The 55830-nt window shown below is 71.7% G+C and carries 59 protein-coding genes and 3 pseudogenes (1 of these 62 only partly in view); 27 read left to right on the forward strand and 35 right to left on the reverse strand.

What is annotated here, in order from left to right; genetic code table 11:
• A pseudogene (locus D455_RS30905) lies at nt 1-1076 on the forward strand (hypothetical protein); the annotation flags it as partial.
• Between the two features lie 10 nt (nt 1077-1086).
• Here D455_RS30905 and D455_RS0118145 read toward each other — a convergent pair.
• The 3 genes from D455_RS0118145 to D455_RS0118155 form a co-directional block, all read right to left on the reverse strand.
• Entirely contained in the window at nt 1087-1389 is a 303-nt protein-coding gene (locus D455_RS0118145) for a DUF2516 family protein (RefSeq protein WP_017572130.1), read from the reverse strand.
• Nucleotides 1390-1568: 179 nt separating this feature from the next.
• Nucleotides 1569-2513 carry a M56 family metallopeptidase gene (locus tag D455_RS0118150; protein ID WP_017572131.1) on the reverse strand — a complete coding sequence of 315 codons (945 nt, stop codon included), beginning with the start codon at nt 2511-2513 and terminating at the stop codon, nt 1569-1571.
• 5 nt (nt 2514-2518) lie between these two features.
• The gene (locus D455_RS0118155; RefSeq protein WP_073704769.1) at nt 2519-2881 is read right to left on the reverse strand and encodes a BlaI/MecI/CopY family transcriptional regulator; all 363 of its coding nucleotides are present in this window, start codon (nt 2879-2881) and stop codon (nt 2519-2521) included.
• Nucleotides 2882-3182: 301 nt separating this feature from the next.
• Between D455_RS0118155 and D455_RS0118160 the strand changes: the two genes are divergently transcribed.
• The gene (locus D455_RS0118160) at nt 3183-3713 is read left to right on the forward strand and encodes an O-acetyl-ADP-ribose deacetylase (RefSeq protein WP_017572133.1); all 531 of its coding nucleotides are present in this window, start codon (nt 3183-3185) and stop codon (nt 3711-3713) included.
• Here D455_RS0118160 and D455_RS35475 read toward each other — a convergent pair.
• A complete protein-coding gene (locus tag D455_RS35475) occupies nt 3700-3963 on the reverse strand; it encodes an FAD-binding domain-containing protein (RefSeq protein ID WP_017572134.1) in 264 nt (87 codons plus the stop codon). The genes D455_RS0118160 and D455_RS35475 overlap by 14 nt on opposite strands.
• 71 nt (nt 3964-4034) lie before the next feature.
• Nucleotides 4035-4298, reverse strand: a pseudogene (locus D455_RS35480) (deoxyribodipyrimidine photo-lyase); the annotation flags it as partial.
• Between the two features lie 64 nt (nt 4299-4362).
• Between D455_RS35480 and D455_RS0118170 the strand changes: the two are divergent.
• The 5 genes from D455_RS0118170 to D455_RS0118190 all read left to right on the forward strand — a co-directional run bounded on the left by D455_RS0118170 (nt 4363) and on the right by D455_RS0118190 (nt 9217).
• Complete coding sequence (locus D455_RS0118170) at nt 4363-5346, forward strand: YbgA family protein (RefSeq protein WP_051064657.1); 984 nt, start codon at nt 4363-4365, stop codon at nt 5344-5346.
• Between the two features lie 103 nt (nt 5347-5449).
• The gene (locus D455_RS0118175; RefSeq protein ID WP_017572136.1) at nt 5450-6445 is read left to right on the forward strand and encodes an alpha/beta hydrolase; all 996 of its coding nucleotides are present in this window, start codon (nt 5450-5452) and stop codon (nt 6443-6445) included.
• Nucleotides 6446-6554: 109 nt separating this feature from the next.
• A complete protein-coding gene (mshA, locus tag D455_RS0118180) occupies nt 6555-7853 on the forward strand; it encodes a D-inositol-3-phosphate glycosyltransferase (protein WP_026122746.1) in 1299 nt (432 codons plus the stop codon).
• Nucleotides 7844-8389, forward strand: coding sequence for a YbjN domain-containing protein (locus D455_RS0118185; RefSeq protein ID WP_017572138.1), 546 nt, complete (start codon nt 7844-7846; stop codon nt 8387-8389). The genes mshA and D455_RS0118185 overlap by 10 nt, the downstream gene beginning before the upstream one ends.
• 81 nt (nt 8390-8470) lie before the next feature.
• Nucleotides 8471-9217: a phosphoglyceromutase gene (locus tag D455_RS0118190; protein WP_017572139.1), complete on the forward strand. Its 747-nt coding sequence runs from the start codon at nt 8471-8473 to the stop codon at nt 9215-9217.
• A gap of 121 nt (nt 9218-9338) precedes the next feature.
• On the opposite strand, the gene D455_RS0118195 is transcribed toward D455_RS0118190, so the two are convergent.
• Nucleotides 9339-9701, reverse strand: a complete 363-nt coding sequence (locus tag D455_RS0118195; protein WP_026122748.1) for a DsrE family protein — start codon at nt 9699-9701, stop codon at nt 9339-9341.
• 14 nt (nt 9702-9715) lie between these two features.
• A complete protein-coding gene (locus D455_RS0118200) occupies nt 9716-10489 on the reverse strand; it encodes a GIDE domain-containing protein (protein ID WP_017572141.1) in 774 nt (257 codons plus the stop codon).
• A 193-nt stretch (nt 10490-10682) separates the two neighbouring features.
• On the opposite strand from D455_RS0118200, the gene D455_RS0118205 reads away from it, so the two are divergent.
• The 4 genes from D455_RS0118205 to D455_RS35490 all read left to right on the forward strand — a co-directional run bounded on the left by D455_RS0118205 (nt 10683) and on the right by D455_RS35490 (nt 13463).
• Nucleotides 10683-11222: a nitrobindin family protein gene (locus tag D455_RS0118205; protein WP_017572142.1), complete on the forward strand. Its 540-nt coding sequence runs from the start codon at nt 10683-10685 to the stop codon at nt 11220-11222.
• Between the two features lie 320 nt (nt 11223-11542).
• On the forward strand, nt 11543-12565 hold the full coding sequence (ygfZ, locus tag D455_RS0118210) for a CAF17-like 4Fe-4S cluster assembly/insertion protein YgfZ (protein WP_026122749.1): 1023 nt from the start codon (nt 11543-11545) through the stop codon (nt 12563-12565).
• A gap of 247 nt (nt 12566-12812) precedes the next feature.
• Nucleotides 12813-13043 carry a type II toxin-antitoxin system RelE/ParE family toxin gene (locus D455_RS35485; protein WP_241480274.1) on the forward strand — a complete coding sequence of 77 codons (231 nt, stop codon included), beginning with the start codon at nt 12813-12815 and terminating at the stop codon, nt 13041-13043.
• A 156-nt stretch (nt 13044-13199) separates the two neighbouring features.
• Nucleotides 13200-13463 carry a helix-turn-helix domain-containing protein gene (locus D455_RS35490; protein ID WP_017572147.1) on the forward strand — a complete coding sequence of 88 codons (264 nt, stop codon included), beginning with the start codon at nt 13200-13202 and terminating at the stop codon, nt 13461-13463.
• 42 nt (nt 13464-13505) lie between these two features.
• On the opposite strand, the gene D455_RS0118230 is transcribed toward D455_RS35490, so the two are convergent.
• The 10 genes and pseudogenes from D455_RS0118230 to D455_RS30920 form a co-directional block, all read right to left on the reverse strand.
• Nucleotides 13506-14426: an NADP-dependent oxidoreductase gene (locus tag D455_RS0118230; RefSeq protein ID WP_017572148.1), complete on the reverse strand. Its 921-nt coding sequence runs from the start codon at nt 14424-14426 to the stop codon at nt 13506-13508.
• Nucleotides 14427-14541: 115 nt separating this feature from the next.
• The gene (locus tag D455_RS0118235) at nt 14542-15252 is read right to left on the reverse strand and encodes a type 1 glutamine amidotransferase (protein WP_017572149.1); all 711 of its coding nucleotides are present in this window, start codon (nt 15250-15252) and stop codon (nt 14542-14544) included.
• A gap of 10 nt (nt 15253-15262) precedes the next feature.
• Entirely contained in the window at nt 15263-16519 is a 1257-nt protein-coding gene (locus D455_RS0118240) for a Mur ligase family protein (RefSeq protein ID WP_017572150.1), read from the reverse strand.
• 90 nt (nt 16520-16609) lie between these two features.
• Nucleotides 16610-18763, reverse strand: a complete 2154-nt coding sequence (locus D455_RS0118245) for a hypothetical protein (RefSeq protein WP_152487097.1) — start codon at nt 18761-18763, stop codon at nt 16610-16612.
• 513 nt (nt 18764-19276) lie between these two features.
• On the reverse strand, nt 19277-19582 hold the full coding sequence (locus D455_RS0118250) for a DUF1416 domain-containing protein (protein WP_017572152.1): 306 nt from the start codon (nt 19580-19582) through the stop codon (nt 19277-19279).
• Nucleotides 19579-20424: a sulfurtransferase gene (locus D455_RS0118255; protein WP_017572153.1), complete on the reverse strand. Its 846-nt coding sequence runs from the start codon at nt 20422-20424 to the stop codon at nt 19579-19581. The genes D455_RS0118250 and D455_RS0118255 overlap by 4 nt, the downstream gene beginning before the upstream one ends.
• Before the next feature lie 328 nt (nt 20425-20752).
• Complete coding sequence (locus tag D455_RS36205) at nt 20753-20839, reverse strand: putative leader peptide (RefSeq protein WP_354896066.1); 87 nt, start codon at nt 20837-20839, stop codon at nt 20753-20755.
• 93 nt (nt 20840-20932) lie between these two features.
• Nucleotides 20933-21271 (reverse strand): TlpA family protein disulfide reductase, encoded by a 339-nt coding sequence (locus D455_RS0118260; RefSeq protein ID WP_017572154.1) that lies wholly within the window; start codon nt 21269-21271, stop codon nt 20933-20935.
• A 67-nt stretch (nt 21272-21338) separates the two neighbouring features.
• Nucleotides 21339-22037 (reverse strand): LmeA family phospholipid-binding protein, encoded by a 699-nt coding sequence (locus D455_RS0118265; RefSeq protein WP_017572155.1) that lies wholly within the window; start codon nt 22035-22037, stop codon nt 21339-21341.
• A 245-nt stretch (nt 22038-22282) separates the two neighbouring features.
• A pseudogene (locus D455_RS30920) lies at nt 22283-23442 on the reverse strand (putative quinol monooxygenase).
• 248 nt (nt 23443-23690) lie between these two features.
• On the opposite strand from D455_RS30920, the gene D455_RS0118275 reads away from it, so the two are divergent.
• A complete protein-coding gene (locus tag D455_RS0118275; RefSeq protein ID WP_017572156.1) occupies nt 23691-24482 on the forward strand; it encodes an HAD family hydrolase in 792 nt (263 codons plus the stop codon).
• A 253-nt stretch (nt 24483-24735) separates the two neighbouring features.
• On the opposite strand, the gene D455_RS0118280 is transcribed toward D455_RS0118275, so the two are convergent.
• The 5 genes from D455_RS0118280 to D455_RS0118300 form a co-directional block, all read right to left on the reverse strand.
• On the reverse strand, nt 24736-25674 hold the full coding sequence (locus D455_RS0118280) for an NAD-dependent epimerase/dehydratase family protein (protein WP_017572157.1): 939 nt from the start codon (nt 25672-25674) through the stop codon (nt 24736-24738).
• 224 nt (nt 25675-25898) lie between these two features.
• Nucleotides 25899-25997 carry a 30S ribosomal protein bS22 gene (locus D455_RS33075; RefSeq protein ID WP_013155353.1) on the reverse strand — a complete coding sequence of 33 codons (99 nt, stop codon included), beginning with the start codon at nt 25995-25997 and terminating at the stop codon, nt 25899-25901.
• A gap of 222 nt (nt 25998-26219) precedes the next feature.
• Nucleotides 26220-26855, reverse strand: a complete 636-nt coding sequence (locus tag D455_RS0118290; protein ID WP_017572158.1) for a histidine phosphatase family protein — start codon at nt 26853-26855, stop codon at nt 26220-26222.
• Between the two features lie 63 nt (nt 26856-26918).
• Nucleotides 26919-28214, reverse strand: a complete 1296-nt coding sequence (gene hemL, locus D455_RS0118295) for a glutamate-1-semialdehyde 2,1-aminomutase (RefSeq protein WP_083922299.1) — start codon at nt 28212-28214, stop codon at nt 26919-26921.
• Between the two features lie 161 nt (nt 28215-28375).
• Nucleotides 28376-29059, reverse strand: a complete 684-nt coding sequence (locus D455_RS0118300; protein ID WP_017572160.1) for a phosphatase PAP2 family protein — start codon at nt 29057-29059, stop codon at nt 28376-28378.
• Nucleotides 29060-29344: 285 nt separating this feature from the next.
• Between D455_RS0118300 and rraA the strand changes: the two genes are divergently transcribed.
• Entirely contained in the window at nt 29345-29833 is a 489-nt protein-coding gene (gene rraA / locus D455_RS0118305; RefSeq protein ID WP_017572161.1) for a ribonuclease E activity regulator RraA, read from the forward strand.
• 175 nt (nt 29834-30008) lie between these two features.
• Here rraA and D455_RS0118310 read toward each other — a convergent pair whose 3' ends face one another.
• Nucleotides 30009-30638, reverse strand: a complete 630-nt coding sequence (locus D455_RS0118310) for a hypothetical protein (RefSeq protein WP_017572162.1) — start codon at nt 30636-30638, stop codon at nt 30009-30011.
• Nucleotides 30639-31026: 388 nt separating this feature from the next.
• On the reverse strand, nt 31027-31233 hold the full coding sequence (locus D455_RS36030; RefSeq protein ID WP_017572163.1) for a hypothetical protein: 207 nt from the start codon (nt 31231-31233) through the stop codon (nt 31027-31029).
• 140 nt (nt 31234-31373) lie between these two features.
• Between D455_RS36030 and D455_RS36035 the strand changes: the two genes are divergently transcribed.
• A complete protein-coding gene (locus D455_RS36035) occupies nt 31374-32213 on the forward strand; it encodes a histidine kinase (protein WP_017572164.1) in 840 nt (279 codons plus the stop codon).
• A complete protein-coding gene (locus tag D455_RS0118320; RefSeq protein WP_017572165.1) occupies nt 32210-32878 on the forward strand; it encodes a response regulator in 669 nt (222 codons plus the stop codon). The genes D455_RS36035 and D455_RS0118320 overlap by 4 nt, the downstream gene beginning before the upstream one ends.
• Nucleotides 32879-32889: 11 nt before the next feature.
• Here D455_RS0118320 and D455_RS0118325 read toward each other — a convergent pair whose 3' ends face one another.
• From D455_RS0118325 to D455_RS0118360, 8 genes are all read right to left on the reverse strand, one after another.
• Nucleotides 32890-33549 carry a bifunctional DNA primase/polymerase gene (locus D455_RS0118325; protein WP_040684967.1) on the reverse strand — a complete coding sequence of 220 codons (660 nt, stop codon included), beginning with the start codon at nt 33547-33549 and terminating at the stop codon, nt 32890-32892.
• A 96-nt stretch (nt 33550-33645) separates the two neighbouring features.
• Complete coding sequence (hemB, locus tag D455_RS0118330) at nt 33646-34644, reverse strand: porphobilinogen synthase (RefSeq protein ID WP_017572167.1); 999 nt, start codon at nt 34642-34644, stop codon at nt 33646-33648.
• 48 nt (nt 34645-34692) lie between these two features.
• Nucleotides 34693-36375, reverse strand: coding sequence for a bifunctional uroporphyrinogen-III C-methyltransferase/uroporphyrinogen-III synthase (locus D455_RS0118335; protein ID WP_017572168.1), 1683 nt, complete (start codon nt 36373-36375; stop codon nt 34693-34695).
• A gap of 101 nt (nt 36376-36476) precedes the next feature.
• Nucleotides 36477-37469, reverse strand: a complete 993-nt coding sequence (hemC, locus tag D455_RS0118340; RefSeq protein ID WP_017572169.1) for a hydroxymethylbilane synthase — start codon at nt 37467-37469, stop codon at nt 36477-36479.
• Nucleotides 37466-38965: a glutamyl-tRNA reductase gene (locus tag D455_RS0118345; protein WP_040684968.1), complete on the reverse strand. Its 1500-nt coding sequence runs from the start codon at nt 38963-38965 to the stop codon at nt 37466-37468. The genes hemC and D455_RS0118345 overlap by 4 nt, the downstream gene beginning before the upstream one ends.
• Before the next feature lie 133 nt (nt 38966-39098).
• Nucleotides 39099-39794, reverse strand: coding sequence for a redox-sensing transcriptional repressor Rex (locus tag D455_RS0118350; protein WP_026122750.1), 696 nt, complete (start codon nt 39792-39794; stop codon nt 39099-39101).
• 328 nt (nt 39795-40122) lie between these two features.
• Complete coding sequence (locus D455_RS0118355; protein ID WP_017572172.1) at nt 40123-40389, reverse strand: glutaredoxin family protein; 267 nt, start codon at nt 40387-40389, stop codon at nt 40123-40125.
• 38 nt (nt 40390-40427) lie between these two features.
• Nucleotides 40428-40685, reverse strand: a complete 258-nt coding sequence (locus D455_RS0118360; RefSeq protein ID WP_017572173.1) for a MoaD/ThiS family protein — start codon at nt 40683-40685, stop codon at nt 40428-40430.
• A 107-nt stretch (nt 40686-40792) separates the two neighbouring features.
• Between D455_RS0118360 and D455_RS0118365 the strand changes: the two genes are divergently transcribed.
• The 7 genes from D455_RS0118365 (at nt 40793) to D455_RS0118400 (ending at nt 48773) form a co-directional block, all read left to right on the forward strand.
• The gene (locus D455_RS0118365) at nt 40793-41554 is read left to right on the forward strand and encodes a winged helix-turn-helix transcriptional regulator (protein ID WP_017572174.1); all 762 of its coding nucleotides are present in this window, start codon (nt 40793-40795) and stop codon (nt 41552-41554) included.
• A 288-nt stretch (nt 41555-41842) separates the two neighbouring features.
• Entirely contained in the window at nt 41843-43033 is a 1191-nt protein-coding gene (locus D455_RS33510) for a hypothetical protein (RefSeq protein WP_026122751.1), read from the forward strand.
• A 348-nt stretch (nt 43034-43381) separates the two neighbouring features.
• On the forward strand, nt 43382-44374 hold the full coding sequence (mshD, locus tag D455_RS0118375) for a mycothiol synthase (protein ID WP_017572175.1): 993 nt from the start codon (nt 43382-43384) through the stop codon (nt 44372-44374).
• A gap of 321 nt (nt 44375-44695) precedes the next feature.
• Nucleotides 44696-45658, forward strand: a complete 963-nt coding sequence (gene pstC / locus D455_RS0118380) for a phosphate ABC transporter permease subunit PstC (protein WP_017572176.1) — start codon at nt 44696-44698, stop codon at nt 45656-45658.
• Nucleotides 45658-46737, forward strand: coding sequence for a phosphate ABC transporter permease PstA (gene pstA / locus D455_RS0118385; RefSeq protein ID WP_017572177.1), 1080 nt, complete (start codon nt 45658-45660; stop codon nt 46735-46737). Before pstC ends, pstA begins: the two co-directional genes overlap by 1 nt.
• 55 nt (nt 46738-46792) lie before the next feature.
• The gene (gene pstB / locus D455_RS0118390) at nt 46793-47572 is read left to right on the forward strand and encodes a phosphate ABC transporter ATP-binding protein PstB (protein ID WP_017572178.1); all 780 of its coding nucleotides are present in this window, start codon (nt 46793-46795) and stop codon (nt 47570-47572) included.
• Nucleotides 47573-47807: 235 nt separating this feature from the next.
• Nucleotides 47808-48773 (forward strand): nucleoside hydrolase, encoded by a 966-nt coding sequence (locus D455_RS0118400; protein WP_017572179.1) that lies wholly within the window; start codon nt 47808-47810, stop codon nt 48771-48773.
• A gap of 101 nt (nt 48774-48874) precedes the next feature.
• Here D455_RS0118400 and D455_RS0118405 read toward each other — a convergent pair whose 3' ends face one another.
• Nucleotides 48875-49492: a DUF47 domain-containing protein gene (locus D455_RS0118405; RefSeq protein WP_017572180.1), complete on the reverse strand. Its 618-nt coding sequence runs from the start codon at nt 49490-49492 to the stop codon at nt 48875-48877.
• Between the two features lie 427 nt (nt 49493-49919).
• Between D455_RS0118405 and D455_RS0118410 the strand changes: the two genes are divergently transcribed.
• The 3 genes from D455_RS0118410 (at nt 49920) to purM (ending at nt 53070) form a co-directional block, all read left to right on the forward strand.
• Entirely contained in the window at nt 49920-50396 is a 477-nt protein-coding gene (locus tag D455_RS0118410; protein ID WP_026122752.1) for a sterol carrier family protein, read from the forward strand.
• A 9-nt stretch (nt 50397-50405) separates the two neighbouring features.
• Nucleotides 50406-51902 carry an amidophosphoribosyltransferase gene (purF, locus tag D455_RS0118415; protein WP_026122753.1) on the forward strand — a complete coding sequence of 499 codons (1497 nt, stop codon included), beginning with the start codon at nt 50406-50408 and terminating at the stop codon, nt 51900-51902.
• Nucleotides 51903-52005: 103 nt separating this feature from the next.
• Entirely contained in the window at nt 52006-53070 is a 1065-nt protein-coding gene (purM, locus tag D455_RS0118420; protein ID WP_017572183.1) for a phosphoribosylformylglycinamidine cyclo-ligase, read from the forward strand.
• A 132-nt stretch (nt 53071-53202) separates the two neighbouring features.
• Here purM and D455_RS0118425 read toward each other — a convergent pair whose 3' ends face one another.
• Nucleotides 53203-53430, reverse strand: coding sequence for a DUF3073 domain-containing protein (locus tag D455_RS0118425; RefSeq protein WP_017572184.1), 228 nt, complete (start codon nt 53428-53430; stop codon nt 53203-53205).
• Nucleotides 53431-53663: 233 nt separating this feature from the next.
• Between D455_RS0118425 and D455_RS0118430 the strand changes: the two genes are divergently transcribed.
• Nucleotides 53664-54515 carry a hypothetical protein gene (locus D455_RS0118430; RefSeq protein ID WP_017572185.1) on the forward strand — a complete coding sequence of 284 codons (852 nt, stop codon included), beginning with the start codon at nt 53664-53666 and terminating at the stop codon, nt 54513-54515.
• Nucleotides 54516-55222: 707 nt separating this feature from the next.
• Nucleotides 55223-55426: a developmental transcriptional regulator BldC gene (gene bldC, locus D455_RS0118435; RefSeq protein ID WP_013155387.1), complete on the forward strand. Its 204-nt coding sequence runs from the start codon at nt 55223-55225 to the stop codon at nt 55424-55426.
• 212 nt (nt 55427-55638) lie between these two features.
• On the opposite strand, the gene D455_RS0118440 is transcribed toward bldC, so the two are convergent.
• Nucleotides 55639-55830, reverse strand: the 3' end of a protein-coding gene (locus D455_RS0118440) for a hypothetical protein (protein ID WP_241480275.1). Its footprint extends 1200 nt past the window's final position; the window shows 192 of its 1392 coding nt (coding positions 1201-1392); its start codon lies off the right edge, out of view; its stop codon occupies nt 55639-55641.

A 55830-nucleotide genomic window follows, 5' to 3' on the forward strand; every position in this document is an offset into this window, starting at 1 on the left:
CGGCCGCCTACTCCTGGCTCCAGGTGGCATTCGCGTTGGAGGCGGTCATCGCGCTGGTCGTGGCGGCGGGGCTCGCCCTGGCGCTGCGCCGCGGCACCCGGGCGCAGCTGCCCAGGGTGACCGAGGACTACGAGCGCAGTGTGCGCGACCGCCGGACCTGGGAGATCGCCCGCGCGCGGGCGGTGGGCCGGATGACCGAGACGCTGCCGTACGTGCTGGCGGCCCTCCTCCTGCCGGTGGTGGCGCTGGGCGCGCTGGTGCTGTACTCGACGCTGGCGGGAGAGCTCGGAGCCGGTCCGACCTCCGCTGCGACGGCCGTTTCGGGTGCGTCGGGGGTGTCCGACGAGGTACGGGAGGCCGTCCGGGGAGTGGTGTCGGTGCTGATCGGCGTCGGGTCGGTGCTGGGGGGCGCGGCCCTGGTGGCGCTGGTGTGGATCGGACGCAGCGCCTACCGCGACAGGCCCACGCGGCAGGCGGTCGGGGCGGTGTGGGACGTGGGCACGTTCTGGCCGCGGGTGGCCCACCCGCTGGCGCCGCCGTCCTACGCGGAGCGGGCCGTACCCCAGCTGTGCGCCCGGGTGGCCCTGATGTGCCGGGAGGGCACGGACGTGGTGCTGTCCGGGCACTCGCAGGGCTCGGTCCTGGCGGCGGCCACGGTGTGGCAGCTGCCCGGCGACTGTCTGGGACGGATGTCGCTGGTCACGCACGGTTCACCGCTGGACCGCCTGTACGCCCGCTACTTCCCCGCCTACTTCGGGCCGGAGGCCTTCACCGACCTGCGCACACGGGTGACGGCCTGGCGCAACCTGTGGCGCCTCACCGACGCGGTTGGCGGACCGGTGCGGACACGGGACGCCTCCGGTGGCCCGGGGGCCACGCGCACCGTGGAGCGGGCCGAACCGCTGCCGGACCCGCGTTCGTACGACGCACTGCCCGGCGAGGCGCAACGGCCGGAGATCCTGGGCCACTCGTACTACACGGGCGATCCCGCCTACTCCGGAGCTCTCAGACGGGTGCTGGACGCCATGGAGGAGGCGGAGGCCCGGCGTGGTGCCGCCGCCGAGGAGGCGGGTTGACCGGGAGGTGTCACCAGGGACCGTAGGGGCCGTTGTTGCCGTTGCCGCCGCCCACGCCCTTGACCGCCGGACGCACGTCCAGCAGGAAGACGAGGGTGGCCACCAGCCCGAGGATGACGAACATGCCGGTTCCGGAGAACACGGCCAGCAGGGAGAGGGCGGTGGCGACACCGGTGAGGATGATCCACAGCTTCTTGGTCTGCTTGTCCATCAGTTCGAAGGCCGCGGCCGGCGTGCGGATCGCCTCGATCAGCGCGTACAGACTGGCCACGAAGGTGGCCAGGTAGATGGCATCCCAGATCAGTCCGAACAAAACGCACACTCCCGACAACGTTTCGAGCGGGTGGTCCGCCCGCTCTCCACCGTAAACGGACGGGACGCGTTGATCGTGCCCGTGGAGGCCGGTGTCACACACCGGAGGGCCGGGGCGGGGTCAGTGGACGGCACGCCGCCCCGGGAGGCGCCGTCCCGCTCCGGAGCGGGCGGGACGGGTCAGAGCGGGATGTGCCAGAGGCAGGTGACCGTGGCCAGCAGGAAGGCGGAACCCCCCATGATGAAGGCGCCCGCGTGGTACGGGAGTTCGTCGTCGGGGCGCAGGAGACGGTTGACCCGCCGCATCACCCCGGGCTCGGCCTCGGGCACGGCCGCCATCGCCCCCGCGGGTACGGGAGCCGGTCCGGCCGCGCCGAAGCGCAGCAGCGCCATGGCCAGTTCGCGGGAGGAGCTCTTGCGCCGGGCCTGGTCGTCCGCGCACATCTCGATGAGCAGCGCGACGCTCTCGTAGTAGGTGCGGACCAGACGGACCCGCGGGAAGGCGCGTTTGAGGGAGGAGAACGGCAGCAGCACCAGGTCGTGGCGCTGGCGCAGGTGGGCGTGCTCATGGGCCAGGACGGCGGCGAGTTCGCGGTTGTCCAGGACCGCGAGGGCTCCGGCGCTGATGACCACCTGGGAGCGGAGCACGCCGGGAAGGCAGTACGCGGCGGCGGCCGGGTGGTCGAGCACACGGGCACCGGGGACGTCGGGGTGCTCGCTGGCGATGAGTTCGAGGAGGTCGTGGTGGCGTCGGCGGACGCGGACCACCTGCACGAAGGAGGAGACCAGACCGTAGAAGAGCACGAGGGTCAGCACGGCCGCCAGGGCCACGGCCACGAGGTGGCCGATCCCCTCCAGGCCCTGGGAGAGCTCGGCGAGGAGCAGGTCTCCGGTGACGATGTCGGAGACCAGCGCCATGACGCCTCCGGCGGCGCCGAGCTGGTAGGAGGACAGCCCGAAGGCCAGCAGCGCGCCGATGGTGGACACGCCCCAGGCGAGGCCGAGCGCCTGCCACGTGATCACGGCCGTGTAGGGCCCCCGCGAGGGCCACTCGGCCCGGTGCAGGGCCGCCATGGCGATGAGGCAGCAGACCGCGACGAGGGTGAGAAGGGCGGCACTGACCATACGGACTAGTTCCTTGGCTGCTCGGTTTCCGCGAGTGCGCGCCGAAGCGCGTCAGCCTGCTCGCCGTCCATGGACTGGACGAAGGCGGCCAGGGCGGCGTCGCGGTCTCCTGTCTGTCCGAGCGCGTCGAACATCAGCTCGGAGACGTATGCCTCACGGCTGGCTGCCGGACGGTAACGCCACGCACGACCCTCACGTGCCCGGGTGACGACCTTCTTCTTGGCGAGCCTGTCGAGCACGGTCATGACGGTCGTGTGCGCCAGGTCGCGTTCGGCGAGAGCCTTGCCGACCTCACGAACCGTCATTGGTTCGTTCCGTGCCCACAGTACATCCATCACCGCGCGTTCGAGTTCGCCAAGCCGATTCATGCCTGTGAGTCTACTTGGGGTCGTACTACCCGTTGTCGTACCCCCAGGTTAAAACCTCATCACCCGCGGGACAAGGGATAACGACCTCCGAGTCAGGGTGGCGCCTCGTCCGCCCCGACGGTCCCGGACACGGGCGCGGGGGCGCCCGTGTCCGGGACCGCGCACCGGGATACGCGGACCGGGGTACGGGAGCCCCGAACACCGTGGAACCGCGGGCCCGGACCACTCGTCCCACGAACAGGAACCCCCGTCTCCCGCCGAGGCGGGGCAGCGGCCGACCACCAACGAACAAGGAAACGCCATGGCCACTCCGAACCACTCCCGGATCTCCGTCGTCCGGGGCGACATCACCGAGCAGAGCGTCGACGCGATCGTCAACGCCGCCAACAGTTCGCTCCTGGGCGGAGGAGGGGTGGACGGCGCCATCCACCGCAAGGGCGGGAAGTCCATCCTGGAGGAGTGCCGCCAGTTGCGCGCCGGGCACTACGGCAAAGGTCTGCCCGTCGGGAACGCGGTGGCCACCACGGCCGGCCGGCTGCCCGCCCGGTGGGTGATCCACACCGTCGGCCCGGTGTACAGCCCCACCCAGGACCAGAGCGCGCTGCTCTCCTCCTGCTACGGCGAGTCCCTGCGGGTCGCGCACGAGCTGGGCGCGGAGTCGATCGCCTTCCCCGCGATCTCCACGGGCGCCTACAGGTGGCCGGTCGCGGACGCGGCGCGTATCGCCGCCTGGGCCATCCACTCGGCGCAGCTGCGTGTGCCGGAGATCCGTCTGGTGCTGTTCGACGACGCGACGTTCCAGGCCTTCCACAGGGCCTTCAACCCGACCTGATCCGTCGTACGGGTTTCAGTGGACGGGGTCCGCGATCGGGAGCGGGTACCCGTGGGGGCGGCCGTTCCTCACGCCAGGGCGTGTGCGCCCTTCTCCCGGGGAGTTCGGCCAGCTCGGGCGGGTAGCGGCGGACGTACTCCCCGTCGGGGTCGAACCGGTGGGCCTGGCACAGCGGGTTGAACGGCCGGTCGGGCCTGGTGTCGTCGCCCGTCCCCGCGCCCCACTGCCAGTTGCCGTGGTCGTCGGCCACGTCCCCGTCCACGAGGTGGGCGTGGAAGTGGTCGGCGCCGGTGGCCCGGCCGGGGCGAGGACCTCCCCGACCGTGTCGCCCCGGCGGAGGACCAGGCCGCCACCGCGTTCGCGCAGGGTGCTCCGCAGGTCGGCGAGGGCGCCGGAGGGGAGGGCGAAGCGGTTGCGCGCGGACCGCTCGGCCACGGCGGGACCGAGTGCGAACACCGGCGGGGCCGGACCGGGGCGTTCGGCCGCGGCGGCCAGGGCCGGATGATCGTGGACACGGAGGTCCTGCGTGAACAGGACGACGGTGGCCGGTCGCCAAGCGACACTCCCATCACCGTGAGTAATCAAACGAACGCCCCACTGCCTCCGCGGAAACCCGGTGCGGGCGCCGACGGCGGGGTAGGAAGGGCGTATGGCACCAGGTCATCGCCCCACAGCCGTTCCCGAGGTCCGCCCCCGGGTCGGAGTGTCCAGCTGCCTCCTCGGCGCTCCGGTCCGCTACAACGGCGGGCACTCCCGTTCGCGGTTCCTCACCGACGAACTCGACCACCACGTGGACTGGCTGCCGGTCTGCCCGGAGGCGGAGATCGGCCTGGGCGTCCCGCGTCCGACCCTGCGCCTCCAGCGCCGTGAGGAGCGCGACCGGGTGGTCTCCAGCGCGGACGGGGCCGACCACACCGAGGAACTGGCCGAGGTGGCCGACCACCACCTGGCCCAGCTGCGGGCCCTGGACGGGTACGTCCTCAAGAACAAGTCGCCCAGTTGCGGCCTCCTCGCCCTGCCGGTGTTCGACGACAACGGAGACCGGGTGGACGGGAGGGGGCGTGGCGCGTTCGCCCGGCGGCTCACCGAACTGCTGCCCACCCTCCCCGTGGAGGAACAGGGCCGCCTGACGGACCCGGTACTGCGTGAGCTGTTCGTGCAGCGCGTCTTCGCCCACGCGCGCCTCCGGCGGCTGTGGGAGTCCGACTGGCTCCCGCGCGACCTGGTGGCGTTCCACACCCGGCACAAACTCCAGCTGATGTCGCACTCCCCCGAGGGCTACCGGGAGACGGGCAGGATCGTGGCACGCACGGGGAGCGGCGACCCGGACGAGGTCCGGGCGACGTACACGGAGGCGTTCCACCGGGTGATGGCCGTGCGACCGAGCCGCGGCAAACACGTCAACGCCCTCCAGCACGCCTTCGGCATGCTGAGTCCGCTGCTGGACGACACCCGCAGACACGACCTGCTGGCGGCGATCGAGGACTACCGGCACGAGCGGGCGCCGCTGAGCGTCCCCGTGGCCCTGCTGCGCCACCACTGCGCCGCGGAGGACGTCGAGTGGACCCGGGACCAGACCTACCTGCGGCCCTACCCGGACGACCTGCGGCTGCGGCACGCGGTCCCGGTCTGAGCCTCCGGAGAACACACCAGAGACCGAACACACATAATCGACTACACTGGGTGACGATCCTGGTTCTCGGCAGGATGCCGGCTACCCGACCCGAGGTTTCGGTGTGTTCACGAACTTCTCCCGGCGGGCCCTCGTACTCGTCTCCTCCTGCGTGGTCACCGCGGCCGCCGCGGCACTGGCCGCGGTCCCGCCCGAGGGGCTGACGGAGCGGCTCGTCTCCCACCTCACCGTCCCCCAACCCCAGTTGGCCCACAACCGGATGCGGTTCCCGCCGCCCCGGGAGGCGCCCGCCCCCGTACCCATCCCCCGGCCGGGACAGGTCGCGGTCTGCGACGAACCCGGCGGGAACGAGATCATCACCCTGCCCGACACCGGCGCCCCCGAGGGCGGCCGTCCCGTGTGGATCCGCCGCCCGCCCGGCCCCGACAGCGCCGACCTGCCCGTGCTCTACCTGCTGCACGGGTCCGCCTCCACACACCGGACCCTCATGGAGGAGGACATCGGCGAACTCATGGACCGGCAGATGTGCCGCTCCGGGATCGAGTTCGTCATAGCCGCCCCCTACGGCCAGGAGACCGGGGGCGCCACCACCGAGTGGGGCGACGCCGCCGACGGACGGTTCGCGTTGGAGAGTTTCGTCACCGGGGAGGTCGTGGAGGCCGTGGAGGGGGAACACGTACGTCCCCGCACGCTGCGCGCCGTCGGCGGGTTCTCCATGGGCGGGTACGGGGCGGCGGCCCTGGCGCTGCGCAACCCCGGTCTCTACGCCCAGGTCGTGTCGTGGGCGGGGTACTTCCGGGTGGACGACCCTGACGGTGTCTTCGGCGACGACACCGCGCCCCACTCCCCTGACCGGCTGCTCGACTCCGAGGAGGTGCGCGACATCAGGTTCGTGCTGGTGGAGGGCACCGAGGACCACACCCCGCTCCAGAGGGGCAGCATCCACGGAGAGGCCGCGCGCTTCGCCGACCTGCTCTCCGAACGCGATATGACGGTCACCACCCTCCACCCGCACGGAGGCCACGACTTCGCCACCTGGAAACGCACCTTCCCCGAGGCCGTGGACTTCCTGGCGTCCGGCTGGACCTCCACCCCGTAGGACGGCGCCCCTCAACCCCGGACCCTCGAACGAACCGGTGAGGAACAGTGTGTACCTTCGTCGCTGTTGACGACAGCGGCTGTACACACGACCTGAAGGGACCCGTCCGGTGTCTGGAATCGTTCCCGTGGGAGAACAGGCGGCGGTCCCCTCCCGGGTCGCGACCGTCAGTCTGCACACCTCCCCGCTCGACCAGCCCGGTACCGGGGACGCCGGGGGCATGAACGTGTACGTGGTCGAGGTGGCCCGGCGCATGGCCGAGCGCGGCGTGGCCGTGGACGTGTTCACCCGCGCGACCCGGCCCGACCTGCCCCCGGTGGTGGAGCTCGCCCCGGGCGTGAACGTACGGCACGTGCCCGCCGGCCCCTACGGCCACCTGGACAAGAACACCCTCGCCGAACACCTGTGTCCGTTCGTCTTCGGGATGTTGCGTGCCGAGGCCCGGAGCGAACCCGGCCACTACGACCTCGTGCACGGCCACTACTGGCTGTCCGGACAGGCCGGTGTGATGGCCGCCCGCCGTTGGGGCGTGCCCCTGATCCAGTCCATGCACACCATGGCGCGGGTGAAGAACGCCGCCCTGGCCGAGGGTGACGAGCCCGAGCCCGAGGCGCGGGTGCGCGGCGAGGACCAGTTGGTCCGCCAGGCCGACCAGCTCATCGCCAACACCGACGACGAGGCCCGTCAGCTGAGGAGCCACTACGGTGCCCGCGAGGGCCAGATCAGCGTCATCCCTCCCGGCGTGGACCTGGAGGTGTTCAGCCCGGGTTCGCGCCTGGACGCGCTGGCGCGGATCGGGCTTCCCTCTGACACCGAACTCCTGTTGTTCGTGGGGCGCGTGCAGAGGTTGAAGGCCCCCGACGTGCTCATCCGGGCCGCCGCCGCACTCCTGGAACGCGATCCCTCGCTGCGTTCGCGCCTGGTGGTCGGCGTGGTCGGCGGCCTGTCCGGCGGCGGGATGCGCGAACCCCGGCTGCTCACCGACCTGGCCCGTTCCCTGGGTGTGGCGGACGTGGTGCGGATCGAACCGCCGCAGAGCCGCGAACGGCTGGCCGACTACTACCGTGCGGCCGCGGTGACGGTGGTTCCCTCCTACTCGGAGTCGTTCGGCCTGGTCGCGGTGGAGTCGCAGGCGTGCGGTACCCCGGTGGTGGCCGCACGCGTGGGCGGGCTGACCACGGCCGTGGCGGACGGGGTGTCCGGCGTGCTGGTGCGGGGGCACAACCCGGACGACTACGCGGCCGAGCTGCACCGGATGATCACCGAACCGGCGTGGCGTGCGAAGCTGGCGATGGCGGCACCCGGACACGCCGCCACCCTGGGCTGGTCGCGCACCGTCGACGAACTGCTGGACGTGTACCGCGCGAGTACCGCGCCGCGCGCGCTGCCGTTGGCGGCGTGCCGGTGACCGAGGAGGAGGGGACGTACGAGGTGGACAGGGAGACGGCGCGCGAGGCCGCGGCCAAGGCGATCACCGCCGCCGTGGCGGAGTCCGGGCTGGACGTGGAACGTCCCCGCGAGGGGTCGTTCCTGGTCACGCTGCCCGGAAAGGCCAAGCTCAAGACCCTCGTGTGGTTGGAGGTGGGGCCGCACAGCCTCACCCTGACGTCGTTCTTCTGCCGTCAACCGGATGAGAACCACGCCGACTTCTACCTGTGGCTGATGCGCCGGAACGCGGACATGTACGGGATGGCGTTCGTCGCGGACGAGGTCGGCGACGTGTACATCCGCGGCCGACTGCCGCTGGAGGGCGTCACCTCCGACGAGGTCGACCGCCTGCTGGGGTGCGTGCTCACCTACTCGGACGAGAACTTCAACGGCGCTCTGGAGCGGGGGTTCGCCTCGGCGATCCGCAAGGAGTGGCGGTGGCGTGCCGAGCGCGGCCACGACATGCGCAACCTGGGCGCCTTCGCGCACCTGGTCGAGCCGGGGAACGAGGGGTAGGGCGAGGAACCCGCGTTCGCGCACCCGCGAGGCGCCGGGCGGGCTCCCGGGCACGGCGCCCGGGTGGCTAGGCTTGCCCCCATGGGAACTCTGGTACTGCTGCGACACGGTGAGAGTGTCTGGAACGCGAAGGGCCTGTTCACCGGTTGGGTGGACGTCGACCTCTCCGCGACGGGCGAGGAGGAGGCCCGTCGGGGCGGTGAACTGCTCAGGGAGGCCGACGTACGGCCGGACGTGGTCCACACCTCCCTCCTCAAGCGCGCCATCCGCACCGCGAACCTCGCCATGGACACCGCCGACCTGCACTGGCTGCCGGTCGAGCGCACCTGGCGCCTCAACGAGCGCCACTACGGTGCGCTCCAGGGCAAGGACAAGGCGCAGACGCGCGAGGAGTACGGCGAAGAGCAGTTCATGATCTGGCGCCGCTCCTACGACACCCCGCCGCCGCCCATCGCGGACGACGACACCTACTCACAGTTCGGTGACGCCCGCTACGGCGAGCTGCCGCCGGAGCTGCTGCCGCGCACCGAATGCCTCAAGGACGTGCTGGAGCGCGCCCTGCCGTACTGGTACGACTCGATCGTGCCGGACCTGGCCGCGGGCAGGACCGTTCTGGTGGCCGCGCACGGGAACTCGCTGCGCGCGCTGGTCAAGCACCTGGACGGCGTCAGCGACGCCGACATCGCCGGGCTGAACATCCCGACGGGCATCCCGCTGCGGTACGACCTGGACGACGACTTCAGGCCGACCAACCCGGGGGGTACCTACCTCGACCCGGAGGCCGCCAAGTCCGCCATCGAGGCCGTCGCCAACCAGGGCAGGAAGTAGCGCCCGCCCGATCCGCTCTCGTGCCCGCGCCGCCTCCGGTGGCGCGGGTACGCCGCTTTCCGAGGCCGCGGGGAGGGGCCGCGCCAGAGCCGCCCGGGCTTGTGGACCCGGGGTCCCCGCCTCAGTAGACGAGGGCCTGTGCGCCCTCCTGGACGGTCTCCTCGACGAAGGTCGGCGCCCCGGCGACGCGCACCCCGTCGACGAGGTCGTCCTGGGTGAGGTCGCGACGCGCGGCGCACTGGGTGCACACCGTCACCCGTCCCGCGGCGAGCACCGCGTCGAGGAGGTCCTTGAGGGGAGCCGCGTGCGGGAGGGAGAACCCCTCGGCCCGGCCGGGGACGGCGAACCACGCCGACTCCCCGGTCAGCCAGAGAGACACCCCGACACCACTGGCCAGAGCCGCGGCGGCCACCGTGAACGCCTGGTTGCACCGCTCGGGATCGTCCTCCCCGGCGGTGACCTTGATCACCAAGGAACGAGACATGGCCGCCAGCCTACTCAGAGCGCGGCCGCGGTCAGAACGGCACCCGCGATCGAGCAGACCGCGAGAGCGACGGTGAGCGCCAGCGCCTCGGTGCGGCGCGGGGAGACGCGCACCGGCTGGTCGTCCACGCCGTGCTCGACGCTGAGAGTCCCGCCCTCGGGGGCGGCCAGGACCACACGGCCGTCGCGGACCTGGACCCGGCCCGTGACGCGGATCCGGGAGCCGGCACGGATCACCCACTCGCGGTACTCGAACTCGATGGTCTCGCCCCGGAAGACGCCCGAGATCCGGCCGCGTACGCGGGGAAGCAGATCGTCGGCGGGTGAGGCCACACCCGGCTGCGGGCGTCCCACCACACGCTTCAGGCACAGTTCGGTTCCCCGGGGCTCGGCGTCGCCGGGATCGACGAAGACCCGCTGGGCGTCTTCGGGGCGGCCCTCGGCCACGATCCCGAACAGGTCGTCGCAGGCGTAGTCGGCGATGGAGTCGCAGGCGCGTTCGCGGACCGCGCCCTCCACGGGGTCGCGGTTGAGCGGCCAGTAGTGGCGCAGCACCTCGTGACCGTGCCAGACGCACTCCGCCCCGGCCAGGCCGGAGGAGAGGGGCCCCTCGGGGCCGGGCGCGGCGACGCCGGTGAGCGTGACGCGCTGTCCCTCCCTGGCCGCCAGAGCCCCCGGGCGCAGTTGGGCCAGTGCCCGCTGGCGCAGCCAGCGCCGCAGCGCGATCACGGTCAGGGGGAGGAGGACCACCGCGGCCACGAGCAGCGCCGAACCGATCACCAGTAACACAGGTCGCCCCTTTGGAGAATGCGTCGGAGGTCTACGACGCGGCTGGCGTAACGCCCCCGTGGCCACACCGCGTTGCTGACAATCTTTACCAGTTCTCCGGGAAAGCGGGGCCAATTGGGCATGTCCAGACCGGGGCGCGCGAGTGGCGGGGGCCCCGNNCCGTCACCCCTCCACCGCCGCTACGCTCGGGGGCATGGACGCTGAGGTACACCCCGATCTGGCGAAACTGTCCTTCCTGCTCGGCCGTTGGGAGGGCGTCGGAGTCGCCGGTTACGCCGACGTGGAGGAGTTCCAGTTCGGCCAGGAGATCGAGTTCGCGCACACGGCGGGTCTGCCGTACCTGACCTTCACGAGTCGGGCCTGGCGGATGAACCCGGAGGGTGAGCGGGGCGAGCTGGTCACCGAGGAGTCGGGGTACTGGCGTGCGCGCCCCGAGTCCTCCACGACCGAGCGCGGGAAGGACGAGCCGATCGTGCACCTGGAGGCGCTGATCGTGCACCCCGAGGGCTTCACCGAGGTCTACCTGGGCAACGTGTTCGCGAACCGGGTGGAGATGTCCACCGACGCGGTGGTGCACACCGAGACCGGGATCGACGCGACCGCCTCACACCGGCTGTACGGCCTGTTCGGCGACAACCGGGAGACGCTGGGGTACGCCTGGGACCTGGCCGCGCGCGGCCACGGCCTGCGCTCGTACATGTCGGCGCAGCTCAAGCAGGTCGACACGCCGTAACCGGGGGTGCCCCGGACAGGGGCAGACCCCGGGCTGCTCCCGCCGCGGGGGCGGGGCCGGTCGGACGAGTTCCGGCGGCCCGGGGTCCGGGTGTCCGTCTGGGATTCGCTGCGAACGACGTCGCGCGAACGCGAGCGTCGTCCTAGCGGACGGCCACCTCGCCAGTCCTAAGATCAACCATTTCTTGGACCACCTCCTTTCTTGCGTGCCACCGACGTTACGCCCCGCCCGACCGGTGGGGCAAATGTTTTTTCTGTGCGCGAAATCGCAGGTCAGAGGGGCGTTTCCACTCCTCTGGCAGGGCGGCTAGTCTCGGCGGTATGACTTCGCCGCTGCTGAGCACACCGGGCGCCGTGAGCGCCGAGTCCCCCGACTCCGGAGTCGCCGCGCACTACGGCGATCCCGCACACGAGGGGCGCGCCCTCGAACGTTCGAGCGTGTGGGTCGACCGGAGCAACCGGGGCGTGGTGCGGGTGACCGGACCCGACCGCCTCAACTGGCTCAACGACCTCACCAGCCAGCTGACCCGGAACCTGGCCCCGGGGACCGCCACCGAGGCGCTCGTCCTGGACACCCGGGGCCACCTGCGCCACCACATGTCCCTGCTGGACGACGGCGAGGCCACCTGGATCCACACCGAGCCCGGCGGCGGCCCGGAGCTGGCGAAGTTCCTGGACTCGATGCGCTTCATGCTGCGTGTGGAGGTGGAGGACCTGAGCGGGTCCCGTGCGGTGCTGAGCGTGCTCGGTCCGGACCGTGCCGGGGTCGTCGGGGCCGCGTCGCTCGGCGACGTGCCCGCGCGTGCGGCGGAGGGCGAGACCGACCTGTTCCTGCCCTCCGAGCGGCTCACCGAGGCGGCCGAGGCGCTCACGTCGGCCGGAGCCCGTCCCGCGGGCATGTGGGCCTACGAGGCGAACCGGATCGCCGAGCACCGGGTCCGCCCGGGGCTGGACACCGACGAGCGCACCATCCCGCACGAGGTGGACTGGGTGGGCCGTGCGGTGCACCTGGAGAAGGGCTGCTACCCGGGTCAGGAGACGGTGGCGCGGGTGCACAACCTGGGCCGCCCGCCGCGCCGTCTGGTGATGCTGCACCTGGACGGCACCGCCGAGCGCCTGCCGGAGGTGGGCTCCCCGATCGAGCTGGACGGACGCGCCGTGGGCCGGGTGGGCACCTCGGCCCGCCACCACGAGCTGGGGCCGATCGCCCTGGGGGTGGTCAAGCGCGCTGCGCCCACCGATGCGGAGCTGGTCGTGGACGGCATCGCCGCCGGTCAGGAGGTCGTGGTGGACCCGGAGACCGGTGCCAACGCGAAGATCGAACTGCGTCGCCGACCCCGCTGACAGCGGTTCGAGGAGACCACACCCGGCGGGCAGGGGCCCGGTAACGGCAGAAGCCGGGACTTCAGCCGTTCCACCCCGCTGTGCATAAGGGAAGCATGGTGTTCTCCCGTATGTGGGAGATCTTCACGCTGGAGCCCGTCGAGGAGTGGTTGCTCAGGACCACGCAGGACGATCCGGTCACGGCAAGGCCGGTTCCGAACGCTCTGGAACATCCGCGAGCCAGGGCCCTCAGGTAGGTCGTCCTCTCGTGGGCCGGACCAAGGGCGGTCGGATACACAACCTCAAGGAGCTCCGCCCAGGCTCTTCGGGAAACACCGAGGTCCGCATGCTCTTCGTCCTCGATCCGGCTCGACAGGCGGTGTTCCTGGTGGCGGGTGACGAGTCCGGGCAACGGAACGAGTGGTACCAGAAGAACGTCCCGGTCGCGGAGCGACGCTATCTGGGATACCTGCGGCAGCGAGAGGACGAACAGGCATGACAGCGCGTAGTCGGCGGGAGATCCAGGCGGAGTCCGAGAAGCTCAACCCCTGGTTCGCCTCCGAAGAGGCTCAGGTGGTCTTCGACGAGGAGACGGCACGCATCCGAGGCTGAGCGCCAGGGTTACGCGCTCTCCTCCCTCCGCGAGGAGAGCGGGATGACCCAGAAGGAGGTCGCCAAGGCCATGGAGGTGAGCCCGGCCAGGATCTCCCAGATCGAACACGGGCAGATCGACGGCCTGGAACTGCTGCGGTCCCACATCAGCGCCATCGGCGGCGAACTACACCTGCGGGTCGACCAGGGCCCGCTGAGCGTCATCCTCGACGTTCCCGGAAGCAGGGCCGCGACGACCTCCACGCCCGCGGAGACGGCGGAGACGACCGACACCTCCACGAAGGAGCGCGACGCCGCGTGGCGCTGAGGACCCGGCCGGTCGGCCGGGCCCTCAGCGCTCCGGGGGCGATCAGACGGTGAGGACGATCTTGCCCCGGGTGCGGCCGGTCTGGCTCAGGCGCCAGGCCTCGGCCGCCTCGGCGAGCGGGAACTCTCGGTCCACGTGCACGGTGAGCTTCCCGTCGTCGGCCAGCCGGGCCAGCTCGCCGAGGCCCTCCGAGTCCGGACGCACCCAGAGCCAGTGGCCGCCCCGCTCCTGGATGTCCGCGTCGGCGATGGAGACGACCCGCTCGGGACCGCTCACCAGGGACAGCGACTCCCCGGCCACTCCCCCGCCGACGAAGTCGAGCACCGCGTCGACGCCCTCCGGCGCCAGGGACCGGACGCGGTCGTTGAGCCCGTCCCCGTAGACCACCGGCTCGGCGCCCAGGGAACGCAGGAAGTCGTGGTTGCGCTCGCTGGCGGTACCGATGACGCGGGCGCCCCTGGCCACGGCGATCTGGACGCCGAACGATCCGACGCCACCGGACGCGGCGTGGACGAGCACGGTGTCACCCGAGCCGATCCGCGCACGCTCGACGGACTGGTGGGCGGTGAGCCCCGCGAGCGGAACCCCCGCGGCCTCCTGCCAGCTCAGCGATCGCGGCTTGGGAGCGAGCATGCGCACGTTGGCCGACACGAGCTCGGCGTAGGAGCCGTTCTTGGCCCAGTCCTTGCGGACGTACCCGTAGACCTCGTCCCCGACCTGGTACTCGGGCGCGTCGGGCCCGATCGCCTCGACGACACCGGCGACGTCCCATCCGGGGATGAGCGGGAAACCCGCCTCCATGATGGGGTCGAGCCCACCCGCGGCGAGCTTCCAGTCCACCGGGTTGACCCCGGCCGCCCTCACCCGGACCAGGACCTCGCTCGGCGCGACCTTGGGATCGGGAAGCTCCGTCAGGGACAGGTCGTCCGCGGATCCGTACTGCTGTAGTGCGATTGCCTTCATGTACGCGACAGCAGAGGCTCCGCGCGGTTCATTCCACGACACGCCCGTGTCGTGGGAAACGACACGGGGCCCGGTGGGACGTGCCCCCCGGACCCCGGACGCGGTCGGTTGCCCGTCAGCGCAGGGCGGCGGCCAGGCGCTCCTCGTGCAGCCGCTCCCCCCAGGCGGGGGCGAGCGGGGGCAGCTGGCCCACGCGCCAGCGCAGCAGCAGGTCGGCCAGCTCCGGGTTGCGGGGCAGGGCCGGACCGTGCAGGTAGGTGCCCAACACCTGGCCCTGGTAGGCGCCCTCGGTGTGGTCGTCGTTGCCGATGCCGCGCACCGTGGTGGACAGCGGACGGGCCGAGGGGCCGATGGCCGTACGGCCCTGGTGGTTCTCGAAGCCGGTGATCCGGCCCACGCCCAGGGCGGGGTCCACGTCCGCGACGATCTCACCGACGGCGCGGGTCTGTCCGCGCCCGCTGCGGATGTCGAGGATGCCCACGCCCGGAAGCGGGTTGGCCTCGTCGTCCCCGTAGGACTCGCCGATGATCTGGTACCCGGCGCACACCGCGAACACGCAGGCGCCGCGCGCGGCGGCGCGGGCCAGGCCGCCGTCGGCGCGCAGGCGCTCGGCCGCCAGGATCTGCGGCCGGTCCTCGCCGCCGCCGAGCAGGTAGATGTCGCCCTGCTCGGGCACGGGGTCGCTGGAGTGGACGTGCACGATCTCGACGGGGATGCCGCGGAGTTCGGCACGGCGTTTGAGGATCAGGACGTTGCCCTGGTCGCCGTAGGTGCTGAGCAGATCGGGGTAGATCCACACGATCCGCAGGGCGTTGGTGTTCGTCATGAGTTCTCCCCTACTGGACGCGGCCGTACGCCGTGCGGATCTGCTGGAAGGCGGTGTAGTTGGCGATGACGTCGACCTTGGTGATGTCGGGCCGCTCGGCCTTGAGTCGGCCCAGGACCTCGTCCACCCGGTCGGCCACCTCGAACTGGACGCCGTCGGTCTCCAGGCGCAGCGCGAGGTCGGTGCGGCGCTCACCCATGACGAACACGCGGCGGCCGCGCAGCACGGTGTAGTCCACGTCCCACAGCCAGGAGGTGTCCTTGCCGTCGGGGATCTGCGCGTTGACCGACAGGATCACCGGTGTGTGGGGCGGGTCCAGGACCGCGAAGGACTCCAGCCACCCGGCGGGGTTCTTGGAGAGCAGCAGCCGCACCTCGACGCCCATGGTCACCACGGAGGTGTAGCGACCGGCGACGGAGGTGATCTCACGCAGCCGCTCCACGGTGCGCTCGGGGTGCATGCCGTACCCGGCGGCGGTCGCGGCGGCGATCGCGGCGTTGGCGCGGTTGGCGTCGCCGGGCAGGTTCAGCCGCAGCTTGAGGCGCTGGCCGTCCGGAGCGACCAGGGTGTCGGAGTCGTTGTCCACCGACCAGGTGGTCTGGGGGCGGGTCAGGCCGCACTCGGGGCACTCCCAGTGCGGGTCGACGTCGCGCTTGAGGTGGCCGCCGCACTCGGGGCAGCACCAGGAGTCCTCCTTCCAGCGCTGACCCGCGGAGACCCAGGTGGCGTTGGGCGCGCCCAGGCCCGCCCAGGCCACGAGCGGGTCGTCCGCGTTGGCGATGACGTGGGCGCTGCTCTTACCCAGGGCCGTGCGCCACTTCTTGGCGAGCAGGTTGATCTCGGAGGCACGGTCCATCTGGTCGCGGCTGAGGTTCATCAGGACCACGAACGCGGGCTGGGTGGCGAGCAGCACCTGCGGGAGGTACTTCTCGTCCACCTCCAGAACGCCGTTGACGGCGGACGGGTTGTTCGACAGCGCGGTGATGTGCCCGGTGGGCATGTTCGCGCCGTGCTCGTTGGTGGCCACCTCACCGAACTCGCGCAGGGCCTGCGCGATGAGCCTGGTGGTGGTGGTCTTGCCGTTGGTGGCGCTGATCAGGGCGAGCCGTCGGCCCCGGGCGAGCTTGGCGAGCAGGTCGGGCTCGACCTTGAGCGCCACCCTGCCGCCGATCACGGAGCCGTCTCCCCGACCCGTGGCACGGGACAGGCCGGCCGCGCTCCTTCCCAGAACCGATGCCAGTTGGGCACGCAGCGGAAGCTCGCTCATCTCATCTCCACGATCTGCTGGTTCACCCGGGCGTTCGCTCCTGGGATACGGCGGGCGATGTGTCGGGCCAAGCCTAGTGTCCACCCCGGGTCAGACCCGCCAGTCCAACCGGTCGGGTGGCGGCCCCAGGTTGGGCGACACCTCTCCGTCGGCGGCACCCACCGGCGCGGGAGACGCGTCGGAGGCGGCGCCGTCGGACGCGTCGGGGGAGACGGCGGGTTCGGGGGCCACGAGGTGGGGACGGCCGTCCCCGGCGCGCCGCCCTCCTCCGGGGCCGCGCCCCGTCACCGCGTCACCGTCGCCAACGTCCGATCCGGTACCGGTGTTCCGGGAGTCGTCCACCGTGGCGAGTGTGGCTGTGGACAGGGTGAGGATACCCGGGTTGGTGTCGGCCAGGACAGGGCCGTCGGTGGTCAGCACCAGGGCCGCCGTCGGGGGGAGTCCGCGGAGCGACCCGGCGTCGAGACCGCAGGCACGGACGTGCGCCGCGCCGTCGTCGCCCGTGGCGACGGCCGTTTCGGTGCCCGCCGCCCGGGCGGTGGCCCTCCCCCACACGGTGGCGGATCTCACATGCCGGACGAGGTCGAGGGGCGCGATCGCGGCCGCGGCGTTGCGGATCACCGCGCCGGACTCGGTGTGCGGCGAGGGGAAGAACCGGTCGTCGGCCTCCACCTCGGCGTCGGGGTCCTCCGCCTCCCCGGTGGCCCCGCCCTCCACGGCCTCGCCGACCTCCTCGGTGAGGCGGTGCAGCCGCAGCCCGTCGGGGTCGTGCCCGGCGACGCCGGGCGCCGAGGCCACGGCGCGCCCGACGGCCCCCGCCGCGTCGGCTCCCTGACGCATCACCACGGGCAGACAGGCGGGGTCGGCGAACCGGTCGAGGGCGGCGGGAACGGCCGTGCGGAACATCAGGACCACTTCCACACCGCCGCCGGCCGCGGCGGCGAGGACCTGGTTGACCTCCCCGGAGGGGAGGGACTCGGCACCGCAGACCACGACCGTGCGGATGCGGTCCGGACGCGCACGGGGACGTCCGTCCGGGGCCCGCGGCGCCTCGGGCGCCTCCAGCAGCTCGCTGAGCGCGGACACGGCGTAGGTGCCGTAGACGCGGGCCGCGGACTCCCCGGAGGCCCGGTCGGTGGAGATGATCTTGACCTGTGCGTACTCGTTGTCGTCCGCACGGGTGCCGACCGCCTCGAAGGGGCTGAGGCGGCGTTCGAGTTCCCAGGCGCGTTCGCCGATACCGGGCCCGTCGGAGCAGCGCTCCCGCACCCGGGCGCGCTGCTCCGGGGTGAGCAGGGCGAGCGCGGGATCGTCCTCGGCGGCGTCGTCCTCGGGGGTGAGGAGGGCGCGCAGGCCGCCGATGAGTTCGGCGATCCCGACGTGCGGACCCAACACCTCCAGCAGACGCAGCAGGAGGGTCTCGTCGGCGTCGGCGTCCTCCGTGCCGCCCGAGGCCGCCGCGACCGCGGAGAGGACGCGGGCGCGCTGTCCCGCGTCCAGGTTGGTGCCCAGGGTCATCCGGGGCAGGTCGGCGGGGAGCACCCAGCGGCGGGGGTTCACGGCGCACCGGCGGGACAGCCGGACGAGTTCGCGTGTCACGGAGCGGCCGGTGAGGTCGACCACGGTGAGGTCGCCGCCTCCGCGCAGCCGGGAGAGGCCGACGGTGGCCAGCAGCGCCGACCATCCGGTCTCGTCCCCGCCCACCACGACGACGGAGCCCACACCGGCGGGAACGGTGACCCCGTACCAGAACGGCTGCGCCTCGTAGGCCCGGGAGGCGGCCCGCCACTCGGTGTACCTGCGGGCGTGTTCGCGCTGCCGCTCGTGCAGGGCCCGGTCGCGCTCCTCGCGCTCGGCTGCCAGGCGCTCCCTGGCCCTCTCCAGACGGTCGGCGACGACCTGGCGGCTCTGGACCAGGGCGAAGGCGATGGGCGCGGCGATGGCGACGCAGGCGAACACCCCTCCGAGGGCGAAGCTGCCGGGGAGGACGCGCAGGATCCATGACAGCGGGAACAGCAGGGCGAACAGGGCGAGTCCCGCCAGGGCGGCGTGGAGCGGCCGGTTGGTCCGGGCCTCGCTTGCGCGCTGGGCGGCGATCCACTCCTCGCTGACGGCCTCGGCGTCGGCGGGCGCCGGCCGGCGCGGGGCCGGGCCCGGGGGCGGAAGGAGCACGGCGTGCCGCCAACCGACGTAGGTACGTCCGGCCTCGCCTCGGGCTGCGCCACCTGATCGGGGGTTGGGCACCGTCCGAACACCTCCTGACCGGCCGTCGTGGGGGCGGCCGGGGACTCGTCCACGCGGACTCCGGCCGGGGCCGGAGCGTGGGGAGCATGCTGCCACCCGCCCGACGTGCTTGTCACGGCCCCACCGGAACCGGCCACGGCGTGTACGCGGGCTCGGGCGGATTGGCCGCCGGAACCAGTGAAGCAGCGGCGCGCACCGCTTTCCAGCCCCGCCACGAACCTGTGGAGAACCCGACGGGAACCGTGCTGGCGTGGCCGTCCTCCCCGGAGCGCGGCTTCGGCGGCAGGCACGGCAAAAGCCCCGGAGGGATCGGTGTCGCACCGGGCCCGACCGGCGTCGTCCGCGGCGCGGACCCGCCGCGCGTCCGTGACCCCGTGTCCGCGGCTGTGGCCGTCCCTCCCCGCGCGGGGGACGGGCCGGAGGGGCGTGGTCCGGGAGCCGACGACAGGGGCGCCGGTGCCGACGGTCTCCCGTCACCACCGGCGCCCCACACGCCTTCGGTCGCCCGGCCGTCTAGGCCTGGACCTGGAGGTCGATGACCCTGCCCACCTCGGCCTGCACCGCGTACTCGCCGGTGAAGCCCTTGGAGGCCAGCACGCGCACCTTCCAGGAGCCGTCGGCGGCGAAGAAGCGGAACGTGCCCTCCTCGCCGGTGGCCACCTCGCCGACGAAGTCGTCGGAGGAGTTCAGCAGACGGGCGTAGGCCCCGCTCAGCGGCTTGCCGTCACGGGTGACCGTGCCCTGGATGACCGCCTGGTTGCCCGCGTCGGCGTCGGCGAGGGCGACCCCGCCGACCGGAGCTCCGCAGCTGTCGCTCACTTGGCCTCAGCCTCCCCCAGCTCGACCGGGACGCCCACGAGGGAGCCGTACTCGGTCCACGAGCCGTCGTAGTTCTTGACGTTCTCCAGGCCCAGGATCTCGTGCAGGGCGAACCAGGTGTGCGAGGAGCGCTCGCCGATCCGGCAGTAGGCGATGATGTCCTTGTCCAGGTCCACACCGGCCTCGGTGTAGAGCTCACGCAGCTCGTCGGCGCTCTTGAAGGTGCCGTCCTCGTTGGCCGTCTTGGCCCACGGGATGTTGCGCGCGGTCGGGATGTGCCCCGGACGCTGCGAGGTCTCCTGCGGCAGGTGCGCGGGGGCCAGCAGTTTGCCGGTGAACTCGTCGGGCGAGCGCACGTCCACCAGGTCCTTGGCGCCGATGGCCTGGACGACCTCGTCGCGGAAGGCGCGGATCGAGGAGTCCTGCTCCTTGGCGGTGTACTGGGTGGCGGCCCGCTCCGGGACCTCCTCGACCAGCTCGCGGGAGTCGAGCTCCCACTTCTTGCGGCCGCCGTCCAGCAGGCGGACGTCGTCGTGGCCGTAGAGCTTGAAGTACCAGTACGCGTAGGCCGCGAACCAGTTGTTGTTGCCGCCGTACAGGATGACCCGGTCGTCGTTGCCGATGCCCTTGGCGGACAGCAGCTTCTCGAAGCCGGTGCGGTCCACGAAGTCACGGCGGACCGGGTCCTGGAGGTCCGTCTTCCAGTCGATCTTGACGGCGCCGCGGATGTGTCCCTTGTCGTAGGCGGACGTGTCCTCGTCGACCTCGACGAGGACCACGTTGTCGTCGTCCAGGTGAGCCTCCACCCAGTCGGCGTCCACCAGGACGTCGGAGCGGCTCATGGGGAACCTCCTGTGTTTCTTGTGCGGTGTCGCGTGTGCTGGTCGGTACTCCCGGGGTTGGCCGTCCCGGGGTTGACGGGGGTTGCGGAAGAGCGCGGGGGCGACCCCACTCCCTGTGCGAGCCGGGAACGACCGACGTCCTTCGGGAGGACCGTGGCCGAGGCGTACGGCGGGGGACCGAGCATCCGGAGACCGGAGACAAGGAGGTTGCCGACGGGTCGACGCGGCGGACGCGGGGTGGCGTCCGGTCGACCCTCGTGGTGTGTGTCCCCAGCTGCGTACAAGGACCAGTCGCACGGAGGGGCGTGGGCTCACGGGCCCGTTCGCCCTAGGAACACGGACAGAGCGCGGCGGCGACGCGGCAGAAGTCCACCGCCCGTCGCTTCGTCAGATACGCGCTCGTCAAGGAAGTCACACACAAGACGCTACAGGCCGCGTTACGTGTTTGTCACGGGTGGGGTGGATCACAGAACGGGTGTCCGTCCCGGTGGGGCGTCCGCGGGGAGACTCAGTGGACGGCGGCGCCGATCGCGGCGATCACGTCCGGTTTGCGGGGCTGCCCGCCGGCCCGTCTCACCACACGACCCGAGGCGTCCAGGACCAGGACGGTCGGGGTGCTCACGACGCCCAGGCGGCGGACGAGCCCGAGCCGGGACTCGGCGTCCACCTCCACGTGGGCGACGCCGTCGACCATCCCCGCGACCTCGTCGAGGATCCGCCGGGTGGCCCGGCAGGGCTGGCAGAAGGCGGTGGAGAACTGCACGAGCGTGACCCGCTCCCCCAGCGGGGCGCCGATGTCCTCCTCCGTCAGCACGTCGTCCGGCGCGTCCGCGCCCGGTTCCGCCATGTCGGTTCCCTCCCCGTGGGTGTCGCGTCCGGTTCCGCCGCCCGTCCGGCGGCGCCGGACGGATTCGTCAGACCGCCTCGGAGCCCATGATCGGAACGTCCTGTGCGGTGCCCGCGAACCGGACGCCGCTGGAGGCGGGCTCCACCTCGGTGACGGTCAGGCCGAACGGCAGCTGGGGGACCTGGAAACTGAAGGAGAGCGTGTTCGCGACCATGTCGTCGACGCCGGGGGGCGCGTCGTCGAGCTGGATGTCGGTGGGGGTGACCGTCACGGTGTCGCCGTCCACGGTGAACTCCCCGCCCGCGCTGACGGAGGTGCTGACACCGAACTGGCTCAGGGCCAGCTCACCGGTGATGCGGGGCTCGCCGCCCTCGGTGATGATCGTGACGCCCTCGGGCAGGTGCGGGTTGAAGAAGGAGTAGGGGAGCACGGCCGAGCCCTCCAGCTGACCGGCCACCACCCGGGGCTGGTCGATCAGCTCGGCGAGGGGCGCCTCGACGTCGGTGGCGGTGGCGTCGATCTGCTCCAGGTGGACGTCGCCGACGGTGGCCGCGGGCGCGGAGATGTCGATCTCGGAGTAGGTGCCGCTGATCGCCTGCGGCAGGAAGGCCCAGCCCTCGACGGACACCTCGGGCTCCTGCTCCATCTGGAGCTGCTGGGCGGCCTGACCCGCGATCAGGTTCTGCGCGAAGCTGCGTGCTCCGACGTCGGCCGCCACCACGACGGCCACCAGGAGGAGCAGGAGGACGACGAGAAACTTACGCATCGGAGATCCCAGCACACTTTCTTTCGTTCCGGCGCGCTCTCGGCTGGGTCGTCCCGCCGGTCGTGGTCACACGCCATCGGCACCCGACGGGCGCCGGTCATGGAAACCTGTAGGGAAGGTTACTTCACCAGGGATGGGATGCCGGGGTCCGTCCAACGGTTCGCTCGACCTGGGCAAGTAGACCGGTTCGAGACATTTCCCCGGCGGGGCACGCGGAACCCGCCGGCGTGCCTCCCGCACCGTCCTCAGTGGGGCATCAGCATGGCGGCGAGGCCGTCGCTGGCCGCCGCGCCCGAGAGGGAGAGCTCGATCACGTTGGTGGCGACCACGTACTGGGGGCTGAGCCGGGAGAACTCCAGGACGTGCGGCTGCCGCTCNNCCGCTCGTGCTCCTCCTGCGCCAGCTCGTCGCGGTAGATCGCGTAGACGATGCGCTGGAGCGGTGCGCTGGGCACCGTGTGGCAGGCGAACAGCAGGGTGTCGGGCTCACCGTTGGAGACCTGCGCGACGAGGGCGTCGGCGACGCGGTCGAAGCCCGGCCCCTGACCGTCGGCGAGCGTGTAGATGGTGATGACGCCGCGAAGCTTGCTGGGCGGCGCCTGGCGGACCTGCGGGCCGTCGTAGTAGTCGTCGTAGGGGTCGGCTTGGCGACGCTTGCGGCGCACGGGCTCCTCCTCCAGGAGGTCGTCTTCGGGGTCCCCGCCCTCGTCGTAGTCGTCGAAGTCGTCGTAGTAGTCGTCATCGTCGTAGGAGTCGCGGCGCGGGCGTGCGGCGCGGGCCGCGGCGAACCACAGGGCGGCGACGGCACCGAGCATCAGCAGCGGCCCGCCGACGCCGAGGCCGAGGCGGCCGACCAGGATGGAGAGCACGGCGGCCAGGGTGACCAGCCCCAGTACCGACAGGTCGGTACCGCGGTGGTCGGAGGCGCGCCTGGCGACCGCGACGAGCGCCGTGACGAGGAAGACGGCGACGATGACCTGCGCGGCGTTGACGAGCGAGCGCGGGATGAGGTCGTAGTGGTCGCCCAGGGCGGGGTAGGAGGCGCCGAAGCGGGTGCTCACCCGGTCGACGGACAACACCACCAAGGGGACGATGGTGAACGCGCTGAGGAACAGGCGCGAGGCGAACCGGCCCCGAGGGGAGCGCACGCCGTACTCGAGGGCGCCCCAGGCCAGATAGAGCGGGCCTATGAGACTGATACCGATGTGCAGCAGCCGGAAGGTGAGTCCGCCGAAGTCGAACATCGCCCCGATCACGGCCGCACTGAGCCCCACCGTCGTCCCCAGCGCGGCGATGAGCCATCCGATGGCGGCCACACCGGGACGGCGCTGGACGTACGCGGCGAGCGCGGCGGTGGCGCTCCAGCCCACCAACGCGCTCATGAATGCCAGTCCTACCGTCACCATCCCGACAATGATGCTGCACGTTGACGGGTGGATGCGCACTCGGTGCAGGTATGAGGGGCCAGTCCGGGTGACGATCCCGCAGAGTGGAGGCCACAACGGGGATTTACACTGTGACCTTCATCACCCGTTTTACCGTCGCTTCCCAGCGATCACACGCGACCCACGGGTGGTCGTAGGCTCGCACTACGCGGGGAGCGCCGCCCCGAAGCCCGGAGGGCCGCCTCCCCCACCCAAGCCAGGAGAGAACCGTGTCACACGACGCCGTGCCCCCGAACACGCCTGGGGCCGCCTTCTTCGACGTGGACAACACCCTGATGCGGGGTGCGTCGATCTACCACTTCGCCCGGGGCCTGGCCTCCCGGGACCTGTTCACCACCCGCGACCTGATGCGGTTCGCGTGGGGGCAGACGGTGTTCCGGGTGACCGGAAGCGAGCAGCCCGAGCACATCAACGCGGCGCGTGAGGCCGCGCTGGCGTTCGTGGCGGGGCACGACGTGAACGATCTGGTCGCACTGTGCGAGGAGATCTACGACGACACCATGGCCGACCGGATCTGGGAGGGCACCCGGGCGCTGGTCCAGGGACACCTGGACGCGGGACGGCCGGTGTGGCTGGTGACCGCGACGCCGGTGGAGCTGGCGCAGATCATCCGGCGGAAGCTGGGACTGACCGGTGCGCTGGGCACCGAGGCCGAGAGCATCGACGGGGTGTACACGGGGCGGCTGAACGGGGACCTGCTGCACGGCTCGGCCAAGGCCGTGGCGGTGCGCTCACTCGCGCGGAAGGAGGGGTGGGACCTGGCGGAGTGCTCCGCCTACAGCGACTCCTCCAACGACCTGCCGCTGCTGTCCCTGGTGGGACGGCCTCACGCGGTCAACCCGGACACCGACCTGCGCAGGTACGCACGCACGCACGGGTGGCCGGTGCACGACTTCCGGCGGCACCGGGCGGCGTTGAAGGTGGGTGTCCCCGCGGCCATGGCGGGCGCCGTCGCCGGCGCCGTGGCGCTGCGCGCGGTCAGACAGCGAAGAACGGGCTGAACCGCGGAGCCCGGCGGCCCGCCGCACGGTGGTGGGGGTGCCGGGGTGAGGACGCGGGAGCGCGGGGCGCGCGGGTTCGGAGGCGGGCGTCGCCCACAGGCCGTGGAGGGACGTGGCGCCGTCAGGCGCGCGTGGTGCGATGGATACGAGGGGTCCGGGGGATCGGAGCACTTCATGCCGCCCGGAAAGCCCTCAGACGCTTTTTCCGGACATTTCACGGCGGGACCCGCTGGTGGGTGCGGGCGCGCGGCGCTCAGCGCCCGAGCGTGGCCCTGGCGAGGGTGAGCACGTGGATGGGCCGCAGACCGCCCCCGCGCGAGGAGTGCCCGCGACGGCTTCCGGCGTAGTCCTCGAAGGCCTCCACCGAGCTGTAGGCGGGCGACCAGTCCAGCACCCGCTCCAGGGAGTCGTTGTCCATGCCGGAGGTGTTCAGGCCCGCGCGCACCGCGCGTGAGGTGCTGGAGCTCGCGTAGTCGATCCGGCCGTGCCTGGCCAGCCCGCGCAGCACCCGGAGACCGCGCGCCGGAACGGGGAGCCGCTGGCCGCCGACGCGGCGCAGGCAGTGTGAGAGCGGGACCGAGTCCGCGCCCGCCACGTCGAAGAAGCCCGTGCTGTCGCTGAGCGCCATGCGCACCAGCGCCTCGGCGCCGTCGTCCTCGTGCAGGAACTGCACGCGGGGATCGCTGCCGAGCACGGTGGGCACGAAGCGTGAGTCCAGATAGCGCGTGAGGGGGGTGCGCACGGAGGGGCCGATGAGGTTGGCGAACCTCAGGACCGCCACCGACAGGTCGGGGCGGCGGCGCTGGAGGCCGCGGGTGTGCCGCTCGACCTCCGCCGCGTCGTCGGCGTCCAGGGTGGCGCTGGAACGCACCACCAGCCGCCGGACGGTGTCGGAGCGCTGGGCCGCGCCGAGCACACGCATGGTGCCGAGGACGTTGTCCTCCCGGTTGGGACCGCCCACGGTGTCCAGACCCAGGTGGAGGACGAGCTCGGCGCCGGAGTCGGCGACGATCCCGTCCAGGCTTCCGTCGTGCAGGTCGACGTGGGCGTACTCGACCCCCGGTGCGTCCGGGGGCGGCGGCGAGGAGTCGGCACCGATCACCCGGTGGACACCGGGCTCCTCACTCAGGGTCTGCGCGACCCTGGCGGCCAGGGGTGCGGAAACCCCGGTGACGAGTACGACACGAGCCATGGCGACACGTTCCTTGGAAGGAGACGGGAGCTGTTCCGGCAGGCCCGCGGACCGTTCACCCCGAGGGTGAACCGGCGACCGCGACCCGTGAGACACAACAGTGACTCACCCAGAAAATTCCATGCTTCGGCAAAGGCCGGGCAAGGACGAAGGTGTCTCCGCGTCCGGGGCGTGCCTGGAGCGCGCCCGCGCCCGCGGAGAGACGACGTTCGCCGCGACCGGCCCTACTTCTTGTTGCGACGCGCGACACGCGTGCGCTTGAGCAGCTTGCGGTGCTTCTTCTTCGCCATGCGCTTGCGGCGCTTCTTGATGACGGAACCCATGGGATCACCTTCTCGCTGACGAGAGTTACGGACATGCCGAACCGCTGGGCGGTGGAAACCGGCAAGGGGCTCGGATGCGGTCGCCGGAGCCGTGGAGCACCGGCGCGGTCGGAGCACGAGACGGCCGGTGCGACCGGGGCGTGTCCCCCGGGCCCGGCGCTGGACAGCGCACACCCACCGCACCCGAAGGCCCAGCTTACCGCCACGGGTGCGCGCTCCGGGTCACGCCCCGGGAAGTGAGGGCTCGTCCTTGTACAGCACGGCGGCCGGCTCGGCGTAACTGACGCTGGTCAGCCGCTGTTCGCTGAAGGTCAGGGACGTCACGCTCGCCAGGTTGCACTCGCGCAGGTCCGGACGGTGCCACAGGCGCTTGCCCTCGGCGGCGCGGCGCGCCATCCAGATCGGCAGCTGGTGGCTGACGCACACGGCCTCACGGCCCCACGCGGCGCGGCGGGCGACCTTGACGACCTCCACCATGCGGGCGACGAGCTCGGCGTAGGGCTCGCCCCAGGACGGCAGGAACGGGTTGTAGACCCGGCTGAACACGCGGGGATCGCGCACCGAGCGCTTCGACAGGCTCATGCCCTCGAACTTGTTGGCCGCCTCGATGAGCCGGTCGTCCAGGGTGACGGGCAGGTCCGTCGCCTTCTGGAGGGGGATCGCGGTCTCCTGTGTGCGGTCCAGCGGCGAGGAGAACAGCGCCGCGATGTCGTGGCCCTCGAACCACTCCGCGGCCATCTCGGCCATCTGCTGGCCCCGGTCGCTGAGGTGGAAGCCGGGCAGCCTTCCGTAGAGCACCTTGCCGGGGTTGTACACCTCTCCGTGTCGCAGCAGGTGCACGACGGTGGTCGTCGTCATCGTGTGTCTTTCCTTCGGGATCGTGGGCGTCGGGGCCGTGCCGGCCCTGGGCCTCAGCCGGTGTCAGCCCTGGGCCTCGGCCGCCGCACGGGCCGCTCGGGGCAGGGCCGAGACCACCCGGTCGACGGCGGCGTCGTCGTGCGCCGCGGAGAAGAACCACGCCTCGAAGGCGGCGGGCGGCAGGTACACGCCCTGGTCGAGCATGGCGTGGAAGAACGCGGAGAAGACCTTGGTGTCCGTGGTGCGCGCGGTGTCGAAGTCGGTCACCTCCCCGTCGGTGAAGAAGACCGTGAAGAGGTTGCCGCCGCGCTGGACTCGGTGGGCGACTCCGGCCTCACCGAGCGCCTTGGAGACCTCGGCCCCGACCTGGGCGGAGACCTCGTCGATGCGGGCGTAGACCTCCGGCGTGGCGCCGCGCAGGGTGGCGAGTCCGGCGGCGGTGGCCAGGGGGTTCCCGGACAGGGTGCCCGCCTGGTAGACGGGGCCGTTGGGGGCGAGGCGCTCCATGATCTCGGCGCGGCCGCCGAACGCGGCGGCGGGCAGGCCGCCGCCCATGACCTTGCCGAAGGTCATGAGGTCGGGGGCGACCCCCTCCAGGCCGTACCAGCCCGAGGCGCTGACCCGGAAGCCGGTGAGGACCTCGTCGAGGACGAGGAGGGCGCCGTTGGCGTGCGCGATCTCCTTGAGGCGGGCGTTGAACCCGGCCCCGGGCGGGACGACGCCCATGTTGGCGGGGCAGGCCTCGGCGATCACGCAGGCGATGTCGTCGCCGTGCTCGGCGAAGGCGCGCTCGACGGCCTCGACGTCGTTGTAGGGCAGCACGAGGGTGTCGGCGGCGCTGGCTCCGGTCACGCCCGGGGAGTCGGGGAGGGCGAAGGTGGCCAGGCCGGACCCCGCGGCGGCCAGGAGGGCGTCGACGTGGCCGTGGTAGTTGCCCGCGAACTTGACGATCTTGCTGCGCCCGGTGAAGCCGCGCGCGAGGCGGATCGCGGACATGGTGGCCTCGGTGCCGGAGTTGACGAGGCGGACCTTCTCGACGGGGGCGCGCTCGACGATCAGCTCGGCGAGTTCGACCTCTCCGGGGGTCGGCGCGCCGTAGGAGGTCCCGGCCGCGACCGCGCTGTGGAGGGCGTCCACGACGGTGGGGGCGGCGTGGCCGAGGATGAGCGGCCCCCACGAGCACACGAGGTCGACGTACTCGCGGCCGTCGGTGTCGGTGAGGTAGGGCCCCTCACCCCTGACGAAGAAGGGCGGGGTGCCGCCGACGGCTCCGAAGGCGCGTACGGGGGAGTTCACGCCGCCGGGGACGACGGCGGAGGCCCGCTGGAAGAGCTCTGCTGAATTCTGTTGAGTACCCACCTCACCAGTGTGTCAGCTGTGTCCCGTTCCGGAGCCACCACCCGCGCCCACCAGCGGGGACCCGCCCCGGGCCCGGCCTGGGCCGGACGGCCACGGAGCGGGGTGGGCGAGGCGCGTGTGGCCCCGGTCCTGGGGAGGGACGGGGCCACACGCCCGGTGGTTCAGTGCCTGGCGGCGTAGTCGTTGCGTGCGGGGGTGTCGGATGCGGTGCCGGAGTCGGGACGGCCGCCCGTGTCCGCCCGGTGGGCGCGTACGAGGGGCCGCAGGCGGTCGTTCCGGGCCAGGAGCTCGACGAGCGCGGTCATCGGACGGGCCATGGCGAGGGAGACCAGGACGGCGACGACCGCTCCGATGAGGAGGCCGACGGTCACGTCGTGCGGGTAGTGGACGCCGACGAAGACCCGGGAGAAGGCCTCCAGGACGGCGACCAGGACGGCGACGACGGCGGCACGGCGCCAGGCGAGGATGATCGCCGCGGCGGCGGCGCCCGCGATCGTGGCGTGGTTGCTCGGGAAGGACCAGTCGCCCATCGGGTCGCAGGTGGCGATCGTGGCCAGGTCGGTCATCGCCTGGCAGGGGCGCATCTGGTCGAAGAACGTCTTCACCGTGTTGCTGACCACGTAGGCCACGACGGTCGCCACGGGGGCGAACAGGGCCAGGCCGACCAGGCGCGGGGTCGCGGACCGGGCGCGCCACCAGGCGGCGAGGAAGAGGATCGCGAACACGCCGAGGAAGAGGTCGGTGCCCAGGTAGGCGACGTTCTGCACCCAGGGGTCGAGGTCCGCCGTGAACTCGATCACGGCTCGGGACCAGGCGGCGCTGATGGCGAAGATCTCGGAGACCATCTCTCTCCAGTGGGTCGTAAGGGGAGGGTCGCGCTTGGGGGCAAGGAACGGGCGACGTCCCGCCGCGAGATGACGGGATTCCCACGTGCTGATGACGTAAAGGCCTTCATACTGTCATCAACCGCGACCATTCGGACCCAGAGAGAGGCCGCATCGACGAAAGAGACGTGCGGCACCGACCAAAGCATCGGCCGTGCCGGCCGGAACGCCGGATGTACCGGTAAGTAACTTGGGGGTGTCCACCTTCCGGCGGCATCCGTCCGCCCCACCGAGACCGGAGCCCACATGACCCCGAACTTCTCCACCGCGGACCTCATCGACGACCACGGCGACACCCTGCGCAGCTGCACCACGCAGTTCCGCCAGTTCGGCGGGCGCGCCGTCTTCTCCGGACGGATCCGCACGATCCGGTGCCACGAGGACAACGGCCTGGTCAAGGAGGTCCTCAACACCCCCGGCGACGGCGCGGTCCTGGTGGTGGACGGCGGCGGCTCGCTGCGTACGGCCCTGATGGGCGACATGATCGCCGCGGCCGCGGTCGACAACGGCTGGTCCGGCGCGGTGATCCTCGGCGCGGTCCGCGACACCCGCGCCCTGGGCGGACTGGACCTGGGGGTGAAGGCCCTGGGCTCCAACCCCCGCAAGTCCCTCAAGGACGGCGCCGGACGCCTGGACGTGCCCGTGTCCTTCGGCGACGTCACGTTCGTCCCGGGTGAGTGGCTCTACAGCGACGAGGACGGCGTCGTGGTGAACGCCGAGGAGATCGGGGTCTGACACCCGACGACGCGGAGGTTGACGGGAGGGGTCGCGCCGGTGACCCCTCCCTCCCCAGGTGCCGCGCGGTCCGCGCCGTTCCCACCGCTCCCCGCCCCCGGGACGGGTTCTCCGCTGCGGCCACGGAACCCCCGCTCTTCCCGCCGGCGGCGGGCACGCTCGTCCGAACGCCCCCTCAGACCCGCCCGCGCAGGACGGGGTGGACCATGGCCGCGCACATCGCGGGGAGCAGGAGCAGCGGCGCGAGGATCCACACCAGTGCGTGGTCGACGAGCAGGACCACCGCCGCCTGCACCAGGCCGACCAGCGCGATCGCGATCCTCATGGGACGGTGCGCGGCCACCCACCAGCGGACGAGGGGCGTGTCATGGCCGTCCCGCGGCTCGGGTCGCGGCAGGGCGAGGCCGAGGCCGACCAGGAACAGACCGACCACCACACCCGTCACCCGGGCGACGGGGACGTCCCACCCGGCCTGGCCGAGAACGAGGACGCCATGCGTCACCAGCAGGAACAGGGACAGCAGACACAGGACCGCGTTCATGCCCCGGGTCACGCTCCGCGCCGTCGGCGCCCCAGGCAGGCTCAGCGCCTCATGGAGCGCCCCCTGGAAGCGGGGACCGACGACCGCGGAGACCGACAGCGCGACCGCCAGGAACCCCGTGGTCAGGGGCAGGGCCAGGACGAGCACCATGCGGGGGACCATGTTGGGGGTGCCGTCCAGGTTCGTCCTGCCGCCGTGCACCGTCTCGGGCAGGTCGGGCCAGGCCGTCCAGGAGACGAGCGCCATGAGGCCGACCGCGACCACCGTGACGAGAACGCCCGGAAGGGGAAGTCGCGACCTTCCCGATTCCCCCCGCCTCGTTCTTTCCGTACCGTTCACGCCGTTCCTTCCTCTCCCTCGTCGTTCGCTGGGGGAAACGCTAGGAAGGGCCGCCCCGGCACCGCATCGACCGCGTGGCACGGTGCGGTCATGCTCCTTCCGGGGCCGTACGCATGCCGGAGGTCATGGCGGCGGCGTGCCCCACGTATGACCTCCTGCACCGGTTTTCGCGACGTTCTCCCGGCTACGCTCGAAGGATGCGCGCCCCCGGCTCCCTGCCCGACCTGTCCTCCTGGGTCACGCTGCACGAGAACCACCCGCCCCGTGTGCTGAACCTGCTGTTCTGGGGCGCGGTGGCACTCACCCTGGTCCTCTACTCACTGATGCTCCTCAACGGTCTGGTGACCTTTCCCAGCGGTGAACCGATCGTCGACACGGCGTTGGTCGTCAGCGTCGGCATGCTCCTGCTGTGCTGTGTGCTGTGGCCGTTCCTGGCCTGGTCCCCGACGTCGCCGTGGCCGCGCAGGGCCGCCAGCGCCACCTTCGTCCTGCTCACCGTGTTCTGCATGCTCAGCAGCAACCACACGACGCTTCTGCTGCTGTGCTTGGGGACGATGAACGCGGTGGCCGTGTTCGGCCTGCCGGGCGGGATCGGCTACGGCGCCGNGCCTGTCCCTGCTGCTCCCCGGCACACCGTTCGCGCTGGGACTGATCGCCGGGATGATGCTGGTCTTCATCATCGTGGCCTCGGGACTGGTGTTCGCCGGCCTGACCGTGGCCGCGAGCAGAGCCGAGCGGACGAGGCGACTCCTGACCGAACTGGAGGAGGCCCACGAGGAGCTGCGCCGCCGTTCCGAACGCATGCGCGAGCTGGCCGTGGCCGAGGAACGCGCCCGCATGTCCCGGGAGATGCACGACAGCACCGGCCACTACCTGACCGCGCTCACCATGGCGCTGTCGAACGCGCTGCGCTTTCGCACCGCCCGTCCCGAGGCCGCGTGGGAGGAGGTGGAGCAGGCCCGGGAGCTCGCCCGGGAGGCCCTCACCGACACCCGGCGCTGGGTGCGCGCGCTGCGCCCCCTGAGACTGGAGGGACGCGCCGGGGTGGCCGCGATGCGGGCGATGGCGGCCTCCTTCGACGGCGGGGGCATCCGGATCGGGTTCACCGCGACCGGTGCCGACGCCTGGCCCGACCTGTCGGAGGAGGCCGAGCTGGTCTGTTACCGGGCGCTCCAGGAGGGCCTGACCAACGCGATGCGCCACTCGGGCGCCGACCGGATCGAGGTGGAGGTGTCCGCTCGTGCCGACGGGGTCGCGGTCGCGGTGACCGACAACGGCGGCGGCGCCCCGGAGGAGGCCGTGCGCTCCGGGTTCGGGCTGCGCGGCCTGGCCGAGCGGGTCACGGCCGTCGGCGGAACGGTGGCCAGCGGCAACGTGCCCGCGGGGGCCGGGGAGGAGGGCCCCGCTGAGGGCTTCCGCGGTTTCCGCCTCCGCGCGGAGGTTCCCGCGAACGATCGTCCACGGGAGACCGCCCCCAGTACGGCCGGAGGTACCGCGTGACCCCCGTATCGGTTCTGATCGTCGACGACCAGGTCCTGCTGCGGCAGGGCCTGCGCAAGCTGCTGGAGATCGAGGAGGGCGTCGACGTCGTCGGCGACGCCGCGGACGGGATCGGGGCCCTGGAATTCCTGTCGGCCGCCGACCCGCTGCCGGACGTGGCCCTGGTGGACGCCCGTATGCCGCGCATGGACGGGATCACCCTCATCGGCAGGATGCGCGAGGAGTACCCCTGTGTGTCCGCCGTCGTGCTGACCACGTTCGACGACGACGATCTGGTCTTCGGCGGGTTGCGGGCCGGGGCGCGCGGCTACCTGCTCAAGGACGTGCCGCCGGACGAACTGGTGTCGGCGATCCGACGCGCCGCCCGGGGGGAGACCGTCCTCGGCGGCCCCGCCGCCGAACGCCTGGTCGCCGCGCTCAGCACCGAACCCGCCGGAGCTCCGGAGGCCGTCCGGGACACCGCGGGCCCCACGCCGCTGTCCGAACGGGAGGAGGAGGTGGCCGACCTGGTGGGCACGGGCGCCACCAACCGGGAGATCGCGCGGGCCCTGTTCATCACCGAGGGCACCGCGAAGAACCACGTGACGAGCATTCTGCGCAAGCTCGGCCTGCGCGACCGCACCCGGCTCGCCCTGTGGGTGCGGGAACGCGGTGGCGGAGTCTGAGACGCACGCCCTCAGGCCCGGGTGGAGAACTCCTCGCTCGCGTCGGCGAGGATGTCGAGCACCGTGATCGGGTCGGGCAGCACCACCGAGGCGCCCTCGGCGCGCGGCGTACGGATCCAGGTGACCCGGCCGCCGGAGGGGAGCAGCGAGGGGGGACCGAGAACGAAGCTGTCCCGGCAGTGCCAGCGCAGGCCCGGCATCTCCTCCACGCCCTCGGGTACGCAGTCCAGGTGGCAGGACCACCACTCGTCCTCGTCCACCGGCGAGCGGGTGGCCACGAAGAACAGGTAGCGGGAGGACTCCACCGCCGCGACCGGGCCCGCGGGGGCGCCGGAGCGGCCCATCCGCGCCAGCGCCATCACACCCGCCTCGCGGGGCACGTCGAACACGTCGAAGACCCGTCCGGTCGGCAGGATGATGTTCGCGTCGGGGGTGGCAGCCCACCAGCGCCGGATGGTGTCGGTGTCGGTGCTGGCCTCCACTCCCCAGGCCATCGTCACCGGGTGCGCCGCGGGGTCGGGACACCCCATCCGGTCGCAGCTGCACGCGCGGTCCAGGCCCGGCGAGGTGCCGCGCGCCACCGGCCAGCCCAGGGCGGCGTAGCCCAGAGCGGCGTCGAGCATGCTGTCCGCCGCATGGCGCCGTTTACGTCGGTACAGAACCTCGGCCATGGTGCCTCCCCGGTGTTCCTCGTGGTCCAGGCGCGGCCTCGTCGTCCTGGGAGGCCCGACGCCCGGCGACCGCGACCGGGGCGAGGCCTGGTCGCGCTACCGCAGCAGGCGGGCGGCCTCGGTCGCCCAGTAGGTGAGGATCTGCTCGGCCCCCGCCCGCCGGTAGGAGGTCAGGGTCTCCATGATGGCCCGCTCGCGGTCCAGCCAGCCGCGTTCCGCCGCCGCCTCGATCATCGCGTACTCGCCGCTGACCTGGTAGGCCGACACGGGTACCGGGGAGGCCTCCGCCACCTTCGCCACGATGTCGAGGTAGGCCAGTCCGGGTTTGACCATCACCATGTCGGCGCCCTCGGCGACGTCCAGGGCGACCTCGCGCAGCGCCTCGCGCGCGTTGGCGGGGTCCTGCTGGTACCCGGAGCGGTCACCGAACCGGGGAGCTCCCTCGGCGGCCTCGCGGAAGGGGCCGTAGAACGCCGACGCGTACTTGGCGGCGTAGGCCAGGATCGGCACCCGCCCGTGTCCGGCGCGGTCCAGCCCGGCGCGGATCGCCGCGACCTGCCCGTCCATCATGCCGCTGGGCGCCACCACCGCGGCCCCCGCCTCGGCCTGCGCGGCGGCGACGGACGCGTACCGCTCCAGGGTGAGGTCGTTGTCGACGTGCCCGTCGGTCTCCAGGGGACCGCAGTGGCCGTGGTCGGTGTACTCGCACAGGCACAGGTCCGCCATGACCACGATGTCGTCGCCGACCTCGGCCGCCAGGTCGCGCAGGGCCACCTGGACGATCCCCTCCGGGTCGTCGGCGGCCGAGCCCCGCTCGTCCTTGTGCTCGGGGACCCCGAACAGCATCAGTCCGCCGACCCCGGCGGCCGCGGCCTCGTGGGCGGCCTTGCGCAGGCTGTCTCGGGTGTGCTGCACCTGACCGGGCATCGAGGAGATCGCCACCGGCTCGGTGATGCCCTCCTTGACGAACATCGGCAGGACGAGGTCCTCCGGGCGGACCCTGGTCTCGGCGACCAGGCGGCGCAGCGCCGGTCCGCGGCGCAGGCGGCGCGGCCGGGCCACGGGGAAGGCGGCGTCGTTGTTGGAGGCGGTCATCGCGGGGCTCCCGGTGTGGGTTCGTGCGTCAGGCTGGTCGTGGCGCGGTCAGAGCTTGCGTCGGCGCCCGCGCCGCTTCTGGCTGGGCTTGAGGACGGGCTTGCCCGCCTCGATCGCCTCACGCCTCTTGGCGGCACCGTACTCCGAGAGGGCGTGCGCGAGGGCGGAAACCGAGGCCTTGGGGGCCACGACGTCCACACGCAGGCCGAACTCGATCGCGGTCTTCTCCGTCTCTGGTCCGATCACGGCGATGGCGGTGGTGTTGTGCGGCTTGCCCGCGATCCCCACCAGGTTGCGCACCGTGGAGGAGGACGTGAACAGCACCGCGTCGAAACCGCCGCCCTTGATCGCCTCTCGGACGGGCGCGGGCGGAGGCGCGGCGCGCACGGTGCGGTAGGCGGTGACGTCGTCGACCTCCCAGCCGAGCTTGTCCAGCCCGGCGGACAGGGTCTCGGTGGCGATGTCGGCGCGCGGCAGCAGGACCCGTTCGATGGGGTCGATCTCGGCGTCGTAGGGCGGCCACACCGACACCAGCCCCGTGCTGGACTGCTCCTCCTCGGGCGGGGCCAGGTCGGGCTGGATGCCGAAGTCGCGCACGGCCCTGGCCGTGGCCTCGCCGACGACGGCGACCCTGACCCCGGCGAACGCCCGCGCGTCCAGGCCGTAGGACTCCAGGCGCTCCCGGATCGCCCGGACCGCGTTGACGGAGGTGAAGGCCACCCACTGGTAGCGGCCGGTGACCAGGCCGCGGACGGCGCGTTCCATCTGCTGCGGGGTGCGCGGCGGCTCCACCGAGATGGTGGGCACCTCCTCGGGGACCGCCCCGTAGCCGATCAGCTGGTCGGACAGGGCGGCGGCCTGCTCCTTGGTGCGGGGCACCAGGACGCGCCAGCCGAACAGCGGCCTGGTCTCGTACCAGGACAGCTCGGGCTGCCGGGCCGTCTCCGGGCCGACGACCATCAGCGCGGGCGTGGTCACGTGGTGGCCCTTGGCGTCCTTGGCCTTGAGGTCTGCGACCAGTCGGCCCAGGGTGGAGGTGACGGTGGTCTGCCTGGTGGTGCCGCCCGCGCGCACGACCGCGACGGGGGCCGTGGCGGGCCGCCCTCCGGCGATGAGGGTCTTGCACAGAACGTCGAAGCCGGGTCCCTGGTGCTCGGGAGCCTCACCCGCGGGCGCGTCCCCGCCCATGATGACCAGGGTGGCGTCGCTGGCCGCGGCCTCGTGCCAGTCGACCTCTCCCCCGCCGTGCGGCCGGGCGTTGAGCACGCGCACCTCGGGGTTGTCGGTGAGCAGGGGCACGCCGGAGAAGGTGGGTACGGAGGTGACCGCGGAGACGCCGGGGACGACCTCGACCTCCACTCCGGCCTCGTGGCAGGCGGAGACCAGTTCGGCGCCGCGGCAGCCGAAGAAGGGGTCGCCGGAGTACAGGCGGACCACCCGCTGGCCGTCGCGGGCGCGGCTCACCGCGAGGGTGTTGGCGTCGCCACCGCACTCGCCCGCCTCGACCACGGAGACGTCCTCGGAACAGTGGGAGAGGAGCTCACCGCGAAGGTCCGCGAGCTCCTCGACGGGTTCACCCAGGGTGATGACCACGTCGGCGTGGCGCAGCAGCTCGGCGCCGCGCAGGGTCAGCGTGTCGGCGCCGCCCGGCCCGGAACCGACCAGGGCGACGTGCCCGGACCGCGTGGTCACGCGCGGCTCCTCCGGCTGGGGGTTGGCGTTGGCGTTCACGTACTGGCTCCTCTGTGTGGATCGCCGTGCCCCGGCGTGCGGGTCCGGGGTGGTGGCGGTGCGGCGGGCTCCGGCCGAGGAGGCCCGCCGGCTGCTCCGGTCTAGGGCGTGTCCCTCTCCGCGAAGGCCTCCGCCACGATGCGGTCGGCTCCCTCGTCGATCATCTCGCGGGCCAGGTTCCGGCCGAGCGCGGTGGCGGCGGCCAGGTCCCCGGGCGAGTCAAGGTCGATGGTGCGCTCGCGGCGCACGGCGGTGGCGCCGTCGGTGGCGACCACGGCGGCGCGCAGGCGCAGACGGCCCGCGTCGGCGTCGTACTGGGCGTAGGCCCCGACGGGGGCGGCGCACCCGGCTTCGAGTTCGGCGAGCACGACGCGCTCGGCGACGACCTCGGCGCGGGTGGCGGGGTGGTCGACCGAGGCCAGGTAGGCGAGGTCGCCGTCGAGACGTCCGGCGGGGCACTCGACGGCGAGGGCGCCCTGGCCGGGCGCGGGCAGCATCTGCTCGGGCTCGAAGACGTCGGTGGCGTCGTCCACGCGGCCGACGCGGCCGAGTCCGGCATAGGCGAGGACGATGGCGTCGAGCTCACCGGAGGCGACCTTGCCCAGGCGGGTCTCGGCGTTGCCGCGGATCGGCACGAAGACCAGGTCCGGGCGCAGCGCGGCGAGCTGGGCGACCCGGCGCGGGGATCCGGTGCCGATCCGTGCACCGGCGGGCAGGTCGGCGAACTTGAGGCCGTCGCGGGCGCACAGGGCGTCGCGCGGGTCGTCGCGCTCGGGGATGGCGGCCAGCACGAGGCCCTCGGCGGGCGTCGTGGGCAGGTCCTTGAGCGAGTGGACGGCGAAGTCGATGCCGCCCGCGTGGAGTTCGTCGCGCAGGGCGTTGACGAACACGCCGGTACCGCCGAGCTGGGTCAGGTGCGCCTTGGTGACGTCACCGAAGCTGGTGATCAGCTCCAGTTCGATCTCCCTGCCGGTGCGTTCGGTGATGGCGTCGGCGACCATCCGCGACTGACTGGTGGCCATGGTGCTGCGGCGGGTGCCGAGCTTGGCCGGGGTGTCCTGCGCGGGCGCGTCGTGGGCGGGCGTGCCGGTCATGACTTCTCCTGTGCGGTTCGTGCCGCGGTGGCGGACCCCTCGGGCACGGTGAGCGCCTCGGCGGGGTCGAGTTCGAAGAGTTCCCGTAGGGCCGCCTCGTAGGACTCCCCGTCCGGTGCGGCGGCCAGCTCCTTGACACGCACGGTCGGTCTGTGCAGGAGCTTGTCGGCGACGCGGCGCATGGCGCGGGTGATCTCCTCGCGGGCGCGGTCGTCGAGGTCGGCGGGCAGACGGCCCTGGAGGCGCGACAGCTCGGCGTCCACCACGTCCCTGGCCTGCGCGCGCAGGGCGACGACGGTGGGGGTGACCTGGTGGGCGCGGCGGACCGCGCGGAACTCGGTGACCTCCTCGTCCACGATGTCGCGGACGAGGGTGAGGGCGCTGTCGCGGCCCGTGTCGGCGCCGGGGCCGGTGGCGGCGGCCTGGCGCAGGTCCTCGATGTCGACCAGGTGCACGCCGGGCAGTTCGCGCACGGCGGGGTCGACGTCGCGGGGCAGCGCGAGGTCGAGGAAGACCAGGGGCCGCGTGCGCCCGGCGGTGGCGGCGGCCACGGCGTCGGAGGTCAGGACCAGGCCCTGGGCGCCGGTGCAGGAGATGACGAGGTCGACGTCGGCGAGGGAGTCCGCCGCGTCGGCGAAGGGCACGGCCGCGGCGTCGACGGTCTCGTAGGCCTCGGTGAGGCACTCGGCCAGGCGCGCGGCGCGCTCGAAGGTGCGGTTGGCCACGACGACCGCATCGGCGCCCTGGCGGGAGACGGTGTTGGCGGACAGGGCGCTCATGGACCCGGCGCCGAGGACGAGGACGCGCACGCCCGTGAGGGGGCCGTGCGTGGGCTGGGCGAGCCCGGGCTCGTCGGCGGTGTCCCCGGGGATCGCGGACATGGGGCAGCCCACGGGGGGCACGGTGTCCGTGGCGGGGACGGTCTGGTCCGCGGTGGTCCGGGGGGCACCGGTCGGACCGAGTCCGAGGCCGTTGGAGGCCACGGTGAGGCCGAAGCTGACCATGTCGGCGCCCGCGTGGTCGAGGTGGGTCTCCGTGTGGGCGCGCTTGCCCACGCGCAGGGCGCGCTGGCCGAGGTCGTTGAGGACGCGGCCGACGGAGCCGTTCTCCTGGCCCTCCTTGAGAGCGTCGCGTACCTGTCCGAGGATCTGGCCCTCACCGACGACCATGGAGTCGAGCCCGCAGGTGACGGAGAACAGGTGCTGGACGGCGCGGTCCTCGTAGTGGACGTAGAGGTGCTCGGAGAGCTCCTTGAGGGGTACGCCCGTGTGCCAGGAGAGGAGTTCGGTGATGGCCGAGACGCCGCCGTGGAAGGCGGAGACGTCGGCGTAGACCTCGGTGCGGTTGCAGGTGGAGACCACCATGACCTCGTTGACGGAGTCGGAGCCGACCATCTCCGCGACCGCGCCGACGCGCGTCTCCCCGTTCAGTGCGACACGTTCGAGCAGCGCCACCGGCGAACTCCGATGGCTCAACCCCACGGCCAGGACACTCATCCGCGTTACTCCCCTGCAGGCACCACACAGCGTCTTCGTATGCTCCGGCGGCGGCCAAACCGTCGGAAGCGCGGCGCACGCTCGCTCATCGCCCACCGCTCATGCGGGCCTCGCGGCCCCGGTCGTCCATACCTCACATCAGTTCCAGGCCCGCGCGCTCCGCGTCACGGCCGTCGCCATCGGCCCTGCGCTGCGCGTGGAAGGCGAGGATCTGGAGTTCGATGGACAAGTCGACCTTACGCACATCGACTCCGTCCGGCACATTCAGTACGACCGGCGCGAAGTTGAGGATGCTGGCCACCCCCGCCTGGACGAAGCGTGTCGCCACGCCCTGGGCGGAGGCCGCCGGTGTCGTGATGACACCGATGGAAACGCCCGTGGAACGGACGACATCCTCCAGGTTGTCAATATGCCTCACGTCCAGGGAGGCGACACTCTGACCCACCATCGCGGGGTCCGCGTCGAGCAGGGCCGCGATACGGAAGCCGCGCGTTCCGAAACCCCCGTAGTTGGCCAGCGCGCGGCCCAGGTTGCCTATTCCGGCGATGGCCACGGCCCAGTCCTGGGTGAGACCAAGCTCACGTGAGATCTGGTAGACGAGGTACTCCACCTCGTACCCCACCCCGCGCGTGCCGTAGGAGCCGAGGTGGGACAGGTCCTTGCGCAGCTTGGCCGAGTTCACACCGGCCGCGGAGGCGAGGGCCTCGGAGGAGACGGTGAGGGTGCCGCGGTCCTGGAGGGCCTGGAGGGCGCGCAGGTAGACGGGGAGCCGGGCCACGGTGGCCTCGGGGATGCCCCTCTCCCGGGGCCGTGGTGGACGACTGGTCACAGGCGGGCGCTCCTGAGCGGCGGTCGGCGGACGGCGGGCGGATGCGGGGGCGGCCCGGGCGGGAGGCGGTCCGCACGGTCCGGTCCGGAGGAGCGGGCGAATCGCCGCCGCGCTCCCCCATCGGCCCTAGATTACGTGCTTGTGAAAGCATGCACAAAGTGGGGTGCGCTGTGACGGAGGGCTCATAAGTTCCCACCAGGAAGGACTTCACGACCCCACGAAAATCTCCGATCGGCGCGACAGCGATATCGACCAACCGAATTGCCGCAGATGTGCAGATTTGTGCTCGCTGTCGCGGTTTTCGTCCGTTCACCGGACACCGACCCGCTCAACCGCCGAGGGCGGAACGCAGCCGCTCCCCGCTGACCCTCCAGAAGTCGTGGCGGCGTCCGTCCACGAACGTCACCGGGATCTTGTCCCAGTACTCCTCGCGGTCGGCCTCGCCCACCTCGTCGAGCTGCCGCTGCGCCCGGCTCACGCCGAGTTCGCCGGTGACCCGCTCGATGACCCCCCAGGCGTCCTCGCACAGGTGGCACCCCGGTTTGCCGAGCATCACCACACGTGCTCCGCCCGCCCACTCGGGCGTCTCCGCCATGCTCTCCCACCTCCGCTTTCTCTGTCGTCCCAGGCGTCTCATCCACCCGCGAAGGGCGGTAGGACCTCGATCACAGTCTCGCCCGTGACGGGAATCTCACCGTGCGGCCTGCGCCCGACCGGATGCTCGTCGACGAGCAGGGACGAGGCCCCGAGCACGCGCCGGAAACGGTCGTCCGGGTGCAGCCGACACGCCGCCGCGAGGGCGTCCGCGAGCGTCGCGGCGTCGACCGTCTCCTCGGCGGTTCCCGCGGCCTCCTTGGCCGATGCCCAGTACCTGATAGTGCACTTCGCCATTCGTTGATTATCCTTGGTGTCACTCGGAGGCGACGAATCAGACATCTTCACCGGGGGCAACGGCGCCTTCGATCGCCCGTGTGAGACGGGCTGACGAGAAGAGACGCATGAGTCATCTGCTGCTGTTGACGAACTCGAACGAACCGTCCGACCACGTACTCCCCGCCCTCGGACTCCTCCTGCACTCGGTGCGGGTGGCACCGGCGGAGGCCGGGGCGCTCCTGACGGCGGGCGGCGGCTCCGGCTCGCCGGTCGACGCCATCCTGGTCGACGCCCGGACCGACCTGGCCGCGGCCCGGAACTTCTGCCGCCTGCTCGACACCACCGGCCTGGACTGCCCCCTGCTCGTGATCCTCACCGAGGGCGGTGTCGCGGCGCTGACGCCCGACTGGCAGGCGGACGACTTCGTCCTGGCCACCGCGGGGCCCGCGGAGGTCGAGGCACGCCTGCGGCTGGCCGTCGGCTCGGCCGAGGCCGGGACGGACGATCCCGACGAGATCCGCCGGGGCGACCTCGTTATCGACGAGGCCACCTACATCGCGCGCCTGCGCGGCCGCATCCTCGACCTCACCTTCAAGGAGTTCGAGCTGCTCAAGTTCCTGGCGCAGCACCCGGGGCGGGTGTTCACCCGGGCTCAGCTGCTCCAGGAGGTGTGGGGCTACGACTACTTCGGCGGCACCCGCACCATCGACGTCCACGTGCGGCGCCTGCGCGCCAAGCTGGGCTCGGAGTACGAGTCGCTGATCGGGACCGTGCGCAACGTGGGCTACCGCTTCGTGCCCGACCCGGCCACCAAGGCGTCCAAGGCCCCGGCGGAGGAGGCCGACGCGCTGCCCGAGGCACGGACCGCCGAGGTGAGCGCCACGTAACGGCGGAGCGGACGCGGCACCGCGTCGCGCGACCGCGGACCACCCCGGGGCGCCCCGTGCGGGCGCCCCGGCGTCGTTTCCGGAACCGGACACCGCGCTCCTCCCCCGCCACCCCCTTCACCGGCGAAACGCCTCGAATGCGGCGATCCGAACACTCGTGTTCGACGGCCCCAGGTCCTAAGATCATGGAGGCACCCGAACGCCGGGACGTCAGGCGCGGCGAACTCCTCGCGGCCGGGTACCCCGAAGCTGCTTTGGCGCGCCATCCGCGAGGAGGAGAACGCCCCGATGCCCACCGACGCCGCGAGATCCCCGCTCACCCCCGGGCACCGCCGTAGAGCCATCGCCCTGGGTGCCGTCTTCGTCGGCTCCAGCCTGATCGCCGTCATGTCCCCGGCGTACGCCGAACCGAGTCCCTCGGGAACCCCGTCCGGGTCCGCCCCTCCCCCCACGTCCTCCGCCTCTCCCGCGCCCTCCCCCTCGCCCTCACCCACCGAGTCGCCCACGCCCTCCCCGGAACCGCCCGTCGTGTCGGCGGTCATCGACTTCGGGCGCGGCTCCGACGAGGTGGCGCTGGGCGAGCGCACCCCGGCCAATCCCCTCACCGTGACCAACAACGGCGACGCCAGCATCTGCCTGGTCCGGCTGACCGTGAACACGCCCGGGTTCGGCGTCAGGGACTTCACGCCCCAGGAGGTCGCTCCGGAGGGCTCCGCGTCCGCGGGCGAGGTCACGGGCGCGGCCCGCGAGACGACCGACGTGGTGGCGACCCTGACCTACGCGCTCGCCCAGGAGGGCGTCGACTGCGCGGCCCTCGAACCGGCGGACCGGCACAACGTCTCCACCGGCACGTGGACGGTCTCGGTGGTCGGACCGGACCCGTCACCGTCTCCGGACCCCACCCCCTCTCCCACCAAGGAGCCGAGCCCGTCACCCACCGACGGCCCGGACGGGAACGGCGGGGACGAAGGGAACGAAGAGGACGAGGACGAGACCTCGCCCCCGGACGAGGCGTCCGACCCCGACACCTCCGGGACCGGCGGGGACCAGACCGGCGACTCCGGCGGCTCCGGGGATTCGGGCAGCTCCGGCGGTTCGGGTGGTTCCGGTGACTCGGGAGGTTCGGGCGGTTCCGGGAACTCCGGCGGTTCGGGCGGCGGGGTGGACGACGTGCCCACCAGCGACGTGCCCACCAGCGACGACACCTCGGGGCTGCCGAGCGACGAGGCCGACCTGCCCGGGGTCGTCCCCGGAGCCGAGAACCTCGCCGAACTCCCGACGGTGACCCCGGGGTCGCCGGAGGACGACGGCGTCGACGAAACCGAGGTGGCCGCCAACCACGGCGACCTGGGCCCGAACATGGCTCCGGCCGTGCTGCTCGCCGCGTTCCTGTTGGCGCTGCTGCTCGCGACCCCGCTCGCCCCGGCGCGACGCGTCCGGGTCGGCGGGGGCTACCAGGGCAGGCGCCGCAAGCGGTAGTGGGCTGACCGGACACGTTGCCGGTGTGGCCGAGGTGCTCCCACCCGGAACGATCTCGTACTTGGAGCGAGACTCGCCACAGGTGCAGGATCAGCGCGAACGGGGCGGGTCGGTGCGCCTTCACGGTCACCCCGCCGAAGCGACGCGCGGAGGCGGCCCGGCCAACGGGTGTCCGGCGAGCGGGCCGCCGGGTGGGCGCCGCGCCCCGGCACCCGTGGAAAGCGGAAGCGGGCAGGCGGGCGACGGGACCGGCCGACGCGCGGGAGCGGGGCACCTTACCAGGACAAACGCCGCGGAGGCCGTGCCTGACCGAATCCCGGCGGTCATCCCATCGTAGGCTTTCGCTCCATGGACACCCCGCTAGTCACCGATGATCTGACCCCGGACCTGGCAGACCAGGTGCTGACACTCGCCGAGGCCGCGCGCGCGACCGACGGCGTCGCGCCTCTGTCGGAGCACACCCTGCTCCGCGTCAGGCACGGCGCCCCCTCGGGGAGCAGCCGCTTCCACCTGTCCCTGGAGGACGGGCGCGTGGTCGGCTTCGCCTTCGTGGAGCGCGTCACGGGCGAGCCCGACTCCGGCGAGGTCGTGGTCCACCCCGACAGCCGGAGCCGGGGGCACGGCACCGCCCTGCTGCACTCGGTCGACCGCGACGCCGGGCCGGACGGAGTCCGCGTGTGGGCGCACGGACGCACTCCGCAGGCCGTGTCGGTGGCGCGGGAGGACGGGTGGACCGCGGTCCGCGAACTCCACAAGATGCGCATGCCGCTGCGTGACATCGCCGCCGACGAGGCGGGCGGCCCCTGGACGGCCCCCGAACTGCCCGAGCCCGAACTCCGTCCCGCGGTGGCCGATCAGGTCCAGCTGCGGGCCTTCGTCGTCGGCCAGGACGAGCAGGCGTGGCTGGAGACCAACGCGCGGGCCTTCGCCGACCACCCCGAACAGGGCCAGCTCACGCTGGACGACCTGCTCCAGCGCGAGGTGGAGGACTGGTTCGACCCGCACGGCTTCTTCCTCGCCGTCACCAGGGACGGCAGGGTCGCCGCGTTCCACTGGACCAAGACCCACGCCGACGGTGCCGGGCTCACCGACGGGGAGGCGGTCGGCGAGGTCTACGTGGTGGGCGTGGACCCCGACTGGCAGGGCACCGGCCTGGGACGCACGCTGACCCTGGCGGGCCTGCACCACCTGCGCGACGTCGGCCTGCCGTGGGTGCACCTGTACGTGGACGGCGACAACGAGGCCGCGGTGCGGCTGTACGAGTCGCTGGGGTTCGCCATGTGGGACACCGACGTGATGTACGCACCTCCCGGGGGCGGCGTTCCCCGGTCCGACGTGTGACCCGTCACATTCACCGAGCAATCCCCCTACCGCCACGGGAGTGCGACGGCCCGTTCATCTTCCGTTCACCTTCCTTGGGACAACTCGTCACCTGTGGCACCTACCTTCACATTCGGCGCAGCACGGCCACCGTCCACCACCGACCGCGGCGCGGTGACCAGCGGCCGACCACCCACGGGACGCGGGAAGGCCCTAGGCGGGGAGACGATCCCCGGCCGCGGGAGGACCGCGCCGGAACAGGCCAGGCACGCAGAAGGTGCACGGCAAGCACCGCACCACCCGGGCGACCCGCCCCGAAACCTTCCGAACCGGAGCCAATCCATGACGACCACGGACGCGCCCGAGGCGGCACCACCGCCCACGGGCAAGCGCCGGATCGGCGACGTCGCCTTCGCCGGGCTCGCCCGAGGCTCGGGCCTGCTGATCCTGCTGATCCTCGCCGGCGTCGCCGCCTTCCTGGTCATCCAGGCCTGGCCGTCCCTGACAGCCAACACGGCGAACTTCCTGGCCAGCACGGAGTGGGACCCCAACGTCCGTGAGGAGCCCGCGTTCGGTGTCGCCGCCCTGGCGTTCGGCACCGTGCTCGCCGCGGCCATCGCGCTGCTGCTGGCCACGCCGGTGGCGATCGGGATCGCACTGTTCATCGTCTTCTACGCGCCGCGCAGGATCGCCTCGGTGCTCGGCTACCTGGTGGACCTGCTGGCCGCCATCCCCAGCGTCGTCTACGGCCTGTGGGGCATCGGTTTCCTCGCGCCGGAGCTGGTCCCCGTGTACCAGGCCATGGTCAGGTACCTGGGCTGGATCCCGCTGTTCTCCGGCCCCGCCTCCACCTCGGCGCGCACCATGCTGACCGCCGGCGTGGTCCTGGCCGTGATGATCCTGCCGATCATCACCGCGATGTCGCGTGACGTGTTCCAGCAGACCCCGCAGGGGCACCGCGAGGCCGCGCTGGCCATGGGCGCCACCCGCTGGGAGATGATCCGCCTGGCCGTGCTGCCGTTCGGCAAGTCGGGCGTGATCGGCGGCGCGATGCTCGGTCTGGGCCGCGCCCTGGGCGAGACCATGGCCGTGGCGATGATCCTCTCCCCCGCCCTCATCGTCTCGTGGGACCTGTTGCAGAGCGGCAACCAGACCATCGCCGCGCACATCGCCCTCCAGTACCCCGAAGCCACCGGATACGGCGTGTCCGCGCTGATCGCCGCCGGGCTGGTCCTGTTCGCGATCACGCTCATCGTCAACATGGCCGCGCGTTACGTGGTCTCCCGGGGGAGCAAGGAGTCCTGATGAACACGACGACCACCCAGCCCTCCGGAGCCGGCACCGGTTCGCCCGCGAACGAGATGCGCCGCGGGAGCCTCCCCAACCACTTCCCCGCCATGCTGCTGGCCTCGTGCGCCGCCGTGGTGGCGGGGATCCTGCTGGCCTTCTCCTCCTTCGGCTTCCTCCTGTGGGGCCTGCTCACCGCCGTCGCGTACGTGGTGATCATCGCGACGGCCTCCGCCCGCGTCGAGGGCGGACGCAAGGCCAAGGACCGACTGGTCACCGCGGTCGTCTACGGGTGCTTCCTGGTGGCGATGCTGCCGCTGGTGTCGGTGCTGTGGACCGTGCTCCGCAACGGCATCGTCCGCTTCGACGGCTACTTCCTGTCGGTGTCGATGAGCGGCGTCCTGCCGAGTATGGACGCGGGCGGCGTCTACCACGCGATCGTCGGCACCCTGGCGATCACCGGGATGGCCACGCTCATCTCGGTCCCGATCGGCGTGATGACCGCGATCTACCTGGTGGAGTACGCCGAGGGCCGCCTGAAGCGGATCATCATCTTCTTCGTCGACGTCATGACGGGTATCCCGTCGATCGTCGCGGGCCTGTTCGTGGTGGCGCTGTGGATGATCCTGTTCGGTCCGGGTGAGACCAACGGCGCCGCGGGCGCCATCGCGCTGTCGGTGCTGATGATCCCCGTCGTGGTGCGCTCCAGCGAGGAGATGCTGCGGCTGGTGCCGCAGGACCTGCGCGAGGCGTCGTACGCCCTGGGCGTGCCCAAGTGGCGGACCATCACCAGGGTCGTCCTCCCCACCTCGGCTGGCGGTCTGACCACAGGAATCATGCTCGCCATCGCCCGCGTTATCGGTGAGACGGCGCCGCTGATCCTCACGACGGGGTCGTCCGCGACGGCGATCAACTGGAACCTGTTCGACGGGCAGATGATGAACCTGCCGGTGTTCATCTACTCGCAGGTCCGTATGGGCGGCGCCGTCAACTACGAGCGGGCCTGGGCGGCGGCGCTGACCCTGATCCTGGTGGTGATGCTGCTGTTCTTCCTGGCCCGCATCATCGGCCGCATGTTCGCGCCGAAGACCCGCTGACCCCACACCAACCGCCCACGCCCAGCGCGCGGAGCAGATTCACGAGGAACTTCCAGTGGCGAAACGTATCGACGTCTCCGGTCTCAACGTCTACTACGGCGACTTCAAGGCCGTGGAGGACGTGTCGATGACCATCGAGCCGCGGTCGGTGACGGCGTTCATCGGATCGTCCGGCTGCGGCAAGTCCACCTTCCTGCGGACCCTCAACCGGATGCACGAGGTGACCCAGGGAGCCCGGGTCGAGGGCAAGGTGCTCCTGGACGACCTGGACATCTACGGGGCGGACGTGGACCCGGTCATGGTGCGCACCGAGGTCGGCATGGTCTTCCAGAAGGCCAACCCGTTCCCGACGATGTCGATCTACGACAACGTCATCGCCGGTGCGCGCCTCAACAGCAAGCGGATGAGCAAGTCCGAGGCGGACGACCTGGTGGAGCAGTCGCTGCGCGGCGCGAACCTGTGGGAGGAGGTCAAGGATCGGCTGGGCAAGCCCGGTGCGGGCCTCTCCGGCGGTCAGCAGCAGCGGCTGTGCATCGCCCGTGCCACCGCGGTGAAGCCGTCGGTGCTCCTGATGGACGAGCCGTGCTCGGCGCTGGACCCGATCTCGACCCTGGCGATCGAGGACCTCATCCACCAGCTCAAGGAGAACTACACGATCGTCATCGTCACGCACAACATGCAGCAGGCCGCGCGTGTGTCCGACCGGACGGCGTTCTTCAACCTGTCGGCTCCGGGCAAGCCGGGCAAGCTCATCGAGATGGGCGAGACGAACCAGATGTTCACGCGGCCGGAGCAGAAGGAGACCGAGAACTACATCACGGGCCGCTTCGGTTAGACCGCCCCTCGTCTGGCTGGCCGGTGATGGGGTGGTCGCCCCTTCTGTCGGACCGTCTCCCGTCCGGGGGCGACCGGCGACGTGGGGCGCTTCGGCCGGGTCCCCCTCCCACGGCCGGTCGTGTCTCCTCCCCTTGACCGGGGGCTGGCGGTGTTGGAGGGTCGTTGCGGACCGACCGTCTCCCTCCCCCGCCGGTACCGCCGCGGAGTGACCGACCCGGACGAGAGGACACAGCGTGACCACACCCCTGGTGATCGACACCGACACCGCGCAGGACGACTGCGTGGCCCTCCTCGTCGGATTACTGGACCCGGACGCGGACCTGCGCGCCATCACCATGGTGGCGGGCAACGTGGGGTTCGACAAGCAGCTGCGCAACGCCTTCCTCACCCTCAGCGTGGCGGGACGCCTGGGCGAGGTGCCCATCCACCCGGGCTGCCGCCGTCCGCTCGTGCGCCCGTGGGTGAGCGCGGAGAACGTGCACGGCGACGGGTCGGGGGGCCTGTCGATGGACGACGCGGACCTGGAGCCCGAGCGGGAGCACGCCGTGGACGCCCTGATCCGGCTGGCCGCGGAGAACCCCGGTGAGCTGTCGATCGTGGCGATCGGGCCGCTGACCAACATCGCGATGGCCGCCGTCAAGGACCCGGACTTCGTCCGCAACGTGGGCACCCTGTACGTCATGGGCGGCTCCAACAACGGCCGTGGCAACATCAGCGCCGCCGGGGAGTTCAACTTCTACGTCGACCCCGAGGCGGCCAAGGCCGTGTTCGCGTCGGGCTTCGAGGTCACCGTGGTCCCCTGGGACCCCCTGACCCTGCGCCAGGCGGTGTTCGACCAGGAGAGGCTGGACACGATCGCCGCCATCGGCACCCCGCTGTCGGACTTCTTCGGTCGCGTGTGCGCGGCGACGCTGGAGTTCGACCGCAGGGTGGGCATCGACGGCACCACCCACCCCGACTCCCTGGCCGCCTCGCTGCTGCTCCACCCGGAGCTGGTGCGCCGCTCCGGGCGCTACCACGTGGACGTGGAGACCGCCGGAGAGTTGACCCGGGGATACGCGGCCATGTCGTGGGGCGTGCACGGGCTGGAGGCGAACGCGACGGTGATCGAGGAGATCGACGCCGACGGGTTCTTCGACCACCTCGTCGGCGTGCTCTCACGGCGGACGGTTCCCAGCCGGAGGATCACCGGCCTGTAGGTCCCGGGCCCCGGCGGGCAGAGGACACGCCTCCACCCGCCGCCGGTCCGCGCGGAGGGGGTTCGGACGGGGGAATCGGGGTTCTCGGGGGTCTCGGGGGCTCATCCGTTCTTGACGACGATGGTCTCCACCGTGTTCGCGACGTGCTCGAACGCGTCCGCGGCGGTCTCCAGCTCCTCGATGACGTCCTTGAGCTTGAGGACGGTCAGGGCGTCGTACTCCCCGCTGAACAGGCGGGCGAGGAGCTTGCGGTAGATGCGGTCGGCCTGGTTCTCCAGCTGGTTGATCTCGATCCAGTACCTGGTCAGGTCCTCCAGCGTGCGGAGACGGGGCATCGCCTCGGCGGTCAGCTCGGCGGCGCGTTCCAACACCTCGATCTGGTCGATGATCCCCTTGGGGAGGCGTTCCAGGGCGTAGAGGCCGATGAGGTCGACGGCGGCCTCCATGGAGTCCATGACGTCGTCCAGGTTCGAGGCCAGTCGGTAGATGTCCTCCCGGTGAATCGGTGTCGCCGAGCTCTTGTTGAGACGTCGCATGATCGCGTGGGTGGCGTCATCACCCGCGTGCTCGCAGGCACGCATCTTCTCGGTGATGGCCTCGCGGTCGGCCCCGTCACTCATGAGCTCCACCAGCAGGCGGGCCGCGATGACCAGGTTGTTCGCCGAGTCGGTGAACATCTCGTAGTAACTGTCATCACGCGGGCGCAAGCGCAGGCGCACGTCGTTCTCCCGATGGTGCGGTGGTGTTCCTTGGTGGATGTTAAGCGCGTTGGTCGGCTGGTCCGGCGCGGTTGGGGCAGGGTGGCGCGGGTCCGGCGTCGGGGCGGCGGGACCGCACGGACTTAGTCACCCCTTATTCATCTGGTGGTGCCGCCGCGTGGATCACCCTGGGGTAGGGGGTCCATCGCAATCCTCCCAATCTCAACAACACCGGGACGGTTCGGGACGCTACCGTGTCCCGCCCCTGCTGGCCAGCGTCACGCTGAGACAGGAATCACCCAATCAAGCGGAGACCGGTGGACAGTTCCTCCGGTGTTCCTTGATGTCCACCTTCGGTCTATTTTGCCGCCATGACAAGTACCCCCTTTGTTCATCCATTCGATGACCCGGCACCGACGGCCGAACCGTCCCCGTAGGCTCTGGAGCCATGCCTTCCGCTCTGAGCCCGAGCGCCGTGCGGCGCCTGCGCGAGTCCCTGGACGAACAGCTCTCCGCTCTGGGAGAGGCCCCCTTCGAGGGAGGCGACGAGGACGCCGTCGCCGCCTGCGCCGAGGCGGTGCTGCGGGCCGGAGAACCCCTGCGCACGGCCGTCAAGGCGGCCGTGCGGGGCAGCCTGGCCCTGCTCGCGGACCGCGCCCCGGGGCGCAGCCTGGAGGTGCGCGTGCCACCGCACGGCGCCGTCCAGGCGGTCGAGGGCCCACGACACACCAGGGGCACCCCGCCCGGTGTCGTGGAGACCGATCCCCTCACGTGGCTGCGCGTGGCCACCGGGCGCCTCCCCTGGGACCGAGCGGTCTCCGAACACCTGGTGCGGGCGAGCGGCGCCCGCTCCGACCTCTCCGGGCACCTGCCCCTGTGGCCGGCGCCGCCCCCGGGTGGTGCCACGCCGACGGCCAGGCACTAAGCTGTGGGTGTGTCGTACTCCGACGGCCGGCTCACCACGGACCTCGATCCGCTCGAACGCGGCCCGCAGGACGCCTGCGGTGTCTTCGGGGTCTGGGCTCCCGGCGAAGAAGTCAGCAAGCTCACCTACTTCGGTCTTTACGCTCTGCAGCACCGCGGACAGGAGTCCGCGGGCATCGCGCTGAGCGATGGGGAACGGATCGTCGTCTACAAGGACATGGGACTCGTCTCCCAGGTCTTCAACGAGGCGACCCTGGACTCCCTGCGCGGCCACCTCGCGATCGGCCACTGCCGCTACTCCACCACCGGCTCCCCGGTGTGGGAGAACGCACAGCCGACCTTCTACACGGCCCGTGAGGGAGGTCTGGCACTCGGCCACAACGGCAACCTGATCAACACCCCGGAACTGGCGGGGATGCTGCCCGACACCCGCCGGGGCGCCACCACGGACACCGAGGTCCTCACGAACCTGCTGGCCGACCGGGCCAGGAGCGGAAGCTCCGTGGAGGACGCGGCCATCGAGCTGCTCCCCCAGGTCAGAGGCGCCTTCTCGCTGGTGTTCATGGACGAGGACACCCTGTACGCGGCGCGCGATCCCCAGGGCATCCGCCCGTTCGTGCTGGGCCGCCTGGGTGAGACCTCCGGCGCGGGCGGTTGGGTGGTCGCCAGCGAGACCGCGGCCCTGGACATCGTGGGCGCCACCGTCGTCCGCGAGATCGAGCCCGGCGAGCTCCTCACCATCGACGAGCGCGGGGTCCGCTCCCGCCGCTTCGCTCCCGCGCGCCGCAAGGGCTGCCTGTTCGAATACGTCTACCTGGCCCGCCCCGACACCACCATCGCGGGCCGCAGCGTCAACTCCACCCGTGTGGAGACGGGCCGCCGCCTGGCCAAGGAGCACCCGGTGGAGGCCGACCTGGTCATCCCGGTGCCCGAGTCCGGCACCCCGGCCGCGGTCGGCTACGCCGAGGCCAGCGGCATCCCCTTCGCCCAGGGTCTGGTGAAAAACTCCTACGTGGGACGCACCTTCATCCAGCCCAGCCAGACCCTGCGCCAGCTGGGGATCAGACTCAAGCTCAACCCGCTGCGCGAGGTCATCGAGGGCCGCCGCCTGGTGGTGGTGGACGACTCGATCGTGCGCGGCAACACCCAGCGCGCCCTGGTCCGGATGCTGCGCGACGCGGGCGCCGCCGAGGTGCACGTACGCATCTCCAGCCCGCCCGTGCTGTGGCCCTGCTACTACGGCATCGACTTCGCCACCCGCGCCGAACTCATCGCGGCGAACCTGAGCGTGGAGGAGATCGCCGCCTCGGTGAACGCCGACTCCCTGGCCTACGTGGACCTCGACGAGCTCATCGCCGCGTCGGAGGTACCCAAGGACGACCTGTGCCGGGCGTGCTTCGACGGCGTGTACCCGATCGACGTGGACGCCGACGCCCAGGGCAAGTACCTGCTGGAGAAGGCCTGCGGCACACCCGAGGGGTCGACCCTGGCCACCAGCGACAAGTAACCGCCGTCGGGGCCCGCCGGCCCCGCGCGGTGGCTCCGCCGTGCCCTGGGAGGGGAGGCGGGGTCTCGCACCACCACCGCAACACAGCACGAGGAGAACTCGCGTGGCAGCCGAGAGCACGGGCACGACGGGCGCGTACGCCGCCGCGGGCGTCGACATCGCCGCCGGTGAGCGCGCCGTCGACCTGATGAAGCGCCACGTGGCGCGCACCCGCAGGCCCGAGCAGGTGACCGACGCCAGCGGCTTCGCGGGTCTGTTCCGGCTCGACACGGGCAGGTACAGGGATCCGGTCCTGGCGACCTCCACCGACGGCGTGGGCACCAAGGTGCTGCTCGCCCAGCAGATGGACAAGCACGACACGATCGGCGTCGACCTGGTGGCGATGGTCGTCGACGACCTCGTGGTCAGCGGCGCCGAGCCCCTGTTCATGACCGACTACGTCGCCTGCGGCGCGGTGGTGCCCGAGCGCATCGCCGAGATCGTCGGCGGTATCGCGGAGGGCTGCCACCAGGCCGGGTGCGCGCTGATCGGCGGGGAGACCGCCGAGCACCCGGGCGCCATGGAGCCCGACGAGTACGACCTGGCCGGTGCGGGCACCGGTGTGGTGGAGGGCGACGCCATCCTCGGCCAGAACCGGGTGCGCGAGGGCGACGCCGTGATCGCGATGGGCTCCTCAGGCCCGCACTCCAACGGTTACTCGCTGGTCCGGCACATCGTGGACCGGGCGGACCTGGACCTGTTCGCGCACGTCCCCGAACTGGACGGGGTACTGGGTGAGGTCCTGCTCACGCCGACCCGCGTGTACGCCAAGGACTGCGTGGCCCTGACCGGCGCGGTGGAGGTGCACGCCTACGCGCACATCACCGGCGGCGGGCTGGCGGCCAACCTGGCACGGTCCCTGCCCGACCACCTGGACGCGGAGCTGGACCGCTCCACCTGGGCGCCCGCCCCCGTGTTCGGCTACCTGGCCGACAGGGGCGAGGTGAGCCGTGAGGACATGGAGGCCACGTTCAACATGGGCGTGGGCATGGCGGCGATCGTCGCGGCGGACGACGCCGAACGCGCCCTGGATGTCCTGGCCGACCGCGGTGTCCCCGCCTGGCGGCTGGGCACGGTGACGGCCGGTTCCGGGCAGGCGGTCCTGACCGGGGAGTACCGCGGCACGTGAGTGGACGCGAACATAGCCGGTGCGAACCACCAGGGTGGTTCGCACCGGCTATATCCACCTGTCCGCTACGGCTTTCCGNNNCAGGTCAGCGGTTGTTGTCCGAGCGACCTGAAAGTCTCGGTCTACCGGGTGCTACTTGTCGGAGTCCGAGTACTTGTCGGCAAGATCCGCGTAACGGTCGACCAGGTCGTCGTGAGGATCCGCGTAGGAATCATCCGGACCCGACGGCCCGGAGGGAGACCCCTCGTCCTCAGCGACACCCAGCTCCGACCGCAGCCGATCAAGGTCGGTCCCACCGGAGCTGTACTTGAGCTTCCGGGCGACCTTCTGCTGCTTGGCCTTGGCTCGGCCGCGCCCCATTGGCTCGACCCCCTCAACGATTGGGTTCCGACGAACCCCAGATCACTTACTAACCCGCACTACCGGGCTGACGGCCGTCAAACGCGACTGACGACAGGCGTCAGCTTACGTACACACACAACCGTACCTGGTCGGCCCCCGTCGTGCCTACGCCACCCGGGTGTGACGGGTGTGGTGCCCGCACGGAACGGCGCACCCGCAGGCCCCCTGTGGTGAGTGCCACACAGAACGATATGTGCCACGATGCGTTCGTGCTGCCCTACACCGCCTATCTTCGCGTCTACCAGCCGATCGACGCCTTCTCTCCGTGTGATCGCGGCTACTGGGAGGAGTACGCGGCCTCGTCCGACCGCCCCCGGCGGATCAACGCGCTGGCGGCGGAGCACTCCGAGAGCCTGAACCGACTGGTCACGACACCCCCTCGGGTGGCACCGGCGGAGGAGAGCCGCAACGCCTACCTCCGGCGGGTGAACGAGCGCCTGTACGTCTGCCCGTGGCAGACGCGGCTGCGCTCGTGGCGGGCCTTCACGGAGTTCAGCGGCACGATGCCGGCGGGGTTGAGCACGGCGTTCGTCCCCGCGAGCGAGGCGGAGCGCGCGGAGGAGCGGTACCGAGCGTGGCGGGACGCGGGGGAGACGGTGCGGCCGGGCATCCTGTCGAGCAACTGGACCATCCCGGTCCCGTGGTTCGTGCCCTTCGAGGCCCAGGAGCGGTGTCTGGTGCTGTCGGCGAACTCCACCCGGACCCTGCTGTACCTGACCCGGACCTCGCTGGCCATGCGACGGCTGGAGCACACGCTGGCGGTGCTGCGGGAGCACATCGGCGAGCGCTCGGTGTCGGCCTCGACCGAGCAGCTGGTGGACTGGCTGTCCCTGACCGCCCATCCGGACTCGCTGCTGGAGCTGGACTACGGCGGCCTGCCGCACCTCCTCGACGACGACCACCTCGGGGAGGACCACTCGGTGGCCGAGGTGTCGGGGGCCGTGGAGGCCCTGGCGACGGGAAACAGCGAGCGGGTGCTGGAGCTGCGCGAGAGGCTCGCGCGGCGCTGGAGGTTGGTTCGCGCCCTGGAGCACGCCAACTGAGGGTTACGGTATCGCCAGATTTTCGTGGACACCCCGCCTGATGCCGTCGTCATCCGTTGACGTGGACACGGGCGCGCCACGCCGGGCGCCAACCTGGTACACCAGGTTTCTTTCTTCTTCTGGAGAATCTTTCCGCACGTGACAAGGGTGTGAGCCCGGACGTCGTCCGCGCACGACATCAAGCGTCGTGAAACTGGGCATAACGCCCGATAGGGATCGGCGTAGACTGTAGTCGGACGATCACCGAGCGCACTCTGAGTAACCAGGAAACCCTTGCCACGCGGGCATCCGCGCGGCCCGAACCGCCAACCGAGGCACTCGGAACCCGCCTCCGCGAGTTCCTCCCCGCACCCCTCCCCGCACCCAGCAGACCGGGGGCGCCGGATCCGCCCTCCGGAGCCCTGGACCGGGTTTCGGTCAGGCCTCCGTAGCACTTCGGACGCTCCGCATCGAGAAAAACGAGGCCGGAGAACGAAGTTTTGACCGAATACGCCACATGCCACTAAACGTGTCGCTAGAATCACTTAGCGTGACGCGGCCACGGGCGGCTTTTCTTGGCCTCCCACGTGCAAAGTTGCTTGGAGTGGTCGTACAATCACCTCGGGTGATGCCAATATAGACCTAGAGGGAATATTGGACATCCGGGCCAAGTGCCAGGATTAAGGCTCAAGGATCGGCACACAGATCCAGGAGGAGAGGCCGTACACATGTCAACTCGCACGCCCGAGGCGGAGCCCCTGTTGACCCCCGCCGAGGTTGCCACCATGTTCCGCGTGGACCCCAAGACCGTGACACGCTGGGCGAAGGCGGGCAAGCTGACCTCGATCCGCACCTTGGGCGGACACCGCCGCTACCGCGAGACCGAGGTCCGCGCCCTGCTGGCCGGAATCCCCAGCCAGCGTACGGAGTGATCTCCCCGGTCTGTGCCGATTCCGGGGGGAACGGCCGGGCGGGCTCCGGCCGCTGACACAGCCGACCAGGGCTGACAAAGGCCGAGGGCGGGTCTTCCGAGGAGGAGGCCCGCCTTCCGCGTGTCCGGGGCCCGTTCCCCGGCCCCGGAAACGGGCCCCGGGGCCGGGCCGGAGAGCCCGTTCGAACGACGCGTCCGGACGCCCCGTGGACGTCAGTCCTCGATCTGGTCGTCCATGGCGGTGGTGCGCTTGCGGGCCAGGAAGGTCGCGGCCGAACCGCCGCCGACCGCCACCACCGCGGCGGTGATCAGCGCGGCGAGTGAACTGCCCGTGGTCGCCAGGAAGCCGTTCCCTCCCGCGGTCTCCTCCGGCTCCTCCGTCTCCTCCTTCTGGCCGCCCTTGTC

Source organism: Nocardiopsis halotolerans DSM 44410 (genome assembly GCF_000341065.1).
Lineage (GTDB): Bacteria > Actinomycetota > Actinomycetes > Streptosporangiales > Streptosporangiaceae > Nocardiopsis > Nocardiopsis halotolerans.

Excerpts from the sequence above, each read along its gene's own strand:
- D455_RS0118365 (WP_017572174.1), top strand. The coding sequence starts at position 40,793 with ATGAGTCATCTGCTGCTGTTGACGAACTCGAACGAACCGTCCGACCAC.
- D455_RS33075 (WP_013155353.1), bottom strand. The coding sequence starts at position 25,997 with ATGGGTTCCGTCATCAAGAAGCGCCGCAAGCGCATGGCGAAGAAGAAG.
- D455_RS0118205 (WP_017572142.1), top strand. The coding sequence starts at position 10,683 with ATGGACGCTGAGGTACACCCCGATCTGGCGAAACTGTCCTTCCTGCTC.
- D455_RS0118155 (WP_073704769.1), bottom strand. The coding sequence starts at position 2,881 with ATGAATCGGCTTGGCGAACTCGAACGCGCGGTGATGGATGTACTGTGG.
- bldC (WP_013155387.1), top strand. The coding sequence starts at position 55,223 with ATGTCAACTCGCACGCCCGAGGCGGAGCCCCTGTTGACCCCCGCCGAG.
- D455_RS36035 (WP_017572164.1), top strand. The coding sequence starts at position 31,374 with ATGATGCTGGTCTTCATCATCGTGGCCTCGGGACTGGTGTTCGCCGGC.
- D455_RS0118410 (WP_026122752.1), top strand. The coding sequence starts at position 49,920 with ATGCCTTCCGCTCTGAGCCCGAGCGCCGTGCGGCGCCTGCGCGAGTCC.
- D455_RS0118190 (WP_017572139.1), top strand. The coding sequence starts at position 8,471 with ATGGGAACTCTGGTACTGCTGCGACACGGTGAGAGTGTCTGGAACGCG.
- mshD (WP_017572175.1), top strand. The coding sequence starts at position 43,382 with ATGGACACCCCGCTAGTCACCGATGATCTGACCCCGGACCTGGCAGAC.
- D455_RS0118195 (WP_026122748.1), bottom strand. The coding sequence starts at position 9,701 with ATGTCTCGTTCCTTGGTGATCAAGGTCACCGCCGGGGAGGACGATCCC.
- D455_RS0118325 (WP_040684967.1), bottom strand. The coding sequence starts at position 33,549 with ATGGCCGAGGTTCTGTACCGACGTAAACGGCGCCATGCGGCGGACAGC.
- rraA (WP_017572161.1), top strand. The coding sequence starts at position 29,345 with ATGACCCCGAACTTCTCCACCGCGGACCTCATCGACGACCACGGCGAC.
- D455_RS0118290 (WP_017572158.1), bottom strand. The coding sequence starts at position 26,855 with ATGACGACGACCACCGTCGTGCACCTGCTGCGACACGGAGAGGTGTAC.
- D455_RS0118430 (WP_017572185.1), top strand. The coding sequence starts at position 53,664 with ATGTGCCACGATGCGTTCGTGCTGCCCTACACCGCCTATCTTCGCGTC.
- D455_RS0118160 (WP_017572133.1), top strand. The coding sequence starts at position 3,183 with ATGGCCACTCCGAACCACTCCCGGATCTCCGTCGTCCGGGGCGACATC.
- D455_RS0118300 (WP_017572160.1), bottom strand. The coding sequence starts at position 29,059 with ATGGTCTCCGAGATCTTCGCCATCAGCGCCGCCTGGTCCCGAGCCGTG.
- D455_RS0118425 (WP_017572184.1), bottom strand. The coding sequence starts at position 53,430 with ATGGGGCGCGGCCGAGCCAAGGCCAAGCAGCAGAAGGTCGCCCGGAAG.
- D455_RS0118360 (WP_017572173.1), bottom strand. The coding sequence starts at position 40,685 with ATGGCGAAGTGCACTATCAGGTACTGGGCATCGGCCAAGGAGGCCGCG.
- D455_RS0118260 (WP_017572154.1), bottom strand. The coding sequence starts at position 21,271 with ATGGCGGAACCGGGCGCGGACGCGCCGGACGACGTGCTGACGGAGGAG.
- hemB (WP_017572167.1), bottom strand. The coding sequence starts at position 34,644 with ATGACCGCCTCCAACAACGACGCCGCCTTCCCCGTGGCCCGGCCGCGC.
- D455_RS0118255 (WP_017572153.1), bottom strand. The coding sequence starts at position 20,424 with ATGAGCCGCTCCGACGTCCTGGTGGACGCCGACTGGGTGGAGGCTCAC.
- ygfZ (WP_026122749.1), top strand. The coding sequence starts at position 11,543 with ATGACTTCGCCGCTGCTGAGCACACCGGGCGCCGTGAGCGCCGAGTCC.
- D455_RS0118345 (WP_040684968.1), bottom strand. The coding sequence starts at position 38,965 with ATGAGTGTCCTGGCCGTGGGGTTGAGCCATCGGAGTTCGCCGGTGGCG.
- D455_RS0118170 (WP_051064657.1), top strand. The coding sequence starts at position 4,363 with ATGGCACCAGGTCATCGCCCCACAGCCGTTCCCGAGGTCCGCCCCCGG.
- D455_RS0118240 (WP_017572150.1), bottom strand. The coding sequence starts at position 16,519 with ATGAGCGAGCTTCCGCTGCGTGCCCAACTGGCATCGGTTCTGGGAAGG.
- D455_RS33510 (WP_026122751.1), top strand. The coding sequence starts at position 41,843 with ATGCCCACCGACGCCGCGAGATCCCCGCTCACCCCCGGGCACCGCCGT.
- D455_RS0118235 (WP_017572149.1), bottom strand. The coding sequence starts at position 15,252 with ATGACGAACACCAACGCCCTGCGGATCGTGTGGATCTACCCCGATCTG.
- D455_RS35490 (WP_017572147.1), top strand. The coding sequence starts at position 13,200 with ATGACCCAGAAGGAGGTCGCCAAGGCCATGGAGGTGAGCCCGGCCAGG.
- D455_RS0118355 (WP_017572172.1), bottom strand. The coding sequence starts at position 40,389 with ATGGCGGAGACGCCCGAGTGGGCGGGCGGAGCACGTGTGGTGATGCTC.
- D455_RS0118150 (WP_017572131.1), bottom strand. The coding sequence starts at position 2,513 with ATGGTCAGTGCCGCCCTTCTCACCCTCGTCGCGGTCTGCTGCCTCATC.
- hemC (WP_017572169.1), bottom strand. The coding sequence starts at position 37,469 with ATGACCGGCACGCCCGCCCACGACGCGCCCGCGCAGGACACCCCGGCC.
- D455_RS0118280 (WP_017572157.1), bottom strand. The coding sequence starts at position 25,674 with ATGGCTCGTGTCGTACTCGTCACCGGGGTTTCCGCACCCCTGGCCGCC.
- pstA (WP_017572177.1), top strand. The coding sequence starts at position 45,658 with ATGAACACGACGACCACCCAGCCCTCCGGAGCCGGCACCGGTTCGCCC.
- D455_RS0118265 (WP_017572155.1), bottom strand. The coding sequence starts at position 22,037 with ATGCGTAAGTTTCTCGTCGTCCTCCTGCTCCTCCTGGTGGCCGTCGTG.
- D455_RS0118230 (WP_017572148.1), bottom strand. The coding sequence starts at position 14,426 with ATGAAGGCAATCGCACTACAGCAGTACGGATCCGCGGACGACCTGTCC.
- pstC (WP_017572176.1), top strand. The coding sequence starts at position 44,696 with ATGACGACCACGGACGCGCCCGAGGCGGCACCACCGCCCACGGGCAAG.